Annotated in this window: 52 protein-coding genes and 1 riboswitch; of the genes, 32 read left to right on the top strand and 20 right to left on the bottom strand. The window is 40.0% G+C overall.

Going from position 1 to position 57,671, the window contains the following annotated elements; genetic code table 11:
• Positions 1–135: 135 nt before the first annotated feature.
• Positions 136–1,761 carry a pyridoxal-dependent aspartate 1-decarboxylase PanP gene (panP, locus tag AAEY57_RS01570; RefSeq protein ID WP_350605890.1) on the top strand — a complete coding sequence of 542 codons (1,626 nt, stop codon included), beginning with the start codon at positions 136–138 and terminating at the stop codon, positions 1,759–1,761.
• A 49-nt stretch (positions 1,762–1,810) separates the two neighbouring features.
• On the opposite strand, the gene argE is transcribed toward panP, so the two are convergent.
• Positions 1,811–2,956 carry an acetylornithine deacetylase gene (argE, locus tag AAEY57_RS01565; protein ID WP_008466031.1) on the bottom strand — a complete coding sequence of 382 codons (1,146 nt, stop codon included), beginning with the start codon at positions 2,954–2,956 and terminating at the stop codon, positions 1,811–1,813.
• Positions 2,957–3,177: 221 nt separating this feature from the next.
• Here argE and argC point away from each other — a divergent pair, with 221 nt between their 5' ends.
• From argC to AAEY57_RS01515, 9 genes are all read left to right on the top strand, one after another.
• A complete protein-coding gene (gene argC / locus AAEY57_RS01560) occupies positions 3,178–4,191 on the top strand; it encodes an N-acetyl-gamma-glutamyl-phosphate reductase (RefSeq protein WP_350605888.1) in 1,014 nt (337 codons plus the stop codon).
• On the top strand, positions 4,188–4,955 hold the full coding sequence (gene argB / locus AAEY57_RS01555) for an acetylglutamate kinase (protein WP_010391030.1): 768 nt from the start codon (positions 4,188–4,190) through the stop codon (positions 4,953–4,955). The genes argC and argB overlap by 4 nt, the downstream gene beginning before the upstream one ends.
• Positions 4,956–4,962: 7 nt before the next feature.
• Positions 4,963–5,895, top strand: a complete 933-nt coding sequence (locus AAEY57_RS01550) for an ornithine carbamoyltransferase (RefSeq protein ID WP_010391031.1) — start codon at positions 4,963–4,965, stop codon at positions 5,893–5,895.
• Positions 5,892–7,094, top strand: a complete 1,203-nt coding sequence (locus tag AAEY57_RS01545; protein ID WP_350605884.1) for an argininosuccinate synthase — start codon at positions 5,892–5,894, stop codon at positions 7,092–7,094. The genes AAEY57_RS01550 and AAEY57_RS01545 overlap by 4 nt, the downstream gene beginning before the upstream one ends.
• A 52-nt stretch (positions 7,095–7,146) precedes the next feature.
• Positions 7,147–9,012, top strand: a complete 1,866-nt coding sequence (gene argH / locus AAEY57_RS01540; RefSeq protein ID WP_036979750.1) for an argininosuccinate lyase — start codon at positions 7,147–7,149, stop codon at positions 9,010–9,012.
• A gap of 248 nt (positions 9,013–9,260) precedes the next feature.
• Positions 9,261–9,461, top strand: coding sequence for a hypothetical protein (locus tag AAEY57_RS01535; protein WP_010391035.1), 201 nt, complete (start codon positions 9,261–9,263; stop codon positions 9,459–9,461).
• A gap of 571 nt (positions 9,462–10,032) precedes the next feature.
• On the top strand, positions 10,033–10,521 hold the full coding sequence (locus tag AAEY57_RS01525; protein WP_350605880.1) for a hypothetical protein: 489 nt from the start codon (positions 10,033–10,035) through the stop codon (positions 10,519–10,521).
• Entirely contained in the window at positions 10,514–11,029 is a 516-nt protein-coding gene (locus AAEY57_RS01520; protein ID WP_010391039.1) for a hypothetical protein, read from the top strand. The genes AAEY57_RS01525 and AAEY57_RS01520 overlap by 8 nt, the downstream gene beginning before the upstream one ends.
• A complete protein-coding gene (locus AAEY57_RS01515) occupies positions 11,022–11,540 on the top strand; it encodes a hypothetical protein (RefSeq protein ID WP_075170685.1) in 519 nt (172 codons plus the stop codon). Before AAEY57_RS01520 ends, AAEY57_RS01515 begins: the two co-directional genes overlap by 8 nt.
• Before the next feature lie 40 nt (positions 11,541–11,580).
• On the opposite strand, the gene coaD is transcribed toward AAEY57_RS01515, so the two are convergent.
• Entirely contained in the window at positions 11,581–12,072 is a 492-nt protein-coding gene (gene coaD, locus AAEY57_RS01510) for a pantetheine-phosphate adenylyltransferase (protein ID WP_010391041.1), read from the bottom strand.
• A 177-nt stretch (positions 12,073–12,249) separates the two neighbouring features.
• Between coaD and AAEY57_RS01505 the strand changes: the two genes are divergently transcribed.
• Positions 12,250–12,903 carry a TetR/AcrR family transcriptional regulator gene (locus AAEY57_RS01505; RefSeq protein ID WP_010391043.1) on the top strand — a complete coding sequence of 218 codons (654 nt, stop codon included), beginning with the start codon at positions 12,250–12,252 and terminating at the stop codon, positions 12,901–12,903.
• 100 nt (positions 12,904–13,003) lie between these two features.
• Entirely contained in the window at positions 13,004–14,461 is a 1,458-nt protein-coding gene (gene thiI, locus AAEY57_RS01500; RefSeq protein ID WP_010391044.1) for a tRNA uracil 4-sulfurtransferase ThiI, read from the top strand.
• Between the two features lie 292 nt (positions 14,462–14,753).
• Here thiI and AAEY57_RS01495 read toward each other — a convergent pair whose 3' ends face one another.
• Positions 14,754–15,656, bottom strand: a complete 903-nt coding sequence (locus tag AAEY57_RS01495; RefSeq protein WP_350605875.1) for a ketopantoate reductase family protein — start codon at positions 15,654–15,656, stop codon at positions 14,754–14,756.
• Complete coding sequence (locus tag AAEY57_RS01490; protein WP_008113182.1) at positions 15,649–15,999, bottom strand: VanZ family protein; 351 nt, start codon at positions 15,997–15,999, stop codon at positions 15,649–15,651. Before AAEY57_RS01490 ends, AAEY57_RS01495 begins: the two co-directional genes overlap by 8 nt.
• 151 nt (positions 16,000–16,150) lie before the next feature.
• Between AAEY57_RS01490 and AAEY57_RS01485 the strand changes: the two genes are divergently transcribed.
• Both AAEY57_RS01485 and AAEY57_RS01480 read left to right on the top strand, forming a co-directional pair.
• Positions 16,151–16,633, top strand: coding sequence for a YajQ family cyclic di-GMP-binding protein (locus AAEY57_RS01485; RefSeq protein WP_008466001.1), 483 nt, complete (start codon positions 16,151–16,153; stop codon positions 16,631–16,633).
• A 253-nt stretch (positions 16,634–16,886) separates the two neighbouring features.
• A riboswitch (cobalamin riboswitch) is annotated at positions 16,887–17,052 on the top strand.
• Between the two features lie 37 nt (positions 17,053–17,089).
• Positions 17,090–18,940 carry a TonB-dependent receptor domain-containing protein gene (locus AAEY57_RS01480; protein ID WP_138627648.1) on the top strand — a complete coding sequence of 617 codons (1,851 nt, stop codon included), beginning with the start codon at positions 17,090–17,092 and terminating at the stop codon, positions 18,938–18,940.
• A 66-nt stretch (positions 18,941–19,006) separates the two neighbouring features.
• Here AAEY57_RS01480 and msrA read toward each other — a convergent pair whose 3' ends face one another.
• The 3 genes from msrA to AAEY57_RS01465 all read right to left on the bottom strand — a co-directional run bounded on the left by msrA (position 19,007) and on the right by AAEY57_RS01465 (position 23,774).
• Positions 19,007–19,543 carry a peptide-methionine (S)-S-oxide reductase MsrA gene (gene msrA, locus AAEY57_RS01475; RefSeq protein WP_138627645.1) on the bottom strand — a complete coding sequence of 179 codons (537 nt, stop codon included), beginning with the start codon at positions 19,541–19,543 and terminating at the stop codon, positions 19,007–19,009.
• Between the two features lie 76 nt (positions 19,544–19,619).
• Positions 19,620–22,718 (bottom strand): efflux RND transporter permease subunit, encoded by a 3,099-nt coding sequence (locus AAEY57_RS01470; RefSeq protein ID WP_350605871.1) that lies wholly within the window; start codon positions 22,716–22,718, stop codon positions 19,620–19,622.
• Between the two features lie 3 nt (positions 22,719–22,721).
• Positions 22,722–23,774: an efflux RND transporter periplasmic adaptor subunit gene (locus tag AAEY57_RS01465; protein ID WP_350605869.1), complete on the bottom strand. Its 1,053-nt coding sequence runs from the start codon at positions 23,772–23,774 to the stop codon at positions 22,722–22,724.
• A gap of 247 nt (positions 23,775–24,021) precedes the next feature.
• Between AAEY57_RS01465 and AAEY57_RS01460 the strand changes: the two genes are divergently transcribed.
• The 6 genes from AAEY57_RS01460 (at position 24,022) to AAEY57_RS01435 (ending at position 29,423) form a co-directional block, all read left to right on the top strand.
• Positions 24,022–24,726: a DUF2982 domain-containing protein gene (locus tag AAEY57_RS01460; RefSeq protein ID WP_350605866.1), complete on the top strand. Its 705-nt coding sequence runs from the start codon at positions 24,022–24,024 to the stop codon at positions 24,724–24,726.
• A 35-nt stretch (positions 24,727–24,761) separates the two neighbouring features.
• A complete protein-coding gene (locus AAEY57_RS01455; RefSeq protein ID WP_013464320.1) occupies positions 24,762–25,094 on the top strand; it encodes a hypothetical protein in 333 nt (110 codons plus the stop codon).
• A gap of 66 nt (positions 25,095–25,160) precedes the next feature.
• A complete protein-coding gene (locus AAEY57_RS01450) occupies positions 25,161–26,807 on the top strand; it encodes an Lcl C-terminal domain-containing protein (RefSeq protein ID WP_350605864.1) in 1,647 nt (548 codons plus the stop codon).
• A 10-nt stretch (positions 26,808–26,817) separates the two neighbouring features.
• Positions 26,818–27,333, top strand: a complete 516-nt coding sequence (locus AAEY57_RS01445; protein WP_350605861.1) for an Lcl C-terminal domain-containing protein — start codon at positions 26,818–26,820, stop codon at positions 27,331–27,333.
• A gap of 153 nt (positions 27,334–27,486) precedes the next feature.
• Entirely contained in the window at positions 27,487–28,404 is a 918-nt protein-coding gene (locus AAEY57_RS01440; protein ID WP_350605859.1) for an ExeA family protein, read from the top strand.
• 11 nt (positions 28,405–28,415) lie between these two features.
• Positions 28,416–29,423 (top strand): general secretion pathway protein GspB, encoded by a 1,008-nt coding sequence (locus AAEY57_RS01435; RefSeq protein WP_350605856.1) that lies wholly within the window; start codon positions 28,416–28,418, stop codon positions 29,421–29,423.
• A gap of 7 nt (positions 29,424–29,430) precedes the next feature.
• Here the strand turns inward: AAEY57_RS01435 and AAEY57_RS01430 are convergent, their stop codons facing one another.
• Positions 29,431–30,627 carry a cyclic di-GMP phosphodiesterase gene (locus AAEY57_RS01430; RefSeq protein ID WP_024601878.1) on the bottom strand — a complete coding sequence of 399 codons (1,197 nt, stop codon included), beginning with the start codon at positions 30,625–30,627 and terminating at the stop codon, positions 29,431–29,433.
• Between the two features lie 110 nt (positions 30,628–30,737).
• Positions 30,738–34,541 carry a bifunctional proline dehydrogenase/L-glutamate gamma-semialdehyde dehydrogenase PutA gene (gene putA / locus AAEY57_RS01425; protein WP_013464326.1) on the bottom strand — a complete coding sequence of 1,268 codons (3,804 nt, stop codon included), beginning with the start codon at positions 34,539–34,541 and terminating at the stop codon, positions 30,738–30,740.
• Positions 34,542–34,710: 169 nt separating this feature from the next.
• Here putA and AAEY57_RS01420 point away from each other — a divergent pair, with 169 nt between their 5' ends.
• Entirely contained in the window at positions 34,711–35,193 is a 483-nt protein-coding gene (locus tag AAEY57_RS01420) for a winged helix-turn-helix transcriptional regulator (RefSeq protein ID WP_016899359.1), read from the top strand.
• A 92-nt stretch (positions 35,194–35,285) separates the two neighbouring features.
• On the opposite strand, the gene AAEY57_RS01415 is transcribed toward AAEY57_RS01420, so the two are convergent.
• Positions 35,286–35,891 carry a TIGR04211 family SH3 domain-containing protein gene (locus AAEY57_RS01415; protein ID WP_013464329.1) on the bottom strand — a complete coding sequence of 202 codons (606 nt, stop codon included), beginning with the start codon at positions 35,889–35,891 and terminating at the stop codon, positions 35,286–35,288.
• Positions 35,892–36,103: 212 nt separating this feature from the next.
• Here AAEY57_RS01415 and AAEY57_RS01410 point away from each other — a divergent pair, with 212 nt between their 5' ends.
• Together AAEY57_RS01410 and AAEY57_RS01405 are read left to right on the top strand one after the other, a co-directional pair.
• On the top strand, positions 36,104–37,624 hold the full coding sequence (locus AAEY57_RS01410) for a CYTH and CHAD domain-containing protein (RefSeq protein ID WP_138764158.1): 1,521 nt from the start codon (positions 36,104–36,106) through the stop codon (positions 37,622–37,624).
• Positions 37,624–38,316, top strand: coding sequence for an START domain-containing protein (locus tag AAEY57_RS01405; protein WP_350605852.1), 693 nt, complete (start codon positions 37,624–37,626; stop codon positions 38,314–38,316). The genes AAEY57_RS01410 and AAEY57_RS01405 overlap by 1 nt, the downstream gene beginning before the upstream one ends.
• A gap of 48 nt (positions 38,317–38,364) precedes the next feature.
• Here the strand turns inward: AAEY57_RS01405 and AAEY57_RS01400 are convergent, their stop codons facing one another.
• On the bottom strand, positions 38,365–39,882 hold the full coding sequence (locus tag AAEY57_RS01400) for a S10 family peptidase (RefSeq protein WP_350605849.1): 1,518 nt from the start codon (positions 39,880–39,882) through the stop codon (positions 38,365–38,367).
• A gap of 304 nt (positions 39,883–40,186) precedes the next feature.
• On the opposite strand from AAEY57_RS01400, the gene AAEY57_RS01395 reads away from it, so the two are divergent.
• The 4 genes from AAEY57_RS01395 to mrcB all read left to right on the top strand — a co-directional run bounded on the left by AAEY57_RS01395 (position 40,187) and on the right by mrcB (position 45,274).
• Complete coding sequence (locus AAEY57_RS01395; RefSeq protein ID WP_138764157.1) at positions 40,187–40,969, top strand: response regulator; 783 nt, start codon at positions 40,187–40,189, stop codon at positions 40,967–40,969.
• A gap of 255 nt (positions 40,970–41,224) precedes the next feature.
• Positions 41,225–41,563, top strand: a complete 339-nt coding sequence (locus AAEY57_RS01390; protein WP_010391070.1) for a P-II family nitrogen regulator — start codon at positions 41,225–41,227, stop codon at positions 41,561–41,563.
• Positions 41,564–41,572: 9 nt separating this feature from the next.
• The gene (locus AAEY57_RS01385) at positions 41,573–42,802 is read left to right on the top strand and encodes an ammonium transporter AmtB (protein WP_350605846.1); all 1,230 of its coding nucleotides are present in this window, start codon (positions 41,573–41,575) and stop codon (positions 42,800–42,802) included.
• A gap of 138 nt (positions 42,803–42,940) precedes the next feature.
• Positions 42,941–45,274, top strand: a complete 2,334-nt coding sequence (gene mrcB / locus AAEY57_RS01380) for a penicillin-binding protein 1B (protein WP_350605844.1) — start codon at positions 42,941–42,943, stop codon at positions 45,272–45,274.
• Positions 45,275–45,339: 65 nt separating this feature from the next.
• Here the strand turns inward: mrcB and hemL are convergent, their stop codons facing one another.
• From hemL to AAEY57_RS01360, 4 genes are all read right to left on the bottom strand, one after another.
• Positions 45,340–46,620, bottom strand: a complete 1,281-nt coding sequence (gene hemL / locus AAEY57_RS01375) for a glutamate-1-semialdehyde 2,1-aminomutase (RefSeq protein WP_024601882.1) — start codon at positions 46,618–46,620, stop codon at positions 45,340–45,342.
• A gap of 38 nt (positions 46,621–46,658) precedes the next feature.
• Complete coding sequence (locus AAEY57_RS01370) at positions 46,659–47,675, bottom strand: aspartate carbamoyltransferase (RefSeq protein ID WP_033104053.1); 1,017 nt, start codon at positions 47,673–47,675, stop codon at positions 46,659–46,661.
• Positions 47,676–47,786: 111 nt separating this feature from the next.
• Positions 47,787–48,221, bottom strand: a complete 435-nt coding sequence (locus AAEY57_RS01365; protein WP_010391077.1) for a CopD family protein — start codon at positions 48,219–48,221, stop codon at positions 47,787–47,789.
• 16 nt (positions 48,222–48,237) lie between these two features.
• Positions 48,238–49,920: a chloride channel protein gene (locus tag AAEY57_RS01360; protein ID WP_016899367.1), complete on the bottom strand. Its 1,683-nt coding sequence runs from the start codon at positions 49,918–49,920 to the stop codon at positions 48,238–48,240.
• 238 nt (positions 49,921–50,158) lie between these two features.
• On the opposite strand from AAEY57_RS01360, the gene erpA reads away from it, so the two are divergent.
• Positions 50,159–50,497, top strand: coding sequence for an iron-sulfur cluster insertion protein ErpA (gene erpA, locus AAEY57_RS01355; RefSeq protein ID WP_002958911.1), 339 nt, complete (start codon positions 50,159–50,161; stop codon positions 50,495–50,497).
• 56 nt (positions 50,498–50,553) lie between these two features.
• Here erpA and AAEY57_RS01350 read toward each other — a convergent pair whose 3' ends face one another.
• Positions 50,554–50,742 carry a hypothetical protein gene (locus AAEY57_RS01350; protein WP_013464338.1) on the bottom strand — a complete coding sequence of 63 codons (189 nt, stop codon included), beginning with the start codon at positions 50,740–50,742 and terminating at the stop codon, positions 50,554–50,556.
• Positions 50,743–51,103: 361 nt separating this feature from the next.
• On the opposite strand from AAEY57_RS01350, the gene AAEY57_RS01345 reads away from it, so the two are divergent.
• Positions 51,104–51,343 (top strand): helix-turn-helix domain-containing protein, encoded by a 240-nt coding sequence (locus tag AAEY57_RS01345; RefSeq protein WP_008111877.1) that lies wholly within the window; start codon positions 51,104–51,106, stop codon positions 51,341–51,343.
• Positions 51,344–51,411: 68 nt separating this feature from the next.
• Here AAEY57_RS01345 and AAEY57_RS01340 read toward each other — a convergent pair whose 3' ends face one another.
• The 4 genes from AAEY57_RS01340 to AAEY57_RS01325 are packed head-to-tail and all read right to left on the bottom strand — an operon-like array spanning position 51,412 to position 55,168.
• The gene (locus tag AAEY57_RS01340) at positions 51,412–52,791 is read right to left on the bottom strand and encodes an AmpG family muropeptide MFS transporter (protein WP_350605840.1); all 1,380 of its coding nucleotides are present in this window, start codon (positions 52,789–52,791) and stop codon (positions 51,412–51,414) included.
• Between the two features lie 53 nt (positions 52,792–52,844).
• Positions 52,845–53,465: a peptidylprolyl isomerase gene (locus tag AAEY57_RS01335; RefSeq protein WP_013464341.1), complete on the bottom strand. Its 621-nt coding sequence runs from the start codon at positions 53,463–53,465 to the stop codon at positions 52,845–52,847.
• A 2-nt stretch (positions 53,466–53,467) separates the two neighbouring features.
• Positions 53,468–54,019, bottom strand: coding sequence for a YajG family lipoprotein (locus AAEY57_RS01330; RefSeq protein ID WP_350605837.1), 552 nt, complete (start codon positions 54,017–54,019; stop codon positions 53,468–53,470).
• Entirely contained in the window at positions 54,020–55,168 is a 1,149-nt protein-coding gene (locus tag AAEY57_RS01325; protein ID WP_013464343.1) for a methyltransferase, read from the bottom strand.
• A gap of 43 nt (positions 55,169–55,211) precedes the next feature.
• Here AAEY57_RS01325 and AAEY57_RS01320 point away from each other — a divergent pair, with 43 nt between their 5' ends.
• From AAEY57_RS01320 to fabV, 3 genes are all read left to right on the top strand, one after another.
• The gene (locus AAEY57_RS01320; protein WP_013464344.1) at positions 55,212–55,811 is read left to right on the top strand and encodes an alpha-ketoglutarate-dependent dioxygenase AlkB family protein; all 600 of its coding nucleotides are present in this window, start codon (positions 55,212–55,214) and stop codon (positions 55,809–55,811) included.
• Positions 55,812–55,880: 69 nt separating this feature from the next.
• Positions 55,881–56,192 (top strand): BolA family protein, encoded by a 312-nt coding sequence (locus tag AAEY57_RS01315; RefSeq protein WP_024601886.1) that lies wholly within the window; start codon positions 55,881–55,883, stop codon positions 56,190–56,192.
• A gap of 109 nt (positions 56,193–56,301) precedes the next feature.
• Positions 56,302–57,495 carry an enoyl-ACP reductase FabV gene (gene fabV, locus AAEY57_RS01310; protein WP_350605834.1) on the top strand — a complete coding sequence of 398 codons (1,194 nt, stop codon included), beginning with the start codon at positions 56,302–56,304 and terminating at the stop codon, positions 57,493–57,495.
• The last annotated feature ends 176 nt before the right edge of the window (positions 57,496–57,671 follow it).

Raw genomic sequence — 57,671 nt, 5'->3', positions numbered from 1 at the left:
GGCTTAAAGCGAGACATTTTTGTCATATTGCAGTAAAGTTAGCGCAATTTTTTAGAAATGCCGTTGCTTAAAAACACCTTAAATTAGCGTGTTTTACAAACTAACAGGTGTTTTAGTCACACACTAGGTATGAAGATGGATCAAAAGCGTTGTGCCGTCGCCTCTAAAGAAAGCCTCAAACGGATATTTACCGTTCCAGAGGCCCCTGACTCAACTTTGAGCAAAATAGAGCTTGAAATTTCGAGTAATTTAGCAGGTTTCTTAAACGAAAATATCGCGGCAATTGAAAAACCATTACATGAAATAGAAAAAGATTTTCAATCGGCGGCTATCCCTGAAGAGCCAACGTTTGTGTCTTGCTATGCCCAAGATATTATGGAACAGCTGGTTGCTCATTCTGTACATACCGCAGCGCCAAGCTTTATTGGTCACATGACATCTGCTCTGCCACATTTTTTACTGCCGTTATCGAAATTAATGGTCGGGCTAAATCAAAACCTTGTAAAAATAGAAACCTCAAAAGCGTTTACCCCATTAGAGCGTCAAGTTTTAGGAATGATGCATCATTTAGCTTATGGACAAAATGATGGCTTTTATTCTAAATGGATGCACAGTGCAAAAACCTCTTTAGGAGCATTTTGCTCTGGTGGCACAGTAGCTAACATTACAGCACTTTGGATTGCCCGCAACCGCTTATTGAAAGCGGATGGCAACTTTAAAGGCATTGCTGCACAAGGTTTAGTGGCGGGAATGCTTCATTATGGTTACAAAGGACTGGCGGTTTTAATCTCTGAGCGAGGTCATTACTCATTAGGCAAATCGGTTGATTTATTAGGTATTGGCCGTGAGAATTTAATTGGTATTAAAACATCGGCTGATAATAAAGTTGATGTAGATGCTATGCGAGAAAAAGCGCTAGAGCTTGAAGCGCAAGGCATTAAAGTGATGGCAATTATTGGTGTAGCCGGAACGACTGAAACTGGTAATATCGATCCACTTGAAGACATGGCTAATTTAGCACAAGAGATTAATTGCCACTTTCATGTTGATGCGGCGTGGGGCGGAGCTACTTTACTTTCTAATACCCATAGGCACCTTTTAAAAGGTATTGAGCATGCAGATTCAATCACCATTGATGCGCATAAACAAATGTATGTACCGATGGGAGCAGGTTTGGTGCTGTTTAAAGACCCTGCTGCAACTGATGCCATAGAGCATCATGCTGAATATATTTTACGTAAAGGCTCTAAAGATTTAGGCAGCCATACCCTTGAGGGGAGCCGCCCTGGTATGGCGATGTTAGTGCATGCTTGCTTACGTGTTATTGGTCGTAAAGGCTATGAAATGCTTATCGATCGCAGTATTAAAAAAGCACGTTACTTTGCTGGTTTGATAAAAGCAGATGAAGACTTTGAATTAATATCAGAACCCGAACTGTGTTTATTAACTTATCGTTATGTTCCTAAGCAAATTAAAAATGCGATAGCACAGGCCGATGCACAGACCCGTTTAGATATTTTTGCCGCGCTTAATCGCTTTACTGCTAGCATGCAAAAACGACAACGTGAATCGGGTCGCTCGTTTGTATCGCGTACACGTTTAACGCCAGTTCAATATGATAACCAACCAACCGTGGTATTTAGAGTGGTGCTTGCGAATCCGCTTACATCAGGTGCAATATTAAAAGAGATATTAGAAGAGCAGAAAGAACTAGCTCAAACCGACCCTGTATTTAAAAAGTATTTACGAAAATATATGTAACCATAAATGCTATAAAAAAGACGCTTAATAGCGTCTTTTTTGTTACTGATTAAAAGCAACTCGCCTTTATGAGGTTGCTGATAATTTGTTGCGAAGGCTTTATTTTTTCCATCGCTAAATATTCATCGGGCTGATGCGCTTGGTTAATTGAACCCGGACCCATGACGATGGTTTCACAACCCAGTTGTTGTATAAATGGTGCCTCAGTACAGTAATTAACAGCCACTGCTTTTTGCCCTGCTATATTTTCGGCTAGTTTAACTAACGCGCTGTCTGTGCTTCCTGTAAATGCTGGAATTGGCTCATGTAAATCAATCACACTGACCGAATTAGGGTATTGCTGATTTATATCGTAGGTTGCATCAAGCAGCAATGCTTGTAGCTCTTGTACACTTAAGCCAGGAAGAGGGCGCATATCAATGTGCATTTCACAGCAACCGCAAATCCGATTTGCATTATCGCCCCCATGAATATTACCTAAATTGAGCGTTGGGTGAGGAATTTCAAAGTGATTTATTGAATATTTATTCTTAAGTTGTTCTTTTAAGATTAGCAATTTTGTAATCACTTTATGCATCACTTCGATGGCGTTAAGACCCCGTTCGGGATCTGAGCTATGTCCTGAACGGCCGACAACTCTTATTGCTGTACTCATATGGCCTTTATGAGTAAATACTGGCGTCATATCAGTAGGTTCACCAATAATACAGCGACTTGGCTTTAAATTTGGGTGCTTACAGATTTGTTGTGCGCCAGCCATAGTGGTTTCTTCGTCTGCGGTGGCTAATATTAAAATTGGTTGTGTTTGTTGCTTTTCATCAAGCTCACTAATAGCCTGCAGTACAAAAGCAAAAAAACCTTTCATATCAATGCTACCTAAGCCAAATAGTTTGTTATCTCGCTCAGTTAATTTAAATGGGTTGTGATTCCAACGACTATCATCAAATGGCACTGTATCAGTGTGGCCTGCTAGCATTAAACCGCCGTCGCCTTGACCGCGTTTTGCTAATAAGTTGTAGCGACCTTTGTTGCCTTCTAACTCTATTATTTCACAGTTAAAACCTAAGCTTTCACACCATTGCGCTAGCAATTCAATGACACTTTTATTACTCATGCATAAATGATCTTCAATGGCACTGATAGAGGGGGCAGCAATCAATTGCTGGTACATCGAAATAAATGACGGCAGAGACATAAAAAATTCCAAAATAAGTATTCATTTTAATTGCATAACAATATAAAAGTATTTACTATGAATATCAATTCACTTTTTAAGCATAAATATATTAAAGTTACGCCATGAAAATAATACGACGATAGTTATCACTCATAAATTTAATCTGTTTGGCTGGGTTAGACCCTAGTGTAAACAAACAACATGGAATGTGGTCACTAATTTTAGATAAAGAGTAAATAATGAACGTAGTAATTATAGGTGCCAGCGGTTACAGCGGCGCAGAACTGGCTAGCTTAGTAGCAAAACATCCAACGCTTTCACTAACTGGCTGTTATGTATCAGCGCAAAGTTTAGATAGACATAAGTTGCTTAGTGAATTGTATCCTGAGCATTTAGGGTTACTTGATTTACCTTTGCAGCCACTAAATGAACATGCACTTGCTGATATCACTCATTCAGCAGATTACGTTTGTCTGTGCACCGATCATAAAGTAAGTGTGGATTTAGCGCCTCAGTTTTTAGCGATGGGCAAAAAGGTATTTGACCTTTCCGGTGGCTATCGTCTTGCAAGTAATGATGATTACGTTACTTATTATGGCTTTGAACACCAACATCCAGAACTACTTAATCAAGCGGCTTATGGTCTTGCTGAATGGAATAGTAAAGTCATTACTGATGCTCAGTTAATTGCTGTTGCTGGCTGCTATCCAACGGCTGCATTAAATGCATTAAAGCCTCTTCAACAAGCGTGCTTGTTGAGTGATGAAAAAATTATTATTAATGCGGTTTCTGGCGTAACTGGCGCAGGGCGAAAAGCCAGCATCGGTACGCATTTTTGTGAGGTATCACTTGCACCCTATGGTTTGTTTAATCACCGTCACGGGCCTGAAATACAACAGCACCTAGGTCATGAGGTGTTATTTACTCCTCATTTAGGTAATTTCCCGCGCGGTATTTTAGAAACTATTTATGTGCAATTAAAGCCGGGTGTGACCAGTGAGCAAGTAGCTAAAGCTTATCAAGTATTGGCTGATGAGCCATTAATTCGTTTGCTTGGCAGCAAAATCCCTTCGATTAAAGGGGTGGCCAAACAACCTTATGTAGATATTGCGTGGCAGCAGCAAGGCTCACAGTTAATAGTAATGGCAGCAATTGACAACTTATTAAAAGGGGCAGCTGGTCAGGCTTTGCAATGTATTAATTTATCAATGGGGCTTCCCCACACTACAGGTCTAATAGGAGCGTTTAGATGAGCAGTAAAACGTGGGTTATTAAACTCGGTGGTGCAGTACTCAATACTGAAAATGCCGCTAAAGCATTATTTGAAATACTCAACGAGCAAGATGATGCTCAGTTTGTGATTGTGCATGGTGGTGGCTCATTAGTTGATAGCTGGTTAAAAGAGGCTGGTTTTGCCAGTGCTAAACACCAAGGTTTACGTATTAGCCCTAAAGAACAGATGCCTTATATTGTTGGAGCCCTTGCGGGTGCGGCAAACAAACAACTCATGGCGCAAGCAATTAGTGTTGGTCATAAGCCGGTGGGGTTAAGTTTATATGAAGCAGGGATCACCGCCTCGCAAAAATTAAAAGCATTGGGTCAAGTAGGTCAATGTCACAACAATGCTGATTCTATTATTAATGATTTACTCAGTGCTGGCCGGTTACCAATCATCAGTTCTATCGGCTTTGATGAGCAGGGCTTGTTATACAACGTTAATGCCGATGAAGCAGCCGCCGCAATGGCAAATAATTTAAATGCAGAACTTATTTTTATGACGGACGTAGAGGCGGTACTTGATGCCAATAAGCAGCCTTTACATCAACTTGACACAAAACACATTGATACTTTAATTGCAGAGGGAGTAATTTTGGGCGGGATGGAGGTCAAAGTTAAGACCAGTCTTCACGCTGCCCAACATTTACGACGAGGTGTGTACATTTCCAGCTGGCAAAAGCCAGAAAACTTAACTGCTTTGCTGCAAGGCGAGCATGTCGGAACTAAAGTAACACCATAGGTTGAACATGTTTAAAGATTTTTTAACGGGTCTAGAATTAGACCAACAAGGCGCACTAAATTTATTAAAGTTAGCGCAAGATATTAAAGAAAGCCCAAGTAAATATAGCCAAGTGCTAGCTGGTAAGTCAGTGGTTACTTTGTTTGAAAAGCAAAGTTTACGTACTCGCCTTTCATTTGATATTGGTATAAACCGTTTAGGGGGCCATGCGGTTTACCTTGACCAACAAAATGGTGCAATGGGCGCCCGCGAATCAATAAAAGATTTTGCCTTAAATATTTCGACTTGGGCAGACGGGATTGTTGCGCGGGTTAATCAGCACAGTACGTTAACGACACTCGGTGAGTATTCATCCGTTCCTGTGATTAACAGTTTGTGTGATTTATATCACCCATGCCAAGCATTAGCTGATTTTTTAACGCTACAAGAAGTACATGGTGATGTTAGCCAGTTAAAGCTTGCCTACCTAGGTGAGGGCAATAATGTAACGCACTCATTAATGCTATTAGCCGCTACTTTAGGAACAGACTTTGTCGCTGTAACACCAAAAGGCAGCTCACCTGATTCGCAAGTACTTAAAAAAGCAGAGCAAATAGCAGCGATGAATGGCGCTTCTGTAATGGTAAGTGACAGGGTTGAGGCTGCAGTAGGCGCTAATGTTGTTTACGCCGATACCTGGGTATCAATGGGGGATACAACTCCTCTTGAGCAAGTAAAAGAAAAATACATGCCTTATCAATTAAACCAGGCATTGTTAGAAAAAACCGGTGCAACTACGGTATTACATTGCCAACCGGCACACCGTGAGTTTGAAATTACTTCTGAGGTAATGGATGGCCCTGCATCAAAAATTATACAGCAAGCAGAAAACCGCATGCATGCGCAAAATGCGCTACTAGTTACATTGTTAAATCCAAATTTTGTTAAGGAACACCTATGAGTTCAATTAAAAAAGTCGTTTTAGCCTATTCTGGTGGTCTTGATACATCGGCTATCGTGCCATGGTTAAAAGAGAACTACGGCTGTGAAGTTATTGCCTTTGTTGCCGATGTTGGCCAAGGAGCTGAAGAACTTGAAGGCGTAGAAGCTAAAGCTATAGCGTCTGGTGCATCTGAGTGTTACGTGGTTGATTTAAAAGATGAGATGGTAAGCGATTATATTTACCCAACGCTTAAAACGGGTTCTATATATGAAGGGACTTATTTACTTGGTACTTCTATGGCGCGTCCAATCATTGCTAAAGCGCAAGTTGAAATTGCACGTAAAGTAGGTGCCGATGCACTTTCTCATGGCTGTACGGGTAAAGGTAACGACCAAGTACGTTTTGAGTCATGTTTTGCCGCACTCGCACCTGATTTAAAAGTGATTGCGCCATGGCGTGAGTGGGATTTATCAAGCCGTGAATCATTGCTTGATTACCTAGCTGAACGTGACATTCCATGTTCTGCGTCAGCAACTAAAATTTACAGTCGTGATGCTAACGCATGGCATATTTCTCACGAAGGCGGTGAACTTGAAGACCCTTGGTGTGAACCAAGTGAGCAAGTATGGACCTGGACTAATTCACCAGAGCAAGCCCCAGATAAAGCTGAACACGTCATTTTATCGGTTGTTGAAGGTGAAGTAGTTGCTGTAAATGGCGAAGAGCTTAAACCTTATGATTGTTTAGTTAAATTAAACGACATTGCATCACCTCATGGTGTGGGCCGTGTCGATATTGTAGAAAACCGTTTAGTGGGTATGAAATCGCGTGGTTGTTATGAAACGCCAGGCGGCACTGTGATCATGGCAGCGCTGCAAGCTATTGATGAGCTCGTACTTGATAAAGCGAGCCGTAAATGGAAAGAAGTACTCGGGGGTGAATTTTCACACTTAGTCTACGACGGTCGTTGGTTTACGCCACTAAAAGATTCTATTTTAGCCGGTGCAGAAGCGCTGTCTACACTAGCAACGGGCGAAGTGGTACTTAAGCTTTATAAAGGCCAAGTCACTGCGGTTCAGAAAAAATCACCTAACAGTTTATATAGCGAAGATTTTGCTACCTTTGGTGAAGACGATGTTTATGACCAATCGCATGCAGAAGGCTTTATTCGTTTATTCTCACTATCAAGCAGAATTTCAGCATTAGCTAAAAAGTAATTTTTTATGCCCCTTGGAATTAAGGGGCTATTATCGGGTTTGGAGAGATTTCATGGCATTATGGGGCGGACGTTTTTCTACGGGTCCAGATGAAGCGTTTAAACAGTTTAACGATTCACTTCCCTTCGATTATCAATTAGCAGAGCAAGATATAATTGGCTCTGTTGCATGGGCTGGCGCACTTGAACAAGTGAACGTGTTATCTAATGACGAACACCAAAAGCTGGTATCGGCATTATATGAATTACTTGAAGAGGTAAAAGCAGATCCACACGCTGTTGCCACCTCAGGTGCTGAGGATATTCACTCGCATGTTGAAGCTGCACTAATTGAAAAAGTGGGTGATTTAGCTAAAAAATTACACACAGGCCGAAGCCGTAACGACCAAGTTGCTACCGACTTTAGACTCTGGTGTCGCGATACTGCCGATCATATCTTAAAAGCGATTGCACAACTAAAAGCTGAATTTATTAGCTTGGCTGAACGTGAGCTTGGCACAATACTGCCAGGTTATACGCACTTACAGCGTGCACAGCCGGTGTTATTTAGTCACTGGTGTATGGCTTATGTAGAAATGTTAGAGCGTGATGAAAGCCGGTTGCAAGATGCCCAAGCAAGAATGAACTACTGCCCACTCGGCAGTGGCGCTCTTGCAGGCACTGCATACCCGATTGATCGCCATGCACTTGCACAAGGGCTAGGATTTACTGGCGCGACTAAAAATAGTTTAGATGGTGTATCTGATCGTGACTTTGTTGTTGAACTATTAAGCTGTGCGTCTATTTCGATGATCCACTTATCGCGGATGTCTGAAGACCTGATTTTTTATAACTCGGGAGAAGCTGGCTTTATTGAACTGGCCGATAATGTGACCTCGGGTTCATCTTTAATGCCACAGAAAAAAAACCCAGATGCATTAGAGCTAATTCGCGGTAAAACTGGCCGGGTGTTTGGTGCGTTTAGCGCAATGATGATGACTCTAAAAGCACTACCGCTTGCCTACAATAAAGACATGCAAGAAGACAAAGAAGGCATTTTTGATGCCATGCCAACATGGCTTGCGTGTATTCATATGGCACAAGCGTGTATCAAAGGTATAAAAGTGAAAGCAGATAAAACCCTTGCAGCGGCAAAAGGTGGCCACGCGAATGCAACCGAACTTGCTGATTACTTAGTCGCTAAAGGAGTGCCGTTCAGAGAAGGGCATCATATTGTTGGGGTGTTGGTGCAATTAGCTATTAGTGAAGGTAAAACGTTAGAGGAGCTTTCACTAGAGCAGTATAAATCAGTAAATCCAGTGTTTGAAGATGACGTGTATCCGGTACTTGAAATTGACGCCTGTATAAAAGCACGCCAAGCGCTTGGCGGTACATCATTAGAGCAAGTAAGCAAAGCGGTGAAAGACGCGAAAAAAAAACAGCAAATAACGGTTCGTGATGCCAACTTAGATGACGTAGAAGCAATTGCTAAACTCGTACAGCACTGGGCAACAGTCGGCGAAAATTTACCGCGAGCTAAAAGTGATATGGTGCACTCAATTAATGAGTTTGCCGTAACCGAGATAGACGGTCAGGTATCGGGTTGTGCTTCACTTTATATTTACGACACAGGGTTAGCTGAAATACGTTCATTAGGCATTGATCCTAAAAGCGCAGTAACGGGGCAGGGACGAGAACTGGTTGAACACTTATTAGTGAAAGCCAAAAAGTTGGCACTTAATCGTGTCATTGTTCTGACTCGTGTACCTGACTTTTTCGAAAATCAGCGGTTTAGTTTCTGTAATAAAGAGAGCCTACCTGAAAAAGTAATGAAAGATTGCGAGCTATGTTTACGCAAAGAAAACTGTGATGAAGTCGCAATGGAATATATGTTAAAGCCAAGTAATAGCATGGAGATCCCCTGTAAAAACGTGGCTTGAGCAATCCCTAGGATAAAAAACGCACGGTGACCCCGATGCGTTTTTTTTTGAGTAAAATAAAATGATTTTTAAATCTTTACGTTGAAAAGTTAAGGTTGGCATGTTGTTTGCTTTATTTTTGTGTAACGTGTTCATTAGTCAATTAACTAACATATGCAGTACGTTACAGCAGTTACTTAGTACTGCTTAAGGTGGTGTGATTTAAATTTGCGCCAATAATAAATTTAATACTCAAAAGGATTAATTACATGCAAATTTCAGCTAATAGCCAAGTACAAATGCAAGCATACAATAAAACGCAACAATTAAAGCCTGCAATGGAACAAACTGCTAGCCCTAAAACCCTACAATCTGATACAGTAAGCTTTTCTAAAGAGGCGATGACGGCTGCTACTGCGGATTTACAGCGAGGTGGTGGTACTGTTATACCAACATGGAAACCTAAATAATTATAAAGGTTTTAAATGATTTTAACTGAGCTTTTTGGGTTGTTCTCACTGTCTGCTTTTACGATGTGGGGATTTCTAATGACTTTCTTTTTTAATGTATTTGTATATTCATTAGATGTAAAAAGGGGAACAACTCTCTTACTCAGTTCATTTATCATGATGGTATCTTATACCCTTTCTGATTATTTTTATACGTGGCTATCGATGAAAGATTCAATTTATCTTGATTGGGCCATGTATGATATTGTCACGATCATCGCTCTCGCATGCATGTATAAAATTATAAAGAAAACAACCCCATCTTTTATATATTTAATTATTGGTCTATCAATAAATTCAATCCTTTTTCTTTGCATGTATCTAGATATCTATATATTAAAAAACAAAGAACCATGGTTTTTGTGGGATGCTTATACATATACAGTTAATCTTGTAGACTTCATTATGATAGTTGTATTAATTGTTGATAGAGATTTCTTGGGATTACATAAGTTCAAAAATAAAATACTACCATCATTTCAAAGACCAAAAATAGCAAGGGATTGTAACTAAGTTGTATATCGATTACAGCATGGTTGATTACGTAAGTGCCTTCACTCAATGGGGTTTTTTAATGGCGTTTTTATACTCACTTGTTTCGAGTATAAATAAGGCAGACAAGTCGTTAACATACTTAGCCGCTATTATGTTTTCCTCTTACTTTTGTAGTGATTTTTTTCCGATATTAGAAAATGTATATTTAGATTGGATCCTCTTCGATTATATAACCATTTCTATTATTCTCATTTTATTGAATTTCTGCCTTAAAGCTCCCCTCGCTAGCTATTATATTATCCCAGGCTTACTAATAAATAGTCTGCTAACATTTTTTATTTATTATGACCTATTTGTACGTGATAATATTGATGAATGGTGGCTTTGGAGTGTTTACTCTTTAGGAGTAAACTTTATTGATGTATTAATGATTATTTCTTTGGTAATAAATACAAATATCTTAAAAAAACGACAGGTAAAAAAGCAACTTAATTTAGCTATTCGAAATAATCCTTCAAATGGATAATTTTTTGCTCAACCCATATGTATCTCTTTACCTCGGCGCATTTGTTCAGTGGGGCTTTTTAATGGCTTTTTTATACTCATTAGTAACGAGTATAAATAAACCCAAAAAAGAGGCCTTATGGCTGTCACTGATAATGTCAGTTTCATATTCTTCCAGCTTGTTTATTGATATTCAAAACATTTCTTACATGCAACTATTACTTTTTGATCTAATGACTATTTTGGCTATTTTGGTTGTAAGTAACTTCTTAAATAAAAACATTATATCTTCTTATCTATTATTAGGGCTAAGCATAAACTCACTGTTATTTTTTGGCATGCATCTGGATGTATTTGTTTTTAGTAACAGCTCACCATGGTGGTTCTGGTCATTTTATTCTTTGGGAATTAATCTTATGGATTTTATGATGATAGCCATTTTCTTTATCAATAAAGACTTTTTGAGAGTAGTGAAATTTAAAAATTGGCTTGTAAAAATTAGTATTAATAAGGCTATTATTAATGGCTGATTTTCTTTGGCAGTTAGTCGCGATTTTTGATTATATGTCGATTTTTATAACTTGGTTATTTGTAATCTCTTTTTTGTATAACCTATCGACAAGTATAAACAATCCCAATAAAAACCTTTTGCTTCTCTCTTTTATTATGATGCTATCTTATACTTCAAGCATGTTTATTGATCCAACTACAGAGACACCTCATCTTAAAATGTTTATGTTTGATATAGTGACTATTCTTTTGCTAGTTATTTGGGGATACTTTATTAAGGGCAAAATTATTCCTGTTGCTTTTTATTACCTTATTGTAGGGCTTAGCTTTAATGCACTCATGTTTTTAGGTATGCATTACGATGTCAGCATGCAGGATAATACCGATTACTGGTGGTTTTGGGCGCTTTATGCAATAGGTCAAGTTGTCAGTGATTGTGTTATGGCGGTAGTTTTAATCATAAATAAAGACGTATTAAAAATACTCTGGTTAGGGAAGAAATTTAAAGGCCGTTTTATTTTAGGAGTCTAAAAGTAGCGTCTCATTTATACGCTACTTTCTGAAAAAATTATTAATGCTTGGTTTTCCCTAGCCTCGACTGCAATGCTTTCATTACTATGCTATCAACAAACTCACTCACATCCCCGTTATGGCGTGCAACTTCTTTTACGAGCGTTGATGATATAAAGGTATTACGCTCAGCAGGTGTTAAAAATACACTTTCTAAATCAGGGTTTAAACGGCGGTTCATATTTGCGAGCTGAAATTCATAATCAAAATCAGAAACCGCTCTTATACCTCTAATCAATACATTTGCGTTATGGTCACGAGCGAGATCAGCCAGCAGTCCTGAAAAGCCAATCACTTTTACATTATCTAAATGGCTTAAAATTTCATTTGCTAAATCAACGCGTTCTTCTAAAGTAAAACACGGTTTTTTACTCGGGTTATGAGCAATAGCAACAATAACGGTATCGAACATTTTAGCCGCACGCTGAATTAAATCAGTGTGGCCGTTGGTAAGAGGGTCAAATGTGCCTGGGTAGATTGCGGTCACTTTCATAATATTTACTGTGTTATTATTTTTAGCCGTAGTGTAGCAGTGTTTAGTGTGCAAAGCAGCCTTGTAAGTAAATTGTGAAGAACTTCATGCCTTGATTGTTTTAACGCTGACTATTTGTTTATACTAGTGGATTGTTTTAATGCAGCATCGTATTTTCGAAAATTGAGTAATGAGTATATGAATACCAAGGATAAAATAATTCAAACCAGTATTTCATTGTTTAATGAACATGGTGAAAGAGCAATATCAACTAATCATATTGCATCGAGTTTAGGCATGAGTCCGGGTAATCTTTACTACCACTTTAAAAATAAAGAAGACATTATTCGCCATATATTTGCACTTTATCGTGATCATTTAAGTACTCACTTTAAGCCAGTTGATAAAGGCGACGATGCTTTTGAGCATCTTGGCCCTTATTTAGATTCGCTATTTGAATTAATGTGGCGCTATCATTTTTTTTACGACAACCTTGGCGATATTCTTGCTCGCGATAGCCATTTAAAACAGGGTTACATTGATTTTCAGCAGGAATTACTTGAGCAGGTACGTAACATCATTTTGGCCTTGCGGGATAGTGAAATTATTGCCATTGATGAACAAGATGCCATTGAACTTGCTCATACGCTAAAATTAACGGTTAGCTTTTGGACACCCTATATGAAAGCAAGAAGACTAAGTGGTGTGCTGGTTGAGCAAGATATTTACCCTGGCATTGTAAAAGTACTGACTTTATTTAAGGCTTACAGTACAGAAAAAAGCGCAAATAAAATTAATCAGTTAAGAGACAAGTACGCACTTTTAGCAAATGCTGCCCCCCAGAATCCTTAAGCCTGTTGAGTTGGTTAGTTCCTAGGCGCTAAATTTTTTGCTATAATCCGCCGCGCCCAATGCCTGGGTGCGCGAATTCCCGCAGTCTAAGAGTTGAACTATGCTTAAATTTATCGTCAAACTTCACCCTGAAATAGCCATTAAAAGCCGTTCAGTCCGTAAACGCTTTACCAAAGTGTTAGAAAATAACATTAAAATTGTATTGCGTCGTGTTGACGAAAAAGTACAAGTACGTAATAACTGGGATAATATTTCAGTTGTTACAAAACTAGATGATGCTCAAACTCGCCTTGATTTTATTGATAGCTTGCAGCGCATTCCTGGCATCGTACAGTTTATTGAAGTGACCGAAACAGACTTTAAAACCCTTGATGACATCTATCAAAAAACCATTGCGTTAGTTGGCCACACTATTATTGGTAAAACCTTTTGTGTCCGTGCTAAGCGCATAGGTCAACATGATTTTACTTCAACTGAACTAGAGCGCTACGTTGGTGGCGGGCTTAATCAACATGTTGAAGGAGCTCGAGTAAAGCTAAGCCGCCCTGAGGTAACGATTCGTTTAGAAATTAAAGACGAAAAAGCCTACATAGTGACGCAAACCCATTTAGGAATGGCGGGCTTTCCACTGCCAACACAAGACGATGTATTATCGCTTATGTCTGGTGGATTTGATTCTGGCGTTGCCAGTTATCAGATGATCCGTAAAGGCGCTCGTACACACTTTTTATTCTTTAACTTAGGTGGTGCTGCCCACGAAATTGGGGTTAAGCAAGCGAGCTACTACCTATGGAAACAATACAGCTCTACGCATAAAGTTAAGTTTATTACTGTTGATTTTGAACCAGTTGTTGCGGAAATTTTAGAAAACGTTGAAAACAGCCAAATGGGTGTTGTGCTTAAACGTATGATGATGCGAGCGGGTAGTGCCGTTGCTGAAAAACTAAATATTCAAGCTTTGGTAACGGGTGAAAGTATAGGTCAGGTGTCTAGCCAAACCTTAGCTAACTTAAGTGTTATTGACCGTGTAACCGAAACGCTGATTTTACGTCCTCTTATTCAACATGATAAGCAAGAGATCATCAATATAGCGCGCCAAATAGGCACTGCAGAAATGGCTGAGACGATGCCTGAATACTGTGGTGTGATCTCTAAAAAGCCGACAGTTAAAGCCAAAATTGAAGTCATTAAAGCAGAAGAAGAGAAGTTTGATTTTGATGTATTAAATACCGTTATTGATAACGCCCGTGTTATGGATGTGCGCGATATTGATGTTGAAGCTAAGCAAGAGCTTAAAGAGGCTGAGTCAGTTACAGAGTTACCTGAAGGAGCGGTTGTTGTTGATATTCGCTCACCTGAGGAAGAAGATGCCGCACCGCTTGAAATTGATGGTATTGAAGTTATCCACTTACCGTTTTTCCGTTTAGCAACTAAGTTTGGTGATTTACCTAAAGGCAAAGACTATTACTTATATTGCCAAAAAGGGGTAATGAGCCAGTTACAAGCGCTTATTCTTCACGAAGAAGGCTTTACCACTGTAAAAGTCTATCGTCGTTAATGGCTTAATATATTAGGGTCTGTTGACCCTTTAAGGTTAAATTTGCAGAAGTCTGTTTGGTATTTAGGCAAGGCAGAGCCTATGTGGTGTGGTTATTCCCCATAAATAGGCGATAACGCAGCATCAATGCCAAACAGGCGCTGCCCGAAGGGTTCTGCCTAGGGGCGATTTACTCTTTGTTGCTCGGTTTTTACTTAGCCCACTAGGTTACAAACCTCGCGCCGCGATTAAACCACCCCTAGTTTGAACAAATTGTAATCCGCAAAAGTCAACAGACCCTAGATGCGCGTATTTAGTCCGCGCTTTTTTTTGCCAGAATTTCAGCGAGTAAGGCGTCATTATACGGGGTCGCAATATTATGTCGCTTGCCTTGCTCACTAATATAACCACAAATTGCCATGATCTCAGTTTGCCTATTGTGCATAACGTCTTGATGCATAGATGAGTAATTTTCTGCCGTTAAACTCATTACCTTGTAGCCACGCTCGAGGGCATCGATAAGCTTAATATTAAGTTTAAGCGCGGTCGCAATATGGCACGCCTCTGTTAATAAATTAATAATTGAGCTATTGAACTGTGGCGCACGTAACTGGCCATTTTTTATATTGTACAGAGCGGTTAATGGATTTATGGCAATATTAACTAGTAGCTTTTCAAACCGTAGTTGCTCAATATTGTTGCTGACAATTAATTGCGGAATAGTGTGTAATTGCGCACTAAGCTGTTGAATATTTTGAATAGCCAGTTGATTACAGCCCCCTAATACACTTTGCCCGTTTCCGGTATGCTGCACAATATTAGGGTTTGACTTAAATCCAGCCATGCTAGTGGTTAAAAAGTACAACGATTGCTGCTGTGTTAACTGTGCATTTAATTGTTCAACATTACCCATGCCATTATGACTCAGTACAATATGGGTATTATTACCAAGATAAGGCTTTACTTGGGCATAGGCTTGTTGCACTGCAAACGCTTTAACAGTGAATAAAACAATGTCAAACTCGGGAGCTTGGGCTAATTGCTGTTGTGAGATAAAAGTGGCGTTGATTTTTTCAGACGCAGCGTTACTGTGGCTGTAAAAGCGAGTATTTACTGTGCCTTTTTTGGTAAGAACATAAACTGTGTGATATTTACCTAAAAAATGGCTAAATAACAAGCCTATAGCACCATCACCAACAACAAGTATGTTAGCCATAACGCTTCTTTTTACGTAGTGTTAATAGGGCTTTAGCTAAAAAATAGCTCGCCGCACCAATAAAATCGGCAACAAAATCGGCCAGTGATGCTTGTCTGTAAGGAAGGCTATCTTGCATAATTTCTATTGCGGCACCATAACCGGCTAACAGTAATATTTGTGCATATAAAGGTAGTTTAAAGGCTTTATCCATAATAATGGCAAGTAAAAAGAAAATACCAAAATGCGCCACTTTATCTACATGCGGAAATAAGTTTGCAGCGCCTTTTACCTCTTTAGCAAATAAGAAGGTAAATGCGACAATACTAATCAAAAAAATAGCTTGGTAAACACGCCTTGTCACGAAGAATCCTAAAATCGTATAAAAAAGAAGCCTCAGTATATCAAACTAAATTAGTATCGCACCTGAACAAGATGCAGAAAAGTGTAAAGATTTATCATTTTAACGTTATAATTGCCGCATAAAATTAAGATTAGCTAGTTAGGAGAACATCATGCCTTCATTTGATATTGTATCTGAAGTAGAAATGAACGAAGCACAAAACGCGGTTGATAATGCCAATCGTGAATTAGAGACACGATTTGATTTTAGAGGGGTCGATGCCTCAATTGAATTAAACGATAAAACAATTAAATTAAAAGCTGAAGCAGATGCTCAGGTTATGCAGTTGTTTGATATTTTAGCTGGGAAGGTTTCAAAGCGTGGAATGGACGTTGCGAGCCTAGAACTACAAGATATTTCTCGCGCAGGCAAAAATGTTTTTCGTAACGTTGCACTAAAGCAGGGTATCGAAAAAGATATGGCTAAAAAAGTAGTAAAAGCCATTAAAGATTCTAAAGTAAAAGTGCAAGCGGCTATTCAAGGCGAAGAAGTACGCGTAACGGGCAAAAAGCGTGATGACTTACAAGCTGCTATGCAAGTTGTACGCACTGCCGATTTAGGTCAGCCATTTCAGTTTAAAAACTTCCGCGATTAATTTATTGTTTCGAGCTAGGCACTATAGGCGCTTAGTTCAAAGCAACATGTATTTAGCCAAACACGCTATATTGTTTGGCTTTTTTATTTTTGAATCTATGATAATTACCGAACCCCGAACCCCGAACCCCGAACCCCGAACCCCGAACCCCGAACCCCGAACCCCGAACCCTGAATCTTTGGATTTTTGGATGTTTAGACGTCCATTGACTTTTTTTAGTAAACAGATAACAATAGCAGCCTATTTTCAAGGTGCTTGCTAAACACTTCAATGGTGTGATTTTTTTAGTAGGATAATCGGGAAGTTGGTGCGTTTTCATTGATGAAGTCAATCCCAACACTGCCCCCGCAACGGTAAAGTTATGCTGTATTAAATTATGGTAACTGAGTCCGGAGACCGGCCTTGATTTAATCTTACTTACTAACATCTTTGCGGTGGGCAAAGATAGGGGACATGATGTTAAATAAAACTGCATTGGGTGTGGCCATTTCGGCTGCACTCTCTATTTCTGTATCTGCTGCAGAACAAACCATTGAAAAAATAACCGTTACTGCGAATAAATTTGAACAACCTATAAATGATGTATTAGCAAGTGTTGCAGTTATCGAGCGCGCTGATATTGAAAAAGCGAATTACCGAGATTTACCAGCAATATTAAATACCATAGCTGGGATAGATATTGTTCGTAATGGTGGGTTAGGTCAAAAGGCAGATATATTTGTTCGCGGGGCCAGCGCTAAATATACCTTAGTATTGGTTGATGGCGTAAGAGTGAGCGATGCAAGTTCAGGTAGTGTATCGCTGACGAATATTCCAGTTAACAGTATCGAGCGTGTTGAGCTTATTAAAGGGTCAAGAGCTGCTATTTATGGCTCTGATGCGGTAGCCGGAGTAATTAATATTATCACCCGTAAAGCTTCAAATAACTCGCTTTCGGCTACTTTAGGCAGCCATAGCTACAGTAATTATCAGCTTGCTGGTGGGCTTGTAAAAGAGGCGCTTAGCTTTAATTATAATTTAGGCTACGAAGAGACGGATGGTTTTGATGTAACTGGCAAAGATCCAGCGGCTGAGTACACAAAAGATCATGATGATGATGGCTACAAAAATAAAAACATTGGCTTTAATTTAGCTTATGAACTTGCTGAGCTAGGCCAATTGAGCCTGCAATCTCAGTACAGTGAAGGTGAAGCACAATATGATAATGCATGGGGTAACGATGCCTACGACTTTGAAAATTACACCGCTAAGCTAGGCTGGAAGAAAGCCTCAGATATATATAGCCAAAGTACTTCGGTGAGCGTTTCGCAAGAAGAAAATACCCAAACAGGTACCGATGTGCAGCAAGTGTATAGCACAGAGCGTGTTGAGTTTGAATATCGAGGGCTTTATACCCTTACTGAAGAACTTGATATATCGGGTGGCTTTAATTATTTATCTGAGGATTTATCAAACTCGTCAGCAACGTCATCAGAAGAAAAACGCGATAATAAGGCGTTGTTTATAGGCGCGTTTTATAGCCATAACAAATGGTTAGCAAATGCGGTTGTTAGAACCGATGATTATGACTTCCATGGCCGTGCAAACACTTACAGTACAGGACTTGGTTACAAAGCAAATAACTATGTAACACTACGTTTAAATCACGGTACTGCATTTAGAGCTCCTTCGTTAATTAATGCGTTTGTGACTAACAGCCCGTACTATTTACCAAACAATAATATTAAACCTGAAGAAGCGTTAAATAATGAGCTTGGTATAACTTTAGAAACCCAATGGGGCCGTTATGATATTGCTATTTTCGATAACCGTATCAATAATTTGATTAGTAATAATTATGATGCAGACTCAGGTAAATATATTGCCACTAACATAGATAAAGTATCTATGCAGGGATTTGAGCTGTCGGCAGAGTTTTCAGCGTTAGGCTTTGAACACTCGGTTAATTTTAGCTTTTTAGACGCTACAGATGAAAAAACGAATACCGATTTACCACGTAGACCTTCTGAATCGTTTAATTATCAACTCGCTAAAACATGGGGTGATTTTGATGCCAGCTTGGATATGCAATATCGCTCATCGCGTCCTTCGATTGCGTATTATGACTCGGAGCTCGCTGCTTATACGGTATTTAATATAGCAGCCAATTACCAGTTGCTAGATAATTTGTCGTTAGCTGCTCGAATAGAGAATATTACTGATGAAGAATATTTTACTGCTGCGACGGGCTTTGCTGCCAGTGGTAAGCTATTAGGTTATAACAGCGCAGGAAGAACTTTCTTTGTAGGGGCAAATTATCAGTTTTAGTCACTTATTCTAGTTGCCAAGGAACAAATAGCCCAGCTTATTGCTGGGCTATTTATTAAAAGCACTTTATTCCGATAAAAACTCGCTAAATTCGGTTTCAAACTTATGTAATTTGGGTGCAATTAAAATACTGCAATAGCCCTGCTCAGGATTTTCATTGTAATAGTCCTGATGGTAGTGCTCTGCGGGGTAAAAAGTGGTTGCTGGGCTCACCTCAGTCACTATAGGTTCGCTAACATGACTTCGCAGCTCTGCAATAACTGCCTGTGTTTGTACTTGTTGTTGCTCATTATGATAATACACAACGCTGCGGTATTGAGTGCCTATATCGTTACCTTGGCGATTTAGTTGTGTGGCATCGTGTAGGGTAAAAAACATCGCGAGTAAGGTTTCAAAGCTGATAACACTGGCATCAAATTCAACCTTAATTACCTCTGCATGGCCACTGTTGCCAGTGCAAATAGTTTTGTAGGTTGGGTTATCAGTATGTCCACCAGTATAACCAGAGCAAACACTGAGTACACCTTTTACACGCCTAAATGCTGCATCAATACACCAAAAACAGCCGCCGCCGAGTGTTGCTACTTGTGTGGTCGAACTCATAAGTACTTCCTCAATTGTTAGGGATATGTGCACTGAATAAAGCGCCGTAACAGCTAGTTACGACGCTCTGAGTGACTTAGATCTCTTTAAGCGGTTTTTCAGCGGCTTGCTTATCAAGTTTTTGTTGTAAAAACTCAGGTGATTGTGTATTTCGCGCTAGTGCGTAATAAGCGGCTGGCACCACAAACAGAGTTAGTATGGTTGCCACCGTTACGCCTGTAAATACCACCACACCAATTACCATTCTACTTTCCGAGCCTGGACCGGAAGCCAACACCAAAGGTACGGCACTCATAACCGTTGTTAGGGAAGTCATAATAATAGGGCGCAAACGCTGTGTAGCCGCTTGTAAAATGGCCTCACTAAATTCTACGCCTTTATCACGTAACTGGTTGGTAAATTCAACAATCAGTATACCGTTTTTAGCACTTAACCCTATGAGCATAACAATACCTATTTGGCTGTATATATTAAGCGTTAACCCCATACTCCACAGCCCAAACATGGCACCCATTAAACCAAGTGGCACAGTTAACATAATAACAAATGGATGCATAAAACTTTCAAACTGAGCTGCCAGTACTAAAAAGGTCACGGTTAATGCCAGCACAAACACATAGGTCATGGCTGAGGCACCTTCATAAAACAATTGCGACTCACCTTTATAGTCAATGGCACCATCAATGTCGTTTTCCTCTGTGGCAACCTTGTTTAAAAAGTTTAGTGCTTGTTCTAGCGTGTAACCATCAGCGAGGTTGGCACTTAAAGTAATTGCACGCATTCGGTTATAGCGGTTTAAACGCGAGGCGGTGGCTTCTTCTTTTAATCTAATAAGGCTATCAAGAGGAACAAGTTCTCCGCTACGTGATTTTAGGTAAATATTTGAAATATCAGTCGGGTTGGCAAAGTCTTGTTTTGTGCCCTTTAAAATTACATCGTATTCTTCACCGCGGTCAATAAAGGTGGTTACACGGCGTTGGCCAAGCATGGTTTCAAGTGTACGACCCACATCAGAGACTGATACGCCTAAATCAGCGGCTTTATTTTTATCAATACTGACTAAAAACTGAGGGAAGGTTTCTTTATAATCATGATCAATACGCACTAATCCAGGGTTTTTCTCAGCGCGTTTAATAATTCTATCTCGCCAATCGGCAAGTTGAGCATAATCATTACCTTGCAAAACAAATTCAATAGGGCGAGATGAACCACCTCCGCCAATACCACGGCGCATAATAGCAAATGCACGAACGTCGGTGACCTCTTGCATTTTGCCGCTTATTTCATCCATGACTTCCCATGTTGAGCGTTTGCGCTTATCCCAATCAGCCATGCCAACAATAGCCACGCCGCCACTGCCACCCCAACCTGGGACTCGAACAAGCACTCGACTTAGTTCGCCAGATTCAGAATAAGGCATCAAGCGCTCTTCAATTTTTGCCATATTAGCTGCGTTATTTTCATAACTTGCCCCTTCAGGGCCATTCATAAGCACAAAGAAGGTGCCACGATCTTCTTTTGGCGTCAGCTCTGAGGGTATTTGTAAAAATAATGAATAACTAACAAACCCAGCCAAAACTAAGCTCAGCATTAAGCCCCATTTACGGGTCATGTTTGACGCTAAAGCGTTACGGTATCCATTTTCTAATTTAGTAAAAAAACGGTCCATAACTTGGCTAAACTTACTTTCTTTTTCAGAGGCCTTTAACACTTTTGAACACAGCGCCGGAGAGAGTGTCAACGCAGTGATACTAGAGAAAAATACGGCAGCACTTACTGCCATAGCAAACTCTGTAAATAGTGCGCCAATTCGTCCTTCCATAAACACTAATGGTACAAACACGGATATAAGCACTAAGGTGGTGGCTATAATTGCAAAGCCCACCTCACGTGCGCCGCGATAAGCTGCCAATAAAGGCGGTTCACCAAGTTCAATACGGCGGTGAATATTCTCTAGCATTACAATGGCATCATCGACCACTAAGCCTATTGCTAACACCAGTGCTAGTAGAGTTAATAAGTTAATTGAATAACCCATTGCTAATAAAAACATGAAACTACTGACTAGGGCGACCGGTACTGTGACCGCGGGAATAAGAGTGGCGCGAATGTTACCTAAAAATATAAAGATAATAAGCACGACTAACCCCATAGAAATTGCTAAAGTTTTATAAACCTCATTAATTGACTCTTTAATAAATACCGAAGAATCATAACTGTCTTCTATGGTGGTGCCTTCAGGTAAATTACGTTTTATTTTTTCCAGTTCACTGCGGGCGTTATCAACCACAGTTAGGGTATTGGCTTTGGCTTGTTTAACAATACCCATACCAATCATATTACGGCCATTACCTCGGAATAAACTTTCATCATCGGCGGCTTCTAGTTTTACGTCAGCCACTTCGCCTAGACGCACTAAATAACCATCTTCACCTCGTTTAATAACTAGGTTTTGAAAATCACGTTGGTTTTTATAGCTGCGGGCAGTGCGAACGGTAAAATCACGATCAACTGATTCAATTTCACCGGCCGGAAGTTCTACATTTTCACTACGCAGTGTTTGCTCTATATCACTGGAGGTAATGCCACGAGCTGCCATCGCTTGGCGGTTAAGCCATACTTTCATAGCATACTTTCGCTCTCCCCCAATACGCACATTTGATACACCATCAACAACGGCCAAACGGTCGACAATAAAACGCTGTGCATAATCAGAAAGCTGCAATGAATCCATGGTTTCACTGTTAAGTACAAACCACGCGATAGGGCTTTCGTCACTATTTGATTTTGATACTTCAGGAGGGCGTACTTGCTCTGGTAGGCTGTCTAATGCCCGTGCAACACGTTCACGTACATCGTTAGAGGCATCGTCTATGTCGCGGTTAATATTAAACTCAATGGTAATGTTTGAGCGGCCATTACGACTCGATGAGTTAATACTTTTAATACCTTCAATGCCCGAAATACGATTTTCAATAACTTGCGTTATTTTTGTTTCAATAATTTCGGCAGATGCACCGGTATATTCAGTACTAATATTTACAATCGGTGTTTCAATATCTGGATACTCTCGCAAAGGCAACATGCTAAAAGCAACTAAGCCAAATGTGAGTAACAGTAAGTTAATAACAATCGCAAAAACGGGGCGTTTGACGCTAGTATCGGTAATTTTCACGTGTTACCCCTTAACGCTTACTTTACTACCTGAGCGAATTTTAATTATTCCCTCGGTAACAATTTGCTCGCCATTACTTAACCCTTTGTCTATCGCAACCCAGCCATTATTTCTACTTGCAACATTTACTTCTTTACGGTTTGCTATGCCATCTTCAATTTGAAAAACGTAATGCTTATCTTGCAGAGGAATAATGGCCTTTTCAGGCACCATCAGCGCTTGGTTACTGCTTAGCTCTAGTGCAGTTTTAAGCAACATACCTGGGCGAAGTAAACCTGATTTATTAGCAAAACTGGCTGTTACTTCTACACTGCGAGTGATTGAGTCGATACGTGAGCTTATATGGGTTACTTTACCGCTGAAGGTTTGATCAGGGTAAGCATCGTTTTGAGTGCGAACAATCATTCCGTTTTTCAGTTGAGCTAAATACTTTTCAGGCACTTTAAAATCAACTTTTATAATACTAATGTCATCGAGGGTTGTGATCACAGTACTATTGTTAATATACGCACCCACCGATATTTCGCGTTTCCCCAGTAACCCAGAAAAAGGCGCGGTGATGGCCATTTCATTGAGTTTGGTTTTAGCACTTTCAAGTTGTGCTTCGCTGGCATCAACGCGAGCGAGTTGTTCTTCAAGCAATGACTTGGCCGTCGCTTGCGAGCGAGAAAGCTCGGTCAGTCTGGCTAATTGACGTTTTTCTTCTTGTAAATTAATGCTAAGTTCTTTTACTGCAAATTGTTCTTGTTGGTTTTGCAGTTGTACTAATTTTTGTCCTTTGCTGACCAAGTCGCCATCTTCAAAGTAAATGCTAGTGACATAATCGTTTTGGGCGCTTTTAATGTAGATAGCCTGATTAGCACGAGCACTGCCAATGGCTTCAATCATAATTGCGTTTTCTTGCGATCTTACCGTGTGGGCAGAGACTTGCGTTGTCATTGCCGAGTAATTGGCTTGCTCGCCCTGTGATGCGGGAAAATACAAATAAACGCTAAAAATTATTAGTAACGAAATAATAAATGGAAATAAGGCTTTACCTGATTGTTTAGAGTGCATTGTTTTCATACCTGAAAATAGATTATAAGTATTGTACGAAATCAGGACAAAAAAAGGCGGTTATGTATCTCATTAATTTGTGCGTTAAGCGTAAAAATAACTGATACTTAGTCATTGCGCATATTTAACAGTAATAATGGGAGTTAATTGATGAGCTTTAAAACATCATGCAAACGCTGTTTAACGCTGAGAAAGTTAGCATTGTGGGCTATTATTATGTTTATATTTTATATGGCGTTTTTTCAGTATGGCTAATATAAATAAACAAATACTAAATTACCGAGCGCAAGGCGCTAAAAATGGAATTGAAATATTAGTGGTCGGCAGCATTGGCTTGATTATTATCATGCTGTTTAATTTATTACGCCCAGGCGAAATAAGTATTATCGAAATTTTTTTAGTAAGTTTATGTATTGCTGCAATTTTAATTGGCTTTTTTAAAACACAAGAACCTTTTTATAGTATTATTTTAACTGAGCAGCAATTAATATATCAGCATAAGTATGGACAATGGCATTTACACCCAGAGAATTTGCACCATTGTGGTATACCTAAGGTTGATAATGGCATTGATTACCTTGAGCTTAATGCGATTGGTATTAAGTTAAATGATATAGATTCATTCTTGTCTGCTTTAGCTCCAAGAATTGCGGGTAAATTGTTGATAGAGCAGCGACATTTCTTTATGCAAGTTGTTCAAAAAAATTGCAAAAATGGGCATTGCCCATCAGAATGGTTAGTTGAAGATAATAAATATAGGTCAAAAAAAGGAATTGACTATAATGGGCTCATAGCGATGTTTGCTAATAGGGCTAAACATCTTCAGCTTTTAACAGGGTATGACTTACTGTTACCAGCGAGTGTAATAGAAAGTGATATTTGGGAATTTAGCGCAAATTTAAATAGATGGAAGCGCGATCCCTCTCAGTTTATAAAGTCGCAGTGTGAATAATAATATAAGCACTCACTGCGGGATTAGGAATAACTATGAGCCAAGACAGATCTTTCATTAAAAGTGGTCGAAACACCATAATACATAAAGACAGAAAACTAGATTTAGTGATTGTTAATGGTGAGACTCACCCTAAAATTAAAGTAACAGGCAATGGTCTTGAGCCATTTAAAGAAGAACTGCCAAAAAACCGCCGAGATGCAAAAGAGCGTTACCTCGACGTTGTTTATATCACTAGTGCTGATGTATTTAGCGAAGAAAAACAATTGTTGTTTATTCAATCCTTAGATGGCCGCGAATATAAAGTAGATTACAGTAAAGTTGGCACTAAATTATTTGTTCGTATTCATCAAGATAGCTATTTATAATTTATAATGGCATTTTTTTTGCTTAATAGTTTTATTAGATAATTTTAAGACAAAAAGGTGCTGAGTATGAGAGCAATTTCGTTAATACCACTTATGGCATGTTTGCTTTTGGCTGCATGCGGAGGGGGAGGCGGTGCTGATAACAGTGATATAAAAACATCAGTATTTGCAGGTAACGATCTTCAAGTTGTAGAAAAATCAGAGTTTACTATTTCTGCAAAAGGCTCTCCTGCAGATGGTACATTTACTTGGCAGCGTGTAAGTGGCCCTATTATAGATGTGTTTCCGCTTGAAGGGGCTGAACAAACCATTACTGCACCAGATGTAAAGTCTGACAGTGAACTGGTATTAAGAGTTAGCTATCAAACGTCAGATGGCAGTTTAGTGAATGACGATTTGAGCGTTTTCATTGCCTCTAATAATCAGCTTCCTCTTGCTGTTGTTACTCAAGTTGCTCCTGCAAACTTGCCCTCAGTTTATAAGGATACAGTAACCCTTAGTGGTTTAACTTCCACAGACCCCGATGAAAATGGCGAAATTAGCAGTTATTTGTGGCAATTATTGTCAGGGCCGGATTTAACAATTGATAGCTATACCAATCCTACGCTTAGTTTTTCTCATCCATTATTAGAAAATAACACCAACTTAAAATGGCAGCTCACCGTAACAGATGATGAGGGCGGAGTATCTGCATCACAATTTGATATGACCCTTAATAAAACAGCTCAAGTGATTATTGCCGATGCAGGCGCTAATCAAACAGTAGAAGAGTTTGATAAGGTTATCTTAGATGCCACAGCCAGTGAAGCGGCAACTCAATCTTATCAATGTATGTGGCAACAACTTACCGGTAATGCAGAAACCCTGATTGAACCGAAGTCATGTACTGCCAGCTTTTTTGCCTCTGATATTGATTTAAATGCAACGCTTAGCTTTGAAGTACAAGTTATGGACTTAAAAGGGCGCACCGACACAGATACCGTATTTATTGATGTAACACCCAAAGCGCTTGGGTTAATAAATGATACAGGAGTAGGAGAGTGTTATAACAATACTCAGCGAATTAATTGTAATAATGATGAATTTCCAGCTCAAGATGCTGATCTTGGGCGCGATAGTTTTGCCAATCGTTTAGGTAAAGTGGGTAAAGGGAATCTGGCTTTTGATTACACCAAACTTAATGAGTTTGCCGATGAGCTTCTCGATGATGCGCAAAACTTTAGCTGTATTCGTGATAATACTACCGGCCTTGTTTGGGAAGTAAAAAGCCCTTATTCCGGGGTGTTACCAAATACCACTTTACGTGATGGGCAAAACCGTTACATTTGGCAAGGGACTGTCAATGGTGGCGATGTAAATGGTAGCGCTAATACCACGTGCCCGAGCAATACTGATTGCGGATTACAAACCTATATTGATGAAGTTAATGCGCTTGATTTTTGTGGTGGTAGTAACTGGCGTTTACCCACTTATACTGAACTTTTAGGTTTAATTGATTACGGTAAACAAGGGCAAAACGTATTGATAGATACTGCATTTTTCCCTAATACACCATCGACTAACAGTGTAGGGCATTTACGCTACTGGACTTCGCAAACGGCTGTTGATGGTGCCAGTTTATCTCAGGCTTACACTATCGATATGATGGATGGCAATGATTTAGCCTATCCAAAAGATAATACCGCTTACGTGCGCTTAGTTAGAAATCGTTAAGGTGATTATTATGAAATTAATTAAAGTCTCTATGTTATTAGCTTTGGGATTATGCCAGTCACTTGCAGCGCAGCAGTGTTATCAGGAAGTCGCGACTAGCGATGATACCGACCGATTTGTGATTAATATTGATGGCACTGTATCAGATACTAAAACAGGGCTAATGTGGCAGCGCTGTAACTATGGTCAAGTTTATAATAGCGAAACAACTAGCTGCGATGGTGATACTCAACCATTAAACTGGCAGGCCTCACTTAAAGGCGCACTTAATGACACCACGGCAAATTATAACGACTGGCAAGTGCCGAGTATTAAAGAGTTAGCCAGTATAGTAGATCACCGTTGTACCGTTCCAAGTATTAATGCGGGTATTTTTTTAGCAACGCAGTCGCAAAATTATTGGTCTAATACCTCGGGTATTAGCAATATAAATTCGGCATGGGTTTATCAATTTTCCAGTGGTTTAAATAGCTTACATGCTAAAACAAGTAACGTATATTTACGCCTAGTACGCTATGAGAAGTAGTTAATTAATATATTAGCGAATCTAAAAATGCTCTTTTATTTACGGTTAGCCTTTTTATTTATACTATTTTAATAATAAAGCCTGGTTGTAGTTGTCACCCAGGCTATTTTTTTGCCATTATAGACCGTGAATTAACGACCAAGGACTATAAAGGTGTATTTAAGCTATTTTGGTTTACAAGAAAAGCCATTCTCAATTTCGCCTAATCCCCACTACTTATTTTTAAGTGAACGCCATAAAGAAGCATTAGCGCACCTTACCTATGGACTAGGTGAAGACGGTGGCTTTGTGCTGTTAACAGGTGAAGTGGGTACAGGTAAAACCACCATAACACGTAGTATGTTAGAGCGACTGCCTGAAAATACCCAAGTAGCCATGATCCATAACCCTGCGTTATCAGAACTTGAACTGTTAGCCAGTATTTGCGATGAATTAAAAATAACTTACGACGCCAAAAATGCCACGCTGAAGAGTCTAACGGATGTGATTAAAAAGCACCTTGAGTTTAATAATAAAGCGGGGGGGCATACTATTTTAATTATTGATGAAGCACAGTTGCTTGCCCCCGATGTGCTTGAACAACTTCGGTTATTAACCAATATCGAAACCGACCATAAAAAGTTATTACAAATAGTATTAGTAGGGCAGCCTGAGTTACAGGTACTTCTAAAGCGAAATGAGTTAAGACAGCTGGCACAGCGTATTACTGCTAGGTATCACTTGTTAGCGCTAACACCAGGGCAAACCATTGCTTATATTCAACATCGGCTACATATTGCAGGTTGTGACAAGAAAATATTTTCAATGGAAGCGATGCAAATGGTGCATCAGCTAACTGGCGGTGTGCCACGATTAATGAATCTGGTGTGTGAACGCGCATTAGTAGGGGCATTTTCTAAACAACAAGAAATTGTTGGCAGTGATATTGTTAAGCAAGCGGCGAGTGAATCTTTACCTATCGACTTTATTGCCACAAATAATAAGGTGAGTAAAACAGGTTCGATTTGGCCTTATAGTGCTGCTGCGTTAATGCTTTTTTGTGCAGGAATTGGCCTGTCATTTATTCTTTAGTTAGGTGATTCATGTCTTATTTATTAGATGCGTTAAAGCAGTCAAAGCACGATACCATGAGCGCAGAGCAATATGACTTGCAAGTGCAACAATTAAAACAACAACACCAGTTGATGACCTATCGTCGAATTAGTTTTTTACTCGCCGGAAGTTTATTGGCGACGGGTATATTGACCAGTGGCTTTTTTGTCGGTAAGTGGCTGCAACAAGAAAATGTAGCCGTAAAAAATGAGGTTGTTCAAAATGACCTTAGTCAAAAAGACTCAGCAGTAGTAGAAAAACCAACAAGCCCAGAGGAAGTACAAAAAACGGTTGCTCAAGCAGTAACAAACCCTCAAGCGCCCCTTGTTACAACAGCGCCTAACAATTCTGTGCCACTGGCAGGGCAATTGGTTTATGTACAAACCCCAACGGGTGTACAGCAAATGTTGCTTACGCCACAAGGGCAATATTTACCTATGAGCGTTAATCAAGCGTCTCAAGGGCAAACGCAAAATTTCTCGGCGCAGAGTAACGTTTCATCTAGTTTTCAATCACCGAGCAACCAACCGAAAAGCGTACCAACTCAATCAACGAAAAGAACACTCAGTGCCGATGAGTTGAGTAAATACAAAGTGTTAGGTAAACCACTTAATCAAAATGTGCCTGCCCAGCCAGAATCAACCGCTGAACTAGATACGGTTCCCGACACGCTTAAAAATGCGTTTGCGCAAGCTGTTAATGACACAGAGACAACAACCGACTACGAAGTAACTCAAGGCTCTCGTCATTCATCACGGGTACAACCCGTTGAGCTACTGCCGGATGGCTTACAAAGTATGTTGCCAAGCATTAAATATCAGGCACATATTTATTCGTCGACAGCAGATAAGCGCTGGATAAAACTCAATGGCAGAGAGCTATATGAAGGGGAGTCTATTGGTGCATTGAGGGTGCTAGAAATAGCACCGGATCAGAGCGTACTTGATTTTGATGGCTATGAGTTTAGCTTAAAAGCTCTGCAAGATTGGCCACAGTAGTGGCCAATTAACTAAAGATAGAGTGCTTATAAAAACCCTCTAAATCTATATTATATTCTTTGGGTTTCACTGCTGATTCAAGCGTGTCTTGTGTTCTTTTGCTTGATAAGTCAATATCTTGAACTTCAGTGTAACGCCCATGTTTGGCATTAAAAAACGTTTTTACGACTGGTTTTAATGGTGTTGCAGGATTACTTTGGGTCACCAGCCCCACTTTTTGGCTGGAAAGTTTTACCAGCGTGCCCACTGGGTGAATACCAATGCATTGAATAAACTTATTAAGTAGCACGCCATCAAAGCTATCTGGGCAACCTTGTTTTAATATTTTAAACGCCTTAATTGGCTCCATACCCGCTTTATAAACGCGTTCAGCGGTTAATGCATCATATACATCAACAATAGAGGCCATACGAACGTACTGGCTTATTTCATCGCCCTTTTTACCAAAAGGGTAGCCTTTACCATCTAAGCGCTCATGGTGCATACCTGCGATATCAACAGCAATCCCCGTTAATCCTGCGTCTTCTAGTATTTCTTTGCTAAAGCGCGCATGGTTTTGCATCACTTTAAATTCTTCGTCACTGTAGCGACCTGGTTTGTTGAGAATCGCGTCAGGTATTTTTATTTTTCCCATATCATGCAATAGGGCACCTGTTGCAAGTTCTTCAATGATTGGTTTTTCAATATTGAGATGTTTTGCAAAAATACTCATTAAAATAGACACATTTATCGAGTGCTCTAATAAATAGGCATCTTTTTGGCGCATTTGCGTAATGCACGCCAGCGCATCTTGATTTCTAAATACGGAGTCAATAAACCCGCTAGCAAGCTCCCTAAAAGGAGCAACATCAACAGTGCGGCCAGATTCTATATCGCCAAATGCTTTGGTTTGTAAGTTTTTTGCTTCATCATAAAGCTTTTTAGCTTTACTCATTTCTTGCTCAGCGCTGTGGGTTATTAACCATGGATCGCGCTTTTTGATTTCGTGATTAGTAGCAGGCGTTGGTTGTGTTTCAGATTCTTCAGAGGTGAGCATTTTATCAGGATCGATTTCAACCTCTAAAATGCCAGATTTTATTAATTTATCAATTCCACTTTGAGTTTTAACCCAGCCTTGGTTTTTTATTCTAATATTGCCAGTTTGCTTAACAACTTTTTGTACAAACATACCAGGTTTTAGCTGTGTAGTAGGAATGGTTTTCAAAGTGAACTCTAATTAACAAATATGATTAGAGAAAGTAACAAATAAATTCACATTTAGAAATAAAAAAAGGCATCAAATTGATGCCTTTTTAATTAAATGATGACTATTTTCTATTCATCATCTTCAACAAGCGTCATCAACGAGGTGTTACCGCCTGATGCCGTTGTATCGATACTGATTGTTTTTTCAGTAATTAAGCGCTTAATTAGCGTGTCGTAATACTCTGAGCTGATCACTGGCAGTATTGCGCCTTTACGTTGTGCAAGCTGTTGGCTGAAGTAGCCTAAGCGAGAAGAACGTGCAGCAACTACCGCACCCGCTAGGTGAGGGTGTGCCAATATAGCTTGTAACTGGTTTGGTTTAGCTACTTGGAAAACACCTTCAGCAACGCCGGTTGCAATAAACTTATCTCTAAAGGCAACCGCTTCGTCGTAAAATATTTCAGATGCAACAGTAATTACCGTATTACCAGCCGCTAGTGCGGTAATAATAGACAGTGCCCAAAAGTTAAATGAGGTGCTTTTATCTGCGTAACAAACCACACAACCCCGAGCTTCAAGGTGAAGTGTATTCGACTCACCTGTTGGCCCTGGCAATGTTGTATATTTACGCATGTGCTTTTCTAAGCGGTTTAACTGAGCACGTGCATCGGCAAGTGTTAACGCTAAATCGTCCGCGAGGTCGTCAATAATTTCAACCGTCGCTACTTTCGCTAATAACTGACGTACCGCAGAAACACGATCATTCAGTGGCGTTGCACGCCAGATTTTTTCATCGCGCATAGAGTTAACCATCAGCTTTTCTACTTGCTCATTTGCGCCACTGTAGTGGTGTAAATCAAGCTCATCTGGCGTTAGGTTAGTCATTTGTACGTTATCTGGTGAAGCTTTTTCTTTTATTAGGCGTTGTAGGTAGTTTGGTCCACCGGCTTTAGGGCCAGTACCAGAGAGTCCACGGCCACCAAACGGTTGCACGCCAACAATGGCACCAATCATATTACGGTTGATGTATACGTTACCTGCACGCGACATTTTCGCTAAATGTTCACAGCGCTCTTCAATGCGAGAATGGATACCCATTGTTAAGCCGTAACCCGTGTTGTTGATTTGGTCGACAACACTATCAAGCTCACTCGATTTAAAGCGGATAACATGCACACACGGGCCAAATACTTCACGTTTCAATACCGATAAGTCTTTAATTTCGTATAAACGTGGCGCAAAGAAAAATGCGCCATTTTCGCTGTTATCAGGAATTTTACACTCATAGTGAAGTGTTGCATTACCCTTGAGGTATTCAACATGGTCGTTGAGTGTTTTAAGCGCTTTTTCATCTATTACTGGGCCTACGTCTGTAGAGAGTAATGATGGGTCGCCAATATGCAACTCAGCAAGTGCGCCTTTAAGCATATCGATAATGCCATCAGCTACGTCTTCTTGAATAAAGAGTACGCGTAATGCTGAACAGCGTTGACCTGCACTTTGGAAACCAGAACTGATAACATCATCAACAACTTGCTCAGGAAGCGCTGTTGAGTCAACAATCATACAGTTTTGGCCGCCAGTCTCTGCAATTAAAGGCACCTGAATATCGTTACGTGCCGCTAATGTTTGCGAGATAAGCGTGCCCGTTTCAGTTGAACCAGTAAACATAACAGCTTGAATACGCTCATCAGGAACAATGGTTTTACCTACTTCGCTACCGCGAGCAATGACAGGTTGTACAACGTGCTCAGGTAAACCAACTGATAGCATTAATTCAATGGCACGTAGTGCGATTAAGCTGGTTTGCTCTGCTGGTTTTGCAATAACCGTGTTACCAGTAACTATGGCCGCTGCAACTTGACCCAAGAAAATAGCGAGCGGGAAGTTCCATGGGCTAATACATAAAATAACACCACGGGCTTCAAAGCGCTCATCTTGCGCAAGCTCTTCAGCACGGGCTGCGTAGTAACGACAAAAATCAACGGCTTCACGTACTTCATCAATACCATCTTGTGCTACTTTACCTGCTTCTTTAATACAGATAGCAACAAGCTCATCGTGATGGCGCTCTAAAATATCAGCAACGCGACGTAATAAATTGGCGCGCTCTTTTACCGGTGTTTGTGACCATGATTCAAATGCGGTTTCAGCGTTGGCTAGCAACACTTTCATTTCATCGCTATTTTGTAATTTTATATGGCCAATAATTTCTTTATGGTTTGCAGGGTTTTTAACTGCCAACGCGCCCTCTGGTACTTGGCTTTCATCAATTAAATGCTCTTCAAACCAAGTGTCTAAATTTTCTTTAAACGGGGTGATCACGTTAATATCAGTTAAGTCCATACCTTTTGAATTGGCACGTTCTTCACCGTATAAATCAATTGGCATTTTTATCTGTGTGTTGTATTTATTACGTAAACCTTGCAGTGTTTCAACAGGATCTGGCAATAATGCTTCAACCGGTTGTGTGGTATCTACAATGGCATTTACAAATGACGAGTTAGCGCCGTTTTCTAGTAAACGACGCACAAGGTAAGCAAGCAGGTCTTCGTGTTGGCCGACCGGTGCGTATACGCGGCACTGAATTTTTTCTTCATCAACGATTTGGTCAAATAAAGATTCACCCATACCGTGAAGACGTTGGAATTCAAAACCTTGGTTATCACCTTTGGCTACTTCTAAAATAGTCGCTGCGGTGTAGGCGTTGTGTGTTGCAAATTGCGGGTAAAGTACATCACGTGCTTCAAGCATTTTAATCGCACACGCTTTATATGATACATCCGTGGTTGCTTTACGGGTAAACACCGGGAAATAATCTAAACCATCTTGTTGTGTGGTTTTGATTTCTGTATCCCAGTATGCGCCTTTTACTAAACGCACCATCATTTTTCGACCCACACGAGTTGCTAGGTCGGTTAGCCATTCAATAACAAAAATAGCGCGTTTTTGATAAGCCTGAACCGCTAAACCAAAACCTTGCCAATCGCCTAAATCGTCATCGCTAAATACTGCCTCAATAACATCAAGAGAAATATCTAAACGGTCAGCTTCTTCAGCATCAACAGTAAAGCCGATATCGTATTTTTTAGCGGCAAGGGCTAGCTCTTTTAGTTTTGGAACGATTTCTTCCATTACACGCTCTCTATGAGTGAACTCATATCGAGGGTGAATAGCCGATAACTTTACAGAAATACCTGGGCTTTTTATTGGACCACGGCCATTTGCGGCTTTACCGATAGCATGAATCGCATTCATGTAGCTATCAAAGTAACGCTTGGCGTCTTTCATTGTGCGAGCACCTTCGCCTAGCATATCGTAAGAATATACATAGCCTTTTTGCTCTTTTTCAGCAGCACGCTCAATCGCTTCGTTAATGGTACGACCCATTACGAACTGTTTGCCCATTATCTTCATAGCAAAGTTAACAGACTTACGTATAACTGGCTCGCCTAAACGACCAATGGTTTTTTTGAGTATGCCAAACTGTTGCTCTTTAGTCTTATCGTTATAGTTAACCATTTTACCGGTTACTAATAATCCCCAAGACGAGGCATTAACGAATAAAGAGTCACTACTACCTAAGTGAGAGCTCCAATCGCCGTTTGCTAATTTATCACGTATTAATGTTTCTTGAGTTGCTTTATCAGGAACACGAAGCAGCGCTTCGGCTAAACACATTAATACCACACCCTCTTCACTCGATAGTGAAAATTCATTTAATAGCGCATCAACACCGCTTTGACCGTCTTGGTCTTTACGAATGTTTAAAACTATTTGGCGAGCTCTTTCCCATGCACGGCTTCGTGCTTTAACACCGACTTCTGCAAGTGGTAAAATGTGATCAATAACCGCATTTTCATCTATACGGTAGAAGTCACGGATCTTTTGTCTGATCGGACAAGTCGTTGTTAAATCGCCATTGAATAACATAAGCAACCCTCAGGAGTGTTAAGACTTAGGGTAATTGTTAATTACCGCTAAATGTTGTTGGTGTAAAGCGTGCATTCTAATTAAAATCCAGCAGAATATGCTGGTTAATTTTGCCGTTTTACGATAATTTACAGGGCATATTATTAACTTATCCATATAAAATACTGATATGACTAATCCGAATAGATTACGCCTGCTTGATCGTATCGATATATCAATTTTAGACGTTTTGCAGCGCAATGGTAGAATTTCAAATGTTAACCTCGCAAAACAAGTGAATTTAAGTCCTAGTCCTTGTTTAGATAGAGTTAAACGTCTGGAGCAAGAAGGCTACATTGAGGGATATTTTGCAAAGTTAAGCGAGGAAAAGCTCAATCAAAGCTTAGTGGCGCATGTGCAGGTATCGTTAGTCACCTCAAATACCGCGGTATTTAAAGTGTTTCGCGAACACATTCTTAAAATTAAGCAGGTTGTTGAATGTGACATGGTAGCGGGTGGTTACGACTATTTATTAAAAATTCGCGTCTCTAATATGGACGAATACAGAGAAGTACTAGGTGATTTGGTCGATATTCCGGGAGTGGGTACACACCACACTTACATGGTAATAGAAAAAATCAAACAGGATCCTGGACTGCGTTTAGATATGTAACCTTTGAGTACATTATTGCAGGTATAAAAAATTGCAGGCATAAAAAAAGCATCTTTTTGATGCTTTTTTTATGCCTGCAATATAGGTGGCGCTTACGCCCAACCTTCATAGCGTTTTCTGCGCGATAACACAATAGTTAAAATAATTCCTAAGAACAAACCTAAAAATGCAATAGCACCACCATAAGTGAGTAGCTGACGCTTTTCTTTAGCACTGGTTGCTTGCTTTAATTGTTGTTCTTGAGCAAGCGAGTCTTGTAATTGACTTATTTGTGCTAACAGCTGAGCATTTTGTTCGGTTAGCTGTGAGTTTTGTTCTTGTAGTTCAGGTAATTCTACTTGCGCTTGGCGTAATTTATTTTGCATAGCGCTAATTTCGCTGTTAAGCGCTTGATACTGCTGCTTTAAACCAGCTGATTCGCTGATGAATTTAGCCTCTACCCAGCCTTCACGGTCTTTATCATCTTTAACTTTTATAAAACCGTTTTGTTCATCAGATAATAAAGTCAGTTGCGTGCCTGCATCAATAGAACCGAGTAAGCGATAGTCTTTACTGGCGCCTGAACGCATAAAAGTATACAAGTTATCGATTATATAAGCTGTTTTAGCATTAGTAGGCGGCGTTGATTGAGCTTCCTCTGCTTGGCTCATAAACGGGGCGGCTGTTAAAAGCAGCCATAGTAAACAGTGTTTTAGCATTTATCTACCTTGTTAATCTAGCAGTGTCCGTTGTGAACGTGATTTTTATTTCGCATAAGTATATAGATAGTATGGATTTAATAGTTTAATAGCAAGATAGATATTGTAACCAAAGTATTTTGCTTGCGTGTTTATGATTAAAAAATTTGCAATATAGGTCTGCTTTGTTTATTTTGAGCACTTATTAATTTTAAGGGTAATCCGCAAGCCTAATGGATACTGAGATAGAACTGAAGTTTTTGGTATCAGATGACGTCATTCCACTGATCCCCTCGTTAATTACTCAATTTGCAAAAACAGTTACAAACAAGCCTTCTAAAAGTTTGCAAAATGCTTATTATGATACGCCAAGCAGAGAGCTGAGAGCACTCGATATTGGTTTTAGAACGCGTTGTACAGACGAGCGCTGTGAGCAAACAATTAAGCTTGCAGGAGACGTGGTGGGGGGATTACATCAACGTCCAGAATATAACCTTCCCATAGAAACAAATCGACCTAATTTAATGGCGTTTGATTCATCAATTTGGCCACACGGCATGCAAATTGATGTTATATCACAAAACCTCTACCCTATATTTAGTACTAATTTTATCCGCCGTACGTGGTTAATTGAAACGCAAAATGGTGCCAAAATTGAAGTGGTATTAGATAAAGGTGAAGTGGCCGCCTCGGGTAAAGTGGAGATTATTAGCGAGCTTGAAATAGAGCTCGTCGAAGGTAGCCGAGACGAGCTATTTGCTTTAGCAGATAAATTAATAAGCCAAAACAGTGTGCGCTTGGGGCTTTATTCAAAAGCAGCAAGAGGCTACCGCCTAGCGGATAACACACCGTTACAACCGAGTAAATCTATCGGTTTTGTTAAACTTACTAAGCAAGCCACTCAAGAGCAAGCACTTATTGAAGCCATGGGCTTTGGTATTCGCTTTGTGCAAAAACATGAGCAATGCTATTTTGATAAGCCAAGTTTAAAAACATTAAAACGTGTGACCGACGGTATTAGTTTAATTCGTCATAACTTTTGGTTATTTGATGATATTGTCAGTAAAGACAGCACCGAGCACCTCAGAACGGAGTTAAAGTGGTTATTGAGTGAATTAGCATGGGTTGAAAATGCCATTCAGTTAAAAACTTACACTTCTAAGCGCCATGCTTTTTATAAAAAAATAAACAGTGCGCCCGCCTTAGCTCAAGTTATTAACGATTTAAAAGAGTTACAACCGAGTATTGATGATATTTTTGCGCTTTTTCATAGTGCGCGTTACAACCGTTTATTGCTGAGCTTAACAACGTGGCTGATAAATAAGCAGTGGCGTAAAGACTGGAGCCAAGCAGAGCTACAAAACGCTGAGCAGCCCGTTATTGATATTGCTCATCGTTTATTTGATAAAGATTGGAAAAATTTACACCGCTTATTGCCTAAAGAGCAAAGTTTAGCGGGCAATGATTATTTAAATTTTCGTACTCAGTTAGAAAATAGCTTACTCAGTGGTAACTGTTTAGGTGCACTGTTTAATAAAGATGAACGATTAGAATTTAGGCTTCCTTGGCTCGATATTTCTCATGGCATGTATGAGCTAAGCACGCTTGATTATTTAAAACAGCTGTGTGGCGGGCAAGAAGATGCTCAACTAGCAAAAATACAACTATGGTTGGAACAAAAGTCTGACTTTTTAGTCAGTGCCATGGAGCAAAGTCGACACGCTTCATTTGATACAGAACCATATTGGCTTTGATGGCTAAGCACTTTTGTAGCCGGACTTTGCTGCAAAAGTGCATGATTTTTTCACTTTTGTGTTTTGCTACCAATGTGTGTTCACAGCCATCTTGGCAACTTTACGAAAGCAAACAAGGGGTAAATGTTTATTTTCAGCGTTTAACTGACGATACCTTGAGAATGAAAGCTGAAACGGTGGTTGAAAATACCACAGCAGAAGATTTAATCGCCTTACTCAGTGATACCGATGCTGCTCCCCGCTGGATAGAAAATATTGCTAAAGTAAAATTACTGAAATATTTAAGCCCCTCAGAAAACCTTGTTTACAGCTTTATTGACTCCCCTTGGCCCGTTGCAAATAGAGATTTAGTCACGTATTCGTGCTATACAAAACGCAGCGCGTTGCAAACTCAACTTAGTATTCATGCCCGTCCTGATTTTTTACCTCAAACTAAAGGGGTAGTAAGAATAAGCACATTAGATGCGACGTGGTTACTGACTCAGCAAGCGAATAACTTGCATATTGACTATCAGGTTTATGCGTTACCAGGCGGAAGTATACCCAATTGGCTAAATAACCGAGTCGCTCTAAAAAGCACCTTTAACACGCTAATAAATCTAGCTGAAATACTCACGACAAAGCAGTACACAGCAAAGCCAACCGTCATCCGTACTGGGGATTGCACACATGGCGAATTGCCGCGGTTATAAGCAAAAAAGTGACCTAAGTGGTCACTTTTTTAAGTGGATATAAGCTAATTAGTATTTAGCGGATTGACCGTCTTTAGGTATAGACTGTTTTATAAACTCGCGTAAATCGTTGTTAGAGCTTTCTAAATCTGCATGACGTAGGTACATCATGTGGCCACTGCGGTAGCCTTTAAAGCTTAATCTATCTTGCATTTTACCACTTGGATCTAATTGCCACATGGTGTACTTGGCATCAAAGTAATTGGTTGCACCGTCAAAATAACCCGCCTGAACCATCACATTTAAATAAGGGTTTTGAGCCATAGCTAAACGCAAATTTTCACCGGTATTGTTTCCGCTTCTGTCCCATGGGTGAACGTTACCAAATAAGTTATATTTGATATCGGTTTTGTAATTAAGCTCTTCACGAAGATAATAGTTAATTGCAGGGGTAAAAGAGTGCAGCCACGATGTAAGCTCTGCCCAGTAATCTGGTGACTCACCGGCATCGCGTTTATCTATGCCTAAATAGCGCGAATCCAGTCGACCAACCATTTGTCCGCGTTCACGTAATAACTCTTTCCAAAAAAACTGTGTCGGAATGTCTAAGTTATTTTGGCTAACAAATGTTTCAGATAGACCTGCATATTCGGCCATTTTTTTAATAATACGACGTTTTTCATCTGGGGCAATAAATCCGCCTTTTGCAAGCGCGGGAATGAGCTCATTAACGGTAAACTGTTCCACTTCAGGTAATAGCTCGTCTAAGTCTTTAGCTTGTAAATCAGCGCTTAATGCCTTGTGGTACCATGCTGTGGCTGCAAAATAAGGTAGGCGGTTAGCGGCTTTTACAGGACCGTCGCGCTTAATACCAATGTCGGTAGGTGAAACGAGTACAACACCGTTAATGTACATCCACTGACTATTTTGTAGCTCATGCGCTAAGCCTGATACGCGAGTGGTACCATAGCTTTCACCAATTAGAAATTTAGGAGAGCGCCAGCGTTCATTGCGAGATACAAAAGTATTAAGCCACTCTGCTAGATATTTTATATCGGCATTCACACCAAAAAATAACTCTTTTTGTTTATCCTTTGGTAGAAGGTTACCATCTTTATCTTCAACGACACGCGAATAACCCGTGTTTACAGGGTTTACGTAAACGATGTCGGCTACGTCTAAAACCGAATAAGGGTTATCTTTAACACCGTAAGGTTGAATAGGGTAGCCTTCGTCGTCAATTTTTAAAACGCGTGGGCCGGTGTATGCTAAATGCATCCAAACTGACGCTGAGCCTGGGCCACCATTGAATGAAATAAGTAATGGGCGCTTTGTTCTATCATCGACCTTATCGCGCGTGTAGTAAGTGTATTGAAGGGTTGCGATGGCGTCTCCCTTGTCATCCCATACCGGTTGTGTGCCAGTTGCTACTGTGTAAGACAATCGTTCATTATTTATTTTTGCTTTGTGCTGGGTAACCACTTTACTGTCAATATCAATGCGACGTTGATTATCGGCAAACGAGGCGCTACTTAGGGTGAGCGCAATAGCGGCAATGGGTAAAAATAGACTTCGACTAAATTTCATAAGTGACCCTTTTTATTTTATGTACTGCAGTTATAGCGATATTTGAGTAAAAAACAAAAGTAATGAGACTAGCTGCCGATAATAATCGTTGAGTTTATGTAATTAAGATTAATCTGATCACAGCAAACAGGCGAAATATGCTTGATGTGTATACCGCACTGTAAGTTTAAGGCGATTAAAAAATTTAATTATTAATTAAGTTTTTAAGTAGTTGGTCGCTTTACTTGTTTCTATATGGATGATTGAAAGTGATTTCTTTTTAGGTTTATAACCTTAAAGAGTGAGCGCAAATAAAAGGGAGTTTATGCAACGGGTTTTAATTGTTGAAGATAATATAAGAGTACAGCAGGTACTCAAACATATTGCTGCTCAATACCTTGATGTTTTGGTTGATTTTGCCTCGTCACTTACTCAATGCAAACAACTCCTGAGCCAAACAAGTTATTCACTCGCCTTAGTTGATTTGCCACTTAGTGGACAAAACGATATGAATGTTGCTCGCTATATTTTATCGCAAGGTATCCCTACGCTATTAATGACAACGCAATTAGAAGAGTCCACGCGCCTAAAAATGCTGGAATTAGGGATTATTGATTACATTATTAAAGATAACCGTGACTCTTACCTTTATGCCATTAAATTTGTAGCACAGTTACTGCGTAACCAAGGGCGAAAAGCGCTAGTTGTTGATAATTCTTTATTGAGCAGTAGCTTGGTTAAGCAAATGCTCGAAAAACAGTTATTTGATGTTATTACTGCTGATAATAGCGCTCAAGCATTGCATATACTTAACCATAATAGGGCAATTAAGTTAGTCATTACTAATCATAATTTAACTGATATGAATGGGTTTGAATTAATTAGAGCAATTCGAAATGTTAAAAGTCGTGAGCAATTAGCCATTATTGGTCTGGCCGATGTATATAGTTATGGTGTTGCCACGCAGTTTATTAAATCGGGTGCAAATGACTTTTTAACTAAGCCCTTTACTCATGAAGAGTTTCATTTTCGAGTGGTAAAAACTATGGAATCGCTATGGCTGGGTGAAGCTATAAGAGCTGATTTATCCCTCGACGCGACTGAGTAAGTCATTATGCTTAAAAAATTAATTAGTACTTAGAACGTTGTACAGCGGGTCACTAGAGATGACGTCTTGCTTTTAACCACCTCGCACCAATGCAGTATTTTGCATAAAAAAAGCGCACCTAAATGGTGCGCTTTTTTGTTTTATATATTATTTATTTTTTTAAGTTTATGTTTTTATTATCAATTTAAAAATGGCACAAAGGTTGGATTGTATAGAGGAAATACAATAACAAGCTAGCGTCCTAAGGGGGCCTTTGTGAAAATGATCAGTGCAATAATAAAGCCATTCAAACTAGATGATGTGCGTGAAGCACTCGCTGATTTAGGCATCGAAGGAATGACAGTGGTTGACGTTAAGGGATTTGGACGTCAAAGAGGGCATACTGAGTTATACCGTGGTGCTGAATATCAGGTTGACTTTATACCTAAAATTAAACTTGAAATTGCTACTCGTAGTGAAAATTGCCAACGCGTTGTAGAAACCATTACCAAAGTCGCTGGAACGGGCAAAATTGGTGACGGCAAAATTTTTGTTTACGACCTAGACCAAATCGTCCGTATTCGTACTGGCGAGCTTGATGATGATGCAATTTAAGGGGGCAACATGGAAAATACAATTATAGAGCTGAAGTTTTCGCTCGATACGTTTTACTTTTTAATGTCTGGCATCTTAGTCATGTGGATGGCAGCCGGTTTTGCAATGTTAGAAGCGGGTTTAGTGCGCTCTAAAAATACCACAGAAATTCTAACTAAAAATATCGCGCTTTATTCTATCGCGTGTACTATGTTTTTGTTGATAGGCTACAACATTATGTACGTAGATAATGTTGAAGGCGGTGTTATTCCTTCGTTTGGTGGCCTAATAGGTAGCCAAGCGGCAGATGCTAATCATTCATTAGAGTCTGACTTTTTCTTCCAAGTAGTGTTTGTTGCAACGGCCATGTCTATTGTATCTGGCGCCGTAGCGGAGCGCATGAAATTATGGGCTTTCTTAGTTTTCACAGTGGTACTAACAGGATTAATTTACCCAATTGAAGGTTACTGGACATGGGGGGGCGGCTTCTTATCTGAATTAGGCTTTGTTGATTTTGCAGGCTCTGCCATTGTACATGCAACGGGTGCGGCTGCAGCGCTTGCAGGTGTAATACTACTGGGTGCACGTAAAGGTAAATATGGTAAAAATGGTGAAATTTACCCAATTCCAGGTTCAAACTTGCCACTTGCTACATTAGGCACGTTTATTTTATGGATGGGTTGGTTTGGCTTTAACGGCGGATCACAGTTATTAATTTCAGATAAAGAAAACGCAACAGCGGTAGGTCAAATATTACTTAATACCAATGCTGCTGCAGCTATGGGGGCAATTTCAGCCTTGTTCTTATGTAAACTTTTATGGGGCAAAGCCGATTTAACCATGGTACTTAATGGTGCACTTGCAGGCTTAGTGGTTATTACTGCAGACCCATTATCACCATCACCACTAATGGCGTGTTTATTTGGCTTACTAGGTGGCTCATTAGTGATACTTAGTATTGTCGCATTGGACAAAGCGAAGATAGATGATCCCGTGGGCGCTATTTCTGTTCACGGTGTGTGTGGCATCCTAGGTATAGTGCTAGTACCTGTTACTAATGCTGAGGCCAGCATTGTTAATCAGTTGATTGGCCTACTATGTATTATTGGTTTTGTGTTTATTGCTTCATTCATTGTATGGGTAATCCTCAAGCAAACCATGGGTATTCGTGTTACCGAAGAAGAAGAGTTAAACGGTATGGATCAACACGATTGTGGTATTGATGCTTATCCAGAGTTTGTATCAGTTAGAAGTAATTAATTAAAAGTATTGTGTGTTCAATCAAAGCCCTACTCTGTTAGGGCTTTTTTGATTTCAGGGGAGGTTAATTTTTCAGGTGCTAGAGTAATGTGATAAGCTCCTCGCGTTAAATTAACCTTCGGAATATATTACACTTAAATGGCTGAAAAAAAGAAAACATCGACCAGTAAACCCTCGACTAAGCGCGCTACTAAGTCATCTAAATCATCGGCGCGAAAAAGTGCGACTAAAAAAACTTCAAGCACCACAAAACGGCCACTTTTTAAAACGTTGTTTTCTATTTTTTGGAAACTGAGTCTGGCGACGTTTATCGCCATTGCACTTTATTTTATTTACCTTGATGCAAAAATAACTCGCCAGTTTGAAGGCAATAAATGGCAACTTCCGGCACAAGTATATGCCCGCTCAATGACTTTTTTTCCAGGCCAGTTTTTATCAGAGCAAGAAGTTTTATGGGAGCTTAAGCGCTTAAACTACACGGCGGTTAATCGCTTAAGCCGGACTGGGCAGTATATTAAAACAGCCAATAGTATTAAGATTTTTCGTCGTGACTTTGAATTTTATGATGGTTTAGAGAGCGCTCATGTTATTGAGTTGCGTTTCTCTGGAGAGAAGGTAGCCAGTATTAAAGATAAGTTTGGCCGTCGCTTAAACACTGCCAGATTAGAGCCTGTACAAATAGCCCGTATTGGTAATGACTCAAAACAAGATAGAGAGTTTGTACCATTAGATAAATTTCCTGACATGCTTAAAAATACCTTATTAGTAGTTGAAGACCGCGATTTTTATGATCATCACGGTGTATCGGTATTTTCAATTTTACGCGCTTTGTATACCAATATTCGCGCAGGGCGCACCGTGCAAGGGGGGAGCACATTAACCCAGCAGCTGGCTAAAAATATTTACCTTACCCGTGAGCGTTCGTTAGTGCGTAAAATTAATGAAGCCTTTATTGCGCTTATTCTTGATTACCGTTACTCAAAAGATCAGATTCTCGAAGCCTATTTAAACGAAGTGTACTTAGGTCAGTCATACAACCAAGGGGTACATGGAATGGGGCTGGCCGCCGAGTTTTACTTTGCCAAACCTGTTGATGAACTCGAGTACGACCAAATTGCCTTGCTGGTGGCTATGGTTAAAGGCCCATCTTATTACAATCCTAGACGTTACAAAGAACGTGCGATGGAGCGTCGTGACCTAGTGCTGCGTTTAATGGTCGATAACAAACTTATTTCTACTAAAGAGTATAGAGCCTCGTTAAAGCGCGCAATTGATATTGCACCAATGAAAGCCAGCTTGCAAAAGTCTTATCCAGGTTACTTAGAGTTGGTTAATCGTGAGCTTAAACAGCTGCTACCCGATCAAGACGTATTGGATGCAGGGGTGCGTGTATTTACCTACTTTGATTTACAAAAACAAACCGCGATGGAAGAGTCGATTCAGGCCAGTTTACCTTATTTAGAAAGACGTCCAAATACCAAAGAGTTAGAAGCGGCGATGATCTCCGTTAATGTTGAAAAAGCCGGTGTATCAGCGTTAGTTTCTGGACGCGATGTGCGTTACTCAGGGTTTAACCGGGTGCTTGATACCAAGCGCAATATTGGCTCATTAGTTAAACCGGCAGTGTATTTAAGTGCACTGCAGCTTCCTCATTATAACTTAGCGACATTGCTTGATGATTCACCCGTGCAAGTCACCAACGAGGAGGGTAACGTATGGCAGCCAGAAAACTTTGATCATCAATACCGTGGTGCCATGCCTCTTTATAAAGCATTTAGCCATAGTATTAATATACCGGCAGTTAACTTAGGGCTTGATGTAGGTGTGGATAAAGTGGTTAACACGCTCAGGGGATTAGGAGCTAAAGGCTATATTAATGAATACCCATCGTTATTATTAGGGGCTATTGAAATGTCGAGCTTTGAAGTGGCACAGCTTTATACCACGATTGCAGCAGACGGTGAATACAGAGAACTGACGTCTATTTCTGCGTTAACCGATTCTGTTGGTAAAGTACTTTATAAGCACAAAGTAATTAACGAGCAACGCTTTGATAAAGATGCCATGTACATGACCAAATATGCTATGAAGCGAGTAACTAAAGATGGCACCGCTAAGCGCTTAAACTTACATTTTCCGTCAATCCAGTTGGCAGGTAAAACAGGCACCAGTAATGAATTACGCGACAGCTGGTTTGCTGGATTTGATCAAAATACAGTGACGGTTGCATGGATAGGCCGTGACGATAATAAAAGCACCGGCTTAACCGGCAGTGTTGGCGCGCTTGAAACCTATATTCGTTATTTAAAACCGCTAAACCCGCAAGCAATTGCCGATACCCGTCCGCCTTCAATTAGGTGGGCATTTGTAAACGAGCAAACTGGGAAGCAAGCACCACCGGGCTGTGGCAAAGTGATTCAGCTACCGCTTAGAGCCAGTGAGTTTAAACCAAGACCAGAATGTATTCGTTAAATAGTAAAAACAAAAAAAGCCCGAAAGGGCTTTTTTTATGGGTAAGCGTTTTTAAAAACTAAACGTTATAGCTTAGCAAAAGCGCGCTCTGCTGCTTCAATCGTTGCTTGAACTTCTTGCTCTGTGTGCGCAGCACACACAAAACCAGCTTCAAACGCTGAAGGCGCTAAATAAACCCCTTCTTCAAGCATTAAGTGGAAGAACTTTTTAAAGCGCTCTAAATCACATTCAGTGGCTTGTTTGTAAGTAGTTACTTTTTCTGCATCGGTGAAGAAAAAGCCATACATACCGCCAGCGTAGTTAGTCGTTAAGGCAATACCTGCTTTTTTAGCTGCGGCTTCAAAGCCTTCACAAATCGCTTTACTAATGGCTTCTAACTTATCATGCACGCCAGGAGCGCTTAGTAGTTCGAGTGATTTTAAGCCTGCTGCCATCGCAATAGGGTTACCTGAAAGTGTACCCGCTTGATAAACAGGGCCTACAGGAGCTATGTAATCCATGATTTCTGTTTTACCACCAAACGCGCCTACTGGCATGCCACCACCAATTACTTTACCTAAACAGGTTAAGTCTGGTTTGATGTTGTAATACGCTTGAGCGCCACCAAGGGCGACACGAAAACCTGTCATTACTTCATCAAAAATAAGCACGGATTGGTATTGATCACATACTTCACGCAGTCCTTCTAAAAAGCCGGGTACTGGTGGAATACAGTTCATGTTACCGGCAACTGGTTCAACAATAATACACGCGATTTCATCGGCGTATTTAGCAAAAATCGCTTTCACTTCTTCAATATTGTTAAACGAAACGGTGAGTGTGTGCTTAGCTAAATCTTCAGGAATACCTGGAGAGTTAGGTACACCCATAGTTAATGCGCCAGAGCCGGCTTTTACTAGCAGTGAGTCTGCATGGCCGTGGTAACACCCTTCAAATTTTAAGATTTTGTCACGACCAGTAAAACCACGGGCTAAACGAATTGCACTCATTGTTGCTTCAGTACCAGAGCTTACCATGCGTACTTTTTCGATTGATGGTACTAGCTCTTTTACTTTTTCAGCCATTAAAATTTCAGCTTCAGTAGGCGCTCCGTAGCTTAAACCATTTTCTACCGCGTCATGCACTGCTTGTTTAATTTCAGGGTGATTGTGGCCCATAATCATTGGACCCCAAGAGCCTACATAATCGATGTAACGGTTGCCATCAGCATCAAATGTAAACGCGCCCTGTGCTTTAGTAATAAACAGCGGAGTACCACCTACACCATTAAATGCACGCACTGGCGAATTTACGCCACCAGGAATAGAGTCTTGAGCTCGTTTAAATAAGTCTTGGCTAATTGTCATGAAAAATCCTATTGTTTTATCACTTTAAAATTAAAAGCTTAGCTATCGCGTTTGCGGCTAAACCAAGGAACGCTTACTTCATACTGCTCGACTTTGTTTTCTACGCCGAGGGTTAAAGCAAACAGCGCCATACGAATAAGTACGCCATTTTGTACTTGGCGGAATATTGCTAGATTGTCGTTAGCATTTAAGTCGTTATCAAGTTCGTTTGCCTCTAAACGGCTATCGCGAGGAAGCGGGTGCATTAATACTGAATTAGGTTTGCAATGGGAATTATAAATAGACTGGCTAATTCTAAATCCACCACGATACTTATTAGCTTCTTCTTGTGATGGAAAACGCTCTTCTTGGATTCGTGTTTGATAAACGATATCGGCTGCTAAGTTACCTTCCATTTTATCTACCAGTTCAATTTTATGACCGGCATTTTCAACCGCAGATAAAATTGAGTCAGGCATTTGCAAGCCATTAGGGGCAACCATCGAAAACTTAATGTCTTTGTAATGGCACAGTAACTTAGAGAGTGAGTGAACAGTACGGCCATATTTTAAATCGCCGACTAGCGCAATATGCATACCATCGATATTTTGATCGAAGCGGTTAAGTTCACGCTCAATAGTTAATAAATCAAGCAGTGCTTGGGTAGGGTGCTCATTGGGTCCATCACCACCGTTTATTACTGGTACGCTGCAACCTGTTGCAAATTCAGCTACCGAGCCTGAGTCAGGATGGCGCATAGCAACTGCATCAGCATAAGCTGAAATAACACGTGCGGTATCATAGAGTGATTCGCCCTTAGCAAGCGCAGAGCTTTGCATGCCGGTGGTTTCACGAACTAGTCCACCGAGTAAGTTAAACGCAGTGCCAAAACTAACACGAGTACGTGTACTGGGTTCAAAAAATAGATTTGCTAAAATAGCGCCTTCAAGCACGTTGGTCCGCTTTTGTTTTTTAGCGTATGGCTCCATTTTTTTTGCCACAGCAAATATGCGTTCAATACAGTCTCGGTCGAGTTGATTAACAGAGAGTATATTTTCACCTTGGAAACTGAACATGGGGTTATTCCTAGTTATTCAAAAAGGCGCGATAATCCACAAAGGAGCACGCAATCGCGCGTATTATACAAACTTAGTATGCGACTTGGCAGCGTAATTTATAAGCCTTTGCTAAAAGCTTGGCTTAATAATCGCCAAAGCGACAATAACGAGTAGCGCTAAAACAGGTAGCTCGTTGAAAATGCGATAAAACCGATCGCTTTTGGTATTTCTATCGTGTTTAAAATCAGCTAACAATTTGAAACAGTAGCCATGATAAATATATAAAATAATCACCAGCACGAGTTTGTAATGCAGCCACATGCTGTAACGAAACCATTCTCGGCCGTATTCAACAATAGTCAATACGCCAAATACTGCGGTAAGCACCGCAAAGGGTGTAACAAAATAAAGTAGCCGACGTTCCATTACTTTTAGCATTGAGTTACACGATTTTTCTTCACTCATAGCGTGATAAACAAAAAGTCGAGGTAGGTAAAAAATACCGGCAAACCAAGCAATCATAAAAAATACGTGCAAGGTTTTGTAGATTAATAATGCGCTCATATTGTTCTCATTATTGTTAAAGTAAACTGTTACGTATGGTTAAAATATGGTGGATTTGATCCCACCTTAGTAATCCCATAATTTGTTGATTATCTAATAAGTTATATACATAAAGTGCACCACTGCGTTTATCATTCAAAATTTCAAATGCATCTGCAAGGGTGGCTTGGCTGCTAATACCTTGTAAGCTAATGTATTTTATATTGACCGCCTGATCAGACATTAAACTTAAGTCATATTCAGCTAGGCGATAACCATTTTCTTCATCAAATACAATTAATGGTGTTTGGCTGTCCATGGCATCTAGACTGTTTTTTATTTGCTCTTTATCGTCGGAGTAGAGCAGTTTAAAGTCTTCATCCATGTCATCCATCACTCCTACTTTCTGTAAGGCTTCAGTGGCGGGAGAGACATGATAGGGAAGCCCTTGAAAGTCTAATTGCTGTAAAAATATGGAGCGGTTACCAAATACCTGTAAAGCTGTAACGTAGGCGGTAGTAATGACGATCATCGCAGGCACAATAATTTCCGGTGACGAGGTCAGCTCCATCACAGTGGTCAGTGCCGCTAAGGGGGAGTGTAGTGTGGCCGCTAATAATCCTGCCATGCCCAGCACCCCGTAAGTGCCGGCTATATCGGTGCCGGGGCTAATAAATTGAGCAAAAAATGCCATTAAAGTACCGGTTAAAACGCCCAGCCCAATAACCGGACCTATCAACCCACCAGGAATACCTAAGCCAATAGCAAATAAGGTGGCTAATAACTTAGCAATTAAAATAGTGGTGAGTAGTTGAATATTTTCAGGTGACTCAACCGCAATAGTGATAGCGCTCATACCCGAGCCCATTGCTTGTGGAACTGCATAGGCAATTAAGCTGGCAATACACCCTGCAATCATTAAACGTGGAAACATACTAAGTGGTTTAAAGGTTTTAATAATTAACATTAAATTCTGATTAAAAGCATAAGCCACCGCGCCTAATCCCATGCCGCATAAAATTAAATAGGGGTAGTGCCACCCACTTAAGGGGGCAATGGTTATTAGCGCAAGTTCTGAGCCTTCACCAAATACAAACTGTGTTGCTAATGCGCCGGTAACGGCTGCGAGCATAATCGGCACAAAAATATGCACTTTGTATTCTCTGAGCACCACTTCCATTACAAAAATAACCGCAGCCAGGGGGGTGTTGAACGATGCAGCAATGCCCGCGGCAACACCACAACCACTGAGGGTACGCATAGCGTTGTGGGGTAAGTGTAGTTTATTTGCTAATATGCTTGCCCCCGCTGCTCCCATATGCACTGAGGGGCCTTCGCGGCCAACAGAAAAACCGCTGATCAGTGCCAGCGCGCCGCCTACAAACTGGTTAACCGTATTATAAAGTGGCATTTGCCCGTAATGACGTTTTATTCTGTGTATTACAAAAGGGATACCCAAGCGGTAATGTTTAAAGCCGGTAAAAGCCGCAAATGTGGCTATCAGAAGTGCAGCAATCAAAGGCATTAATACCCGTTCTAGGGTAGGGAGAGTAGTAAAGTCGTCAGGGGTTTCTAAAAATAAGCTTTGAAAAAATAAAATGGTTAGGCGAAACAGTATAATGAAAAATGCAGCAATTAATCCGGCACTTACGCCCAATAAGCATAATTGTACGGATGTTTTTGGTTTTGCTAATCGACGTCTCAGTCGCTCAAGCCACATGCTTTATTTCCCCGTAGCATTTTTAGGCCTCAAGTTTATCAAAATAGTCTAGGGAAGTCCTTGAGATTTTTAACAACCGATTAATTTAAATTAAATTTATAGTATATTGATTCACAGAACAGATTAAACGCGCATTGTTTTAATTAAAGCTTATAAACGCGAGCTTACTATACTTGATTAAAACACTCAGGTATTAGATAATCTGGTGCATTAGTATAAAGGTATTGAGGGTTATAAAATGTCTGAAGAATTACCCATTAAGTTTAGCGACGCAGCCGCTGTGCGTGTTAAACAGTTAATCGACGAAGAAGAAAACCCAGATCTAAAACTGCGTGTTTATGTCACAGGCGGTGGTTGTTCAGGTTTTCAATACGGTTTTACTTTTGATGAAAAAGCGAATCCTGGCGATTTAGAAATTGTTAAAAACGGGGTTACCTTAGTCATTGACCCAATGAGTATCCAGTATTTGGTTGACGGTGAAGTAGACTACACCGAAGGGTTAGAAGGGGCACGCTTTTTTGTCTCTAACCCTAATGCCACAACAACGTGTGGCTGTGGCGCTAGTTTTAGCGTGTAAAGATACCGTTATTTGAAAAAAACCGCTTAATTAGCGGTTTTTTTATGTGTTTAAAATCATAACTCAGTTGGTCTGTATTCTGTTATTTGCATTATTAACACAAAAAAACCAAGTACGAATGCAGAGAAAGCTAAAATATAGATAAAGCCTTTTTTACCCTGTTTGATTGGAATTGCATAATGGCGTAAAAAAAAGTACCAGCCCAAGCATAAAATAATAGGCAGTAAAAAAAGTAGTCTAAACATGATTTAGCCTTTTTAAACAAATAATAAGTTAATAATAAACGGCTTATATTTAAATGAAACAAAAAAGTTATAAAATATTTAACCTTATTCAGAGTTAGTAAATATTTGTTGTTAAACTTTAATCGCATAATTACTAATTAATCATTCAGATCAACGGTGAATGGTATATAATGTATCCAAGAGTGAAACGGGCAAGGTTTCATTTTTCACAATAATAAAGTGTTAATACATATTTGAGCGTTTTTATTGGTTGAATTGTAAGCGTTTACACTGCGCTTTAGTGAGTGGTTGTAGGTTTACAGTGTTGGCGATTTTAAGCGCTTAGCTATATGTATATTTAAACAACGAGTAGGAGTTGTATATGATGGGTAAAACCGTATCTTCGGAAGAAAATGCAAAATTAACAAAGTGGCTTAAAACTAAGCGCCATGAAAAAGGCTACACCATGCGCAGCTTAGCGCAAATCTTGGGTACGCCACATTCTTTTATTGGCAAAATTGAAAATCAGGAACGTCGTTTAGATGTAATTGAGTTTGTTCGCTACTGCAATGCATTAGAAGTCGACCCGTATGAAGCATTAAGCTTAATTAAAGCTGACTAACGCTTTCTTTTTGGCTGTAATCGTAAAGTTAAATTAGCGTCTACAGCCAATACTAGTGCAGGGATGCATTAGGTATTTTTATGATAATTTTGCTCTAGTGAATATAGTTTGTGCCTAATTAGAAATAAAAACACTAATGAGGGTAAAACCATAAGCGCAGTTAATACAAAGAACAATGACCAATTCCCCATTAGCCAATCATCAATAACCACGCCACTGTAACTCGATAATAACGTACGCCCTAAATTACCCAATGATGCCAATAGCGCATAATGGGTGGCGCTAAATGCTCTGTCACACAGCATAGATATAAAAGCAACCATTGCCACTAAAGACCAAGCTTGGGTAAAGCCATCAACTACAATTGCCATTGCATATAAGTGCTCTTGTGGACCAGCTAAGGCAATCCAAGAAAACATTAAGTTAGATGCTGCCATGGCTACGCCACTAATAAATAAGCCTTTCACAATGCCATATTTATGGTTAAAAATACTGCCCAAAAAGGCAAATACAATGGTGATTAACCCCGTGCCGAGTTTTGAGTAATTTGCTATTTGCGTATTACTAAAGCCAACTTCTTTATAAAATACAATCGACATCCGCGCTAAAAATGCTTCACCAATCTTAAATAAGAAAATAAACGCCAGCAGCGCCAACGCGGTTTTAACGCCATTTTTAGCAAAAAAGGTTTTAAACGGATCAACCACGGTAACGCCTAGCCATGCGAGCGTTTTTATCAGTGGTGTTTGTTTAGTTGCGGCGAGTTTTTCAAGATAAACACGTTCTAGTTCGGCATGTACGGCTTCGCGATTTGATTGTGGCTCTTTAGCCCAAAATACACAGCTAATTAATAACAGCATAATCGCGGATAAAAAATAATACACCTGTGGCCAGTCAATATTTGGCATATCAGCCATGTAAAAAGGCACAGCTCCTAATAAAGCATAGCCAGTCCACCAACCTGAGGTGGCCATTGCAGCAGCCGCGGTGGCTTTGTGAGATTCATTTTCACTAAGAGTGTCTATTCGAAAAGCATCTATAGCAATATCTTGCGTTGCAGAGGCTATGGCGATCAGCAAGCAAAGTACGGCGGCAACCGCTAGGTTTGCTTTCAAATCAAGTCCTGCAAGTAGCAATGTGCCAAGTAAAATAAAGCTTTGGCAAAACAGTATCCAACTACGGCGCTGACCAAGCCAATTATATAAAAAGGGCAGTTTAGTGCGGTCGATTAAAGGTGACCATAAAAAGTTGATGCTGTAGGCACCAAACACAATGCCAAATAGGCCAATCATGCTGCGGCTCAAACCTTCATCTTTAAGCCATGCCGACATTACTGAGCCAATTAATACCCACGGAAAGCCACTGCTCATTCCAAATATAAAAACATTAATCAAACGTTTATCTTTAAAATAAGAAAAGTATTCGCTAACAGAAAGTGTGCTATTCATAGAGGCTCATTGGCTTATACAAAGAGCAGCTAAGGCTGCTCTTATTAAAAAAGTTATAAAGGAACTTGCTCAAGCACCTTAATATTTAATATAACGACCGGTTTTTCGGGTACAAAGTTGTAGCCAATTTTGTCATTAAATCCGGTTTTTACAGCCATGATTTTATCGAGTGTTTCATAGCCTTCCATCACACTGCCAAACACTGCAAACCCCCAATCACGGCCAGGGTTTAAATGATCGTTATCATCCATATTAAAAAAGAACTGACGCGTTCCTGAGTGTGGTTCACGGTCTTGATAAGCCATCGCAATGCTATACATATCGTTTGTTAAGCCGTTACCGCTTTCATTAAAAATAGGGTCGTTTTCATGTAGACCATCGTAATCTTTATCATAACCACCGCCTTGAATTACAAAGTCACGATCATTTTCTACGTCGCGTTCTACACGATGAAACACACTGCCTTGATAGCTTTTATCCGACACGTACGTTAAAAAATTATTGACCGTAATAGGAGCTCTTGAGCGGTCTAATTCAACCACAATGCTGCCCAACGATGTCACAATTTCTACCCGAGGAAAAATGTTATCTTTTTGCACAAAACGACCCTCTTGAGCCGCTAAGCTACTAACGCTAAATAATAAGCTTACGCAGATTAAAAAAAGTTGCTTCATTGTTAACCTTCTAAAAATGCAATTAATTCTGGGTCAGATACAATGCGGGTAATTAACTGCTCAGTCAACTTATTGAGCTGACCTTCAACTTTTGCCCTATCGTGACCAAGCGGGCCAGATAAATTAGCATTACCGCTGTAGCGTTTACTAAAATTACTGGTCGGGCGAATCACCCGCACTTCAAATTCAATCTTGGCTTCACTGGTATGGCTCATTAGCGTTTCTGTAACTACCGCTTGCAGCATGTGAATATCTAACTCAAAACGCAATTGCGCTAAATTAGAAATGCTGGCGCCATTGCGACTCAGTGCACTGTCTAGCGCACTTTTAACCGATTCAGTAATACCCGTACTGGCAATGGTTTTGGTTTTGCTCGATTCAATTAGCTTTAAGGTTGCACTGTCACCACGTAAATCAATCACGCTGGTGTTTAAGCTGCTGTTTATTGAGCTTATTTGACCACTTTTATACACAGGGTTGAGAATAAGCTGATTAGCACACCCCGAAAAAACCACTAATGTACAACAGCTCAATAATGCTTTTAAGAGTTTCATTTATAACGTCCCACTATTTTTAGTTGCGCTGAGTACCACAAACTTTTTATTAGAGCCTAATAAAGTACAGTTACCAAACATACGGTTTAGTTTGTCGTGGTAATCTAGATGGCGGTTACCAATAATACGCAGCTCGCCACCTTCTTTTAATGTGTCTTTTGCTTGCTTGAACATTTGCCATGCTATGTGGTCGGTAACCGCTTGTGCTTGGTGAAATGGCGGATTACACAATACAATATCAGCGCTTTCACGTTCAAAGTCAGTTAAACAATCATTCTCTATAAAGGTACATTGTTCAAACTTGTCTTCCATGTTGAGCTCAATGTTGAGTCGAGCTGATTCAACCGCCATATATGACTCATCAACAAAACTAATATGAGCATTAGGACAGCGCGCTAATGTCATTAAACCAACTACGCCATTGCCACAGCCTAAATCAATAATATTTTTGGCTTTATTTGTTTGTGGCAAATAATTAAAAAAGAAACGCGCACCAATATCAAGTGAATCACGTGAAAACACATTGGCATGATTGCTTATTGTAAAATCAGTGCCTTCGAGCGGCCAGCTCACTGGGAAATCTGCACCTTTATAACCGCCAGCGGCTTGGCTAATAATTAAACGTGATTTTTTTACTGCGAGGCTTGTTTTCGTCTCACCAATAAAATCTTCAAATGCTTTAATCGTAGAGTTATGCACGTCTTTAGTTTTTGCAGCACCAATAACAGGTGTACCAGGTGCTAGCACTTCGCTTAATTCAGATAACTGATACTGTAAAAAAGCCAACGTGCGTGGTACTTTTACCAACACTAGGTCTACTTGCTCAGGTAGAGCCGATAAACTATCAAGCTGGCTAAACGCAGTTGTTGCGATTTTGTTTTGCGCTAAGTTATAAGCCGCCGCCTGATGGCTAATATATGAGTCGTTTACTGAACAAACAGTTAATTGTTGTTTGCTAAAGTAACAGCTAAGTGCACCAAAGCTGTCGTTTAAGATCAGCAATGAGCGACAATCAGGGTAGTGTTCATTAACATAGTCAATGAGGTATTCGTCTGCTGAATCCCACGCTTGTAAGCTGCGGTTTTTTTGATCCAAAGGAAAGCGTTCAAGAGTAAAGGTGTTATCGCCGAGCGTAGCTTGCGTAGTCATAATAGTTTAATGATCGGTAATCAAATGATAGGTAAATTCTAACATGCAACCGCCAAACGCCAACCCCCAACTGTTACCAAATGGCTTTTCTTATCAAAGTAGGGTGCTTAGTGCGCAAAAAAGCCTCGATTTATTTTATTATTTGCAGCAAAACTTAAATTGGCAACAACCAAATATAACGGTGTTTGGCAAAACGGGGCCAATACCAAGGCTGCAATGTTTTATCAGCGAAGAGAATCTTGAGTACGGCTATTCTGGGCATAAACTCGATTTAGAGCCTTGGCCAGACGTATTACTTGCTATGCGAACACGATTAGAAAATCACCTACAGCAACCGTTTAATTCAATTTTGGTTAATTATTATCGTGATGGCCACGATAGTATGGGCTGGCATAGCGATGATGAGGCGCAGCTAGGGCCTGAGCCTACAATAGCCTGTGTATCGCTTGGCGCAGAGCGATTATTTAAACTTAAACACAAAGTAAGTAACAGCATTACTAACATTAAATTACAAAGTGGCAGCTGTTTAATAATGAGCGGCCAAAGCCAACAAAATTACCAACATGCATTGCCCAAACAAACAACGCTTAAACACCCTCGAATAAGTTTAACGTTTCGCTATATTAATAATAGTTTCAGTTAAATAGCATTAGCCATGGTATAGCCGCAGTTGTTATAGTAAGCACATAACTGAATTTTGAGGATGGTTTTTATGTCAATGCAAGAACAAATACGTAACAAGCTAGCCGATGCGATTGCGTGCAAGCATTTAAATGTGATCAACGAAAGCCATATGCACAGTGCAGGCACTGAATCACACTTTAAAGTGATTGTAGTTAGTGAGGAATTTGCTGGTAAGCGATTATTGCAGCGTCATCGTGAAATTAACGAAATTTTAAAAGATGAGTTAGCAAATCATATTCATGCGCTTGCGATGCACACTTACACCCCTGAAGAATTTACCGAGCACGACGGTGAGGCACCGCAATCACCTAATTGCATGGGCGGCTCAAAAGTTGGATAACAGGTAATAGTGGATTGGTTTGAGCAGAGCGTAACTGATCAGATCAGTTTTTTTTGTTTTAGCCTTTAAACTAGCGCTAATTTTTATTGTAAAAGATATAGGATGATCAATGGTCATTAAGCCTAAAATTCGCGGATTTATCTGCACCAATGCACACCCAGTAGGCTGTGCAGAGCATGTACAAGAACAAATTAATTATGTTAAGCAGCAAGGGGCATTAAAAAATGCGCCTAAAAATGTATTAGTTATTGGTGCGTCTACAGGTTATGGCCTTGCATCTCGCATTACCGCTGCATTTGGTGGTGGCGCTAAAACATTGGGTGTGTTCTTTGAAAAAGAAGGCACTGAACGTAAAACAGGCTCTGCGGGTTGGTATAATACGGCGGCATTTCAAACAGCCGCTGAAGCTGAAGGCTTATGGTCTAAAAATATTAATGGTGATGCGTTTTCTAACGAAATCAAACAAAAAACAATCGACACCATTAAAGCTGAATTAGGTAAAGTTGACTGTATTATTTACAGCTTAGCATCACCACGTCGTACTGATCCAAATACAGGGGAAGTGTTTTCTTCAACGCTTAAGCCAATTGGTAATGCGGTAACGACTAAAAACTTAAATACGTCAAAGCGTGAAATTGATGAAGTAACTGTTGAAGCGGCAAACCAAGACGATATCGACAACACCATTAAAGTAATGGGTGGCGAAGATTGGGAAATGTGGATTGACGCACTTAAAGAAGCGGATGTATTAGCAGATAACTTTAAAACCACGGCTTACACATACATTGGTAAAGAACTAACGTGGCCAATTTACGGTCATGCAACAATTGGAAAAGCCAAAGAAGATTTAGACCGTGCCACTGCTGCTATTAAAGCTGCTACCCAAGATTTAAATGGTGAAGCCTACGTTTCATCGCTTAATGCGGTTGTTACTCAAGCAAGCTCTGCAATTCCAATCATGCCACTTTATATTTCTGCCTTATTTAAAGTGATGAAGGCTGATGGCACTTACGAGGGCACAATTGAGCAAATTCATGCGCTATTTAGTGAGAACTTATACGGTGATTCACCTCGCTTTGACGAGGGCGGGCATTTATTCCAAAACTATAAAGAACTGGAAGATGACGTTCAATCTCGCGTTCAAGCCATTTGGGATAGTGTAGATACAAACTCAATTGATGAGTTAACCGATTATATTGGTTACCATAATGAATTTTTACGCTTGTTTGGTTTTGGTATTGACACGGTTGATTATGAACAAGATGTTAATCCTGTTGCACCTATTGCCAATATGATTGACTAACTTGTCGCTGTTAGCGCATTTTTGAAAAAGTCGCCTTGTGCGGCTTTTTTGTTTTCAGCCCCTAAACCACCTACTTCAGTAGGTGGTTATCATCAAATAGGCTTTGCCTGTAAAAAGTACTCATGTTAATTCCTTAGTTGATTTTTAGCGAAGTCACAAAAGGAAAAAACATGAGT

Origin of the sequence: Pseudoalteromonas sp. MER144-MNA-CIBAN-0113 (assembly GCF_040308965.1) — a bacterium.
In the GTDB taxonomy this organism is placed as follows: Bacteria; Pseudomonadota; Gammaproteobacteria; order Enterobacterales; family Alteromonadaceae; genus Pseudoalteromonas; species Pseudoalteromonas tetraodonis.
This window is presented reverse-complemented; position numbering and strand designations above follow the sequence as displayed.

Coding starts and splice junctions, on each gene's coding strand:
- fabV (WP_350605834.1), top strand. CDS start 56,302: ATGGTCATTAAGCCTAAAATTCGCGGATTTATCTGCACCAATGCACAC.
- argE (WP_008466031.1), bottom strand. CDS start 2,956: ATGTCTCTGCCGTCATTTATTTCGATGTACCAGCAATTGATTGCTGCC.
- AAEY57_RS01505 (WP_010391043.1), top strand. CDS start 12,250: ATGAATACCAAGGATAAAATAATTCAAACCAGTATTTCATTGTTTAAT.
- AAEY57_RS01480 (WP_138627648.1), top strand. CDS start 17,090: ATGTTAAATAAAACTGCATTGGGTGTGGCCATTTCGGCTGCACTCTCT.
- AAEY57_RS01350 (WP_013464338.1), bottom strand. CDS start 50,742: ATGTTTAGACTACTTTTTTTACTGCCTATTATTTTATGCTTGGGCTGG.
- AAEY57_RS01385 (WP_350605846.1), top strand. CDS start 41,573: ATGGAAAATACAATTATAGAGCTGAAGTTTTCGCTCGATACGTTTTAC.
- AAEY57_RS01535 (WP_010391035.1), top strand. CDS start 9,261: ATGCAAATTTCAGCTAATAGCCAAGTACAAATGCAAGCATACAATAAA.
- AAEY57_RS01345 (WP_008111877.1), top strand. CDS start 51,104: ATGATGGGTAAAACCGTATCTTCGGAAGAAAATGCAAAATTAACAAAG.
- AAEY57_RS01335 (WP_013464341.1), bottom strand. CDS start 53,465: ATGAAGCAACTTTTTTTAATCTGCGTAAGCTTATTATTTAGCGTTAGT.
- AAEY57_RS01405 (WP_350605852.1), top strand. CDS start 37,624: ATGGCTAAGCACTTTTGTAGCCGGACTTTGCTGCAAAAGTGCATGATT.
- AAEY57_RS01370 (WP_033104053.1), bottom strand. CDS start 47,675: ATGTTCAGTTTCCAAGGTGAAAATATACTCTCTGTTAATCAACTCGAC.
- AAEY57_RS01360 (WP_016899367.1), bottom strand. CDS start 49,920: ATGTGGCTTGAGCGACTGAGACGTCGATTAGCAAAACCAAAAACATCC.
- AAEY57_RS01520 (WP_010391039.1), top strand. CDS start 10,514: ATGGATAATTTTTTGCTCAACCCATATGTATCTCTTTACCTCGGCGCA.
- AAEY57_RS01395 (WP_138764157.1), top strand. CDS start 40,187: ATGCAACGGGTTTTAATTGTTGAAGATAATATAAGAGTACAGCAGGTA.
- putA (WP_013464326.1), bottom strand. CDS start 34,541: ATGTTATTCAATGGCGATTTAACAACGACTTGTCCGATCAGACAAAAG.
- argC (WP_350605888.1), top strand. CDS start 3,178: ATGAACGTAGTAATTATAGGTGCCAGCGGTTACAGCGGCGCAGAACTG.
- AAEY57_RS01410 (WP_138764158.1), top strand. CDS start 36,104: ATGGATACTGAGATAGAACTGAAGTTTTTGGTATCAGATGACGTCATT.
- AAEY57_RS01415 (WP_013464329.1), bottom strand. CDS start 35,891: ATGCTAAAACACTGTTTACTATGGCTGCTTTTAACAGCCGCCCCGTTT.
- AAEY57_RS01465 (WP_350605869.1), bottom strand. CDS start 23,774: ATGCACTCTAAACAATCAGGTAAAGCCTTATTTCCATTTATTATTTCG.
- AAEY57_RS01400 (WP_350605849.1), bottom strand. CDS start 39,882: ATGAAATTTAGTCGAAGTCTATTTTTACCCATTGCCGCTATTGCGCTC.
- AAEY57_RS01320 (WP_013464344.1), top strand. CDS start 55,212: ATGCAACCGCCAAACGCCAACCCCCAACTGTTACCAAATGGCTTTTCT.
- coaD (WP_010391041.1), bottom strand. CDS start 12,072: ATGAAAGTGACCGCAATCTACCCAGGCACATTTGACCCTCTTACCAAC.
- AAEY57_RS01340 (WP_350605840.1), bottom strand. CDS start 52,791: ATGAATAGCACACTTTCTGTTAGCGAATACTTTTCTTATTTTAAAGAT.
- AAEY57_RS01330 (WP_350605837.1), bottom strand. CDS start 54,019: ATGAAACTCTTAAAAGCATTATTGAGCTGTTGTACATTAGTGGTTTTT.
- AAEY57_RS01495 (WP_350605875.1), bottom strand. CDS start 15,656: ATGGCTAACATACTTGTTGTTGGTGATGGTGCTATAGGCTTGTTATTT.
- hemL (WP_024601882.1), bottom strand. CDS start 46,620: ATGACAATTAGCCAAGACTTATTTAAACGAGCTCAAGACTCTATTCCT.
- AAEY57_RS01545 (WP_350605884.1), top strand. CDS start 5,892: ATGAGTTCAATTAAAAAAGTCGTTTTAGCCTATTCTGGTGGTCTTGAT.
- erpA (WP_002958911.1), top strand. CDS start 50,159: ATGTCTGAAGAATTACCCATTAAGTTTAGCGACGCAGCCGCTGTGCGT.
- panP (WP_350605890.1), top strand. CDS start 136: ATGGATCAAAAGCGTTGTGCCGTCGCCTCTAAAGAAAGCCTCAAACGG.
- argB (WP_010391030.1), top strand. CDS start 4,188: ATGAGCAGTAAAACGTGGGTTATTAAACTCGGTGGTGCAGTACTCAAT.
- AAEY57_RS01450 (WP_350605864.1), top strand. CDS start 25,161: ATGAGAGCAATTTCGTTAATACCACTTATGGCATGTTTGCTTTTGGCT.
- argH (WP_036979750.1), top strand. CDS start 7,147: ATGGCATTATGGGGCGGACGTTTTTCTACGGGTCCAGATGAAGCGTTT.
- AAEY57_RS01455 (WP_013464320.1), top strand. CDS start 24,762: ATGAGCCAAGACAGATCTTTCATTAAAAGTGGTCGAAACACCATAATA.
- mrcB (WP_350605844.1), top strand. CDS start 42,941: ATGGCTGAAAAAAAGAAAACATCGACCAGTAAACCCTCGACTAAGCGC.
- AAEY57_RS01435 (WP_350605856.1), top strand. CDS start 28,416: ATGTCTTATTTATTAGATGCGTTAAAGCAGTCAAAGCACGATACCATG.
- AAEY57_RS01445 (WP_350605861.1), top strand. CDS start 26,818: ATGAAATTAATTAAAGTCTCTATGTTATTAGCTTTGGGATTATGCCAG.
- AAEY57_RS01485 (WP_008466001.1), top strand. CDS start 16,151: ATGCCTTCATTTGATATTGTATCTGAAGTAGAAATGAACGAAGCACAA.
- AAEY57_RS01515 (WP_075170685.1), top strand. CDS start 11,022: ATGGCTGATTTTCTTTGGCAGTTAGTCGCGATTTTTGATTATATGTCG.
- AAEY57_RS01525 (WP_350605880.1), top strand. CDS start 10,033: ATGGTTGATTACGTAAGTGCCTTCACTCAATGGGGTTTTTTAATGGCG.
- msrA (WP_138627645.1), bottom strand. CDS start 19,543: ATGAGTTCGACCACACAAGTAGCAACACTCGGCGGCGGCTGTTTTTGG.
- AAEY57_RS01460 (WP_350605866.1), top strand. CDS start 24,022: ATGGCTAATATAAATAAACAAATACTAAATTACCGAGCGCAAGGCGCT.
- AAEY57_RS01365 (WP_010391077.1), bottom strand. CDS start 48,221: ATGAGCGCATTATTAATCTACAAAACCTTGCACGTATTTTTTATGATT.
- AAEY57_RS01550 (WP_010391031.1), top strand. CDS start 4,963: ATGTTTAAAGATTTTTTAACGGGTCTAGAATTAGACCAACAAGGCGCA.
- AAEY57_RS01315 (WP_024601886.1), top strand. CDS start 55,881: ATGTCAATGCAAGAACAAATACGTAACAAGCTAGCCGATGCGATTGCG.
- thiI (WP_010391044.1), top strand. CDS start 13,004: ATGCTTAAATTTATCGTCAAACTTCACCCTGAAATAGCCATTAAAAGC.
- AAEY57_RS01420 (WP_016899359.1), top strand. CDS start 34,711: ATGACTAATCCGAATAGATTACGCCTGCTTGATCGTATCGATATATCA.
- AAEY57_RS01325 (WP_013464343.1), bottom strand. CDS start 55,168: ATGACTACGCAAGCTACGCTCGGCGATAACACCTTTACTCTTGAACGC.